The 57,671-nt window shown below is 43.8% G+C and carries 44 protein-coding genes, 2 pseudogenes and 1 other annotated feature (1 of these 47 running past the window's edge); of the genes and pseudogenes, 9 read left to right on the top strand and 37 right to left on the bottom strand.

What is annotated here, in order from left to right; genetic code table 11:
* The 4 genes and pseudogenes from G5B06_RS19625 to G5B06_RS12080 all read left to right on the top strand — a co-directional run.
* Positions 1-808 (top strand): annotated as a pseudogene (locus G5B06_RS19625) (RNA-guided endonuclease InsQ/TnpB family protein); the annotation flags it as partial.
* Between the two features lie 189 nt (positions 809-997).
* Positions 998-1,447, top strand: coding sequence for a hypothetical protein (locus G5B06_RS12070; RefSeq protein ID WP_148445186.1), 450 nt, complete (start codon positions 998-1,000; stop codon positions 1,445-1,447).
* Positions 1,447-1,932: a hypothetical protein gene (locus tag G5B06_RS12075; RefSeq protein WP_148445187.1), complete on the top strand. Its 486-nt coding sequence runs from the start codon at positions 1,447-1,449 to the stop codon at positions 1,930-1,932. Before G5B06_RS12070 ends, G5B06_RS12075 begins: the two co-directional genes overlap by 1 nt.
* A gap of 4 nt (positions 1,933-1,936) precedes the next feature.
* Positions 1,937-3,004 (top strand): type IV pilus twitching motility protein PilT, encoded by a 1,068-nt coding sequence (locus G5B06_RS12080; RefSeq protein WP_148445188.1) that lies wholly within the window; start codon positions 1,937-1,939, stop codon positions 3,002-3,004.
* Between the two features lie 76 nt (positions 3,005-3,080).
* On the opposite strand, the gene G5B06_RS12085 is transcribed toward G5B06_RS12080, so the two are convergent.
* From G5B06_RS12085 to G5B06_RS12130, 10 genes are all read right to left on the bottom strand, one after another.
* The gene (locus tag G5B06_RS12085; protein ID WP_059086725.1) at positions 3,081-3,581 is read right to left on the bottom strand and encodes a COG2426 family protein; all 501 of its coding nucleotides are present in this window, start codon (positions 3,579-3,581) and stop codon (positions 3,081-3,083) included.
* A gap of 16 nt (positions 3,582-3,597) precedes the next feature.
* The gene (gene hisC / locus G5B06_RS12090; RefSeq protein WP_173762036.1) at positions 3,598-4,656 is read right to left on the bottom strand and encodes a histidinol-phosphate transaminase; all 1,059 of its coding nucleotides are present in this window, start codon (positions 4,654-4,656) and stop codon (positions 3,598-3,600) included.
* A gap of 195 nt (positions 4,657-4,851) precedes the next feature.
* A complete protein-coding gene (locus G5B06_RS12095; RefSeq protein WP_015526165.1) occupies positions 4,852-6,027 on the bottom strand; it encodes an NAD(P)-dependent malic enzyme in 1,176 nt (391 codons plus the stop codon).
* Between the two features lie 56 nt (positions 6,028-6,083).
* Positions 6,084-7,286, bottom strand: a complete 1,203-nt coding sequence (locus G5B06_RS12100) for an Ldh family oxidoreductase (protein ID WP_330385180.1) — start codon at positions 7,284-7,286, stop codon at positions 6,084-6,086.
* 101 nt (positions 7,287-7,387) lie between these two features.
* A complete protein-coding gene (locus G5B06_RS12105) occupies positions 7,388-8,122 on the bottom strand; it encodes a FadR/GntR family transcriptional regulator (RefSeq protein ID WP_173762035.1) in 735 nt (244 codons plus the stop codon).
* A 177-nt stretch (positions 8,123-8,299) separates the two neighbouring features.
* Complete coding sequence (locus G5B06_RS12110) at positions 8,300-9,886, bottom strand: ATP-binding protein (protein ID WP_173762034.1); 1,587 nt, start codon at positions 9,884-9,886, stop codon at positions 8,300-8,302.
* A gap of 153 nt (positions 9,887-10,039) precedes the next feature.
* A complete protein-coding gene (locus G5B06_RS12115; RefSeq protein WP_173762033.1) occupies positions 10,040-12,499 on the bottom strand; it encodes a glycoside hydrolase family 3 protein in 2,460 nt (819 codons plus the stop codon).
* Positions 12,500-12,519: 20 nt separating this feature from the next.
* Positions 12,520-13,365: a carbohydrate ABC transporter permease gene (locus tag G5B06_RS12120; protein WP_044961860.1), complete on the bottom strand. Its 846-nt coding sequence runs from the start codon at positions 13,363-13,365 to the stop codon at positions 12,520-12,522.
* Positions 13,365-14,318: a carbohydrate ABC transporter permease gene (locus G5B06_RS12125; protein ID WP_173762032.1), complete on the bottom strand. Its 954-nt coding sequence runs from the start codon at positions 14,316-14,318 to the stop codon at positions 13,365-13,367. Before G5B06_RS12125 ends, G5B06_RS12120 begins: the two co-directional genes overlap by 1 nt.
* Positions 14,319-14,390: 72 nt before the next feature.
* Positions 14,391-15,758, bottom strand: coding sequence for an ABC transporter substrate-binding protein (locus G5B06_RS12130; RefSeq protein WP_173762031.1), 1,368 nt, complete (start codon positions 15,756-15,758; stop codon positions 14,391-14,393).
* A gap of 173 nt (positions 15,759-15,931) precedes the next feature.
* Here G5B06_RS12130 and G5B06_RS12135 point away from each other — a divergent pair, with 173 nt between their 5' ends.
* Positions 15,932-16,672 (top strand): helix-turn-helix domain-containing protein, encoded by a 741-nt coding sequence (locus tag G5B06_RS12135; protein WP_118608163.1) that lies wholly within the window; start codon positions 15,932-15,934, stop codon positions 16,670-16,672.
* Positions 16,673-16,810: 138 nt separating this feature from the next.
* Here the strand turns inward: G5B06_RS12135 and G5B06_RS12140 are convergent, their stop codons facing one another.
* From G5B06_RS12140 to G5B06_RS12165, 6 genes are all read right to left on the bottom strand, one after another.
* A complete protein-coding gene (locus tag G5B06_RS12140) occupies positions 16,811-19,510 on the bottom strand; it encodes a GH36-type glycosyl hydrolase domain-containing protein (protein WP_173762030.1) in 2,700 nt (899 codons plus the stop codon).
* A 96-nt stretch (positions 19,511-19,606) separates the two neighbouring features.
* Positions 19,607-22,021: a GH36-type glycosyl hydrolase domain-containing protein gene (locus G5B06_RS12145; protein WP_173762029.1), complete on the bottom strand. Its 2,415-nt coding sequence runs from the start codon at positions 22,019-22,021 to the stop codon at positions 19,607-19,609.
* A gap of 145 nt (positions 22,022-22,166) precedes the next feature.
* Entirely contained in the window at positions 22,167-23,519 is a 1,353-nt protein-coding gene (locus tag G5B06_RS12150; protein WP_173741321.1) for a VWA-like domain-containing protein, read from the bottom strand.
* Positions 23,516-24,526, bottom strand: coding sequence for a leucine-rich repeat domain-containing protein (locus G5B06_RS12155; protein ID WP_118752735.1), 1,011 nt, complete (start codon positions 24,524-24,526; stop codon positions 23,516-23,518). The genes G5B06_RS12150 and G5B06_RS12155 overlap by 4 nt, the downstream gene beginning before the upstream one ends.
* A 302-nt stretch (positions 24,527-24,828) precedes the next feature.
* The gene (locus G5B06_RS12160; protein WP_118752766.1) at positions 24,829-25,221 is read right to left on the bottom strand and encodes a VOC family protein; all 393 of its coding nucleotides are present in this window, start codon (positions 25,219-25,221) and stop codon (positions 24,829-24,831) included.
* A 154-nt stretch (positions 25,222-25,375) separates the two neighbouring features.
* Positions 25,376-26,992 (bottom strand): mannitol dehydrogenase family protein, encoded by a 1,617-nt coding sequence (locus G5B06_RS12165; protein WP_021976971.1) that lies wholly within the window; start codon positions 26,990-26,992, stop codon positions 25,376-25,378.
* A gap of 247 nt (positions 26,993-27,239) precedes the next feature.
* On the opposite strand from G5B06_RS12165, the gene G5B06_RS12170 reads away from it, so the two are divergent.
* On the top strand, positions 27,240-28,373 hold the full coding sequence (locus tag G5B06_RS12170) for an ROK family transcriptional regulator (protein WP_118752734.1): 1,134 nt from the start codon (positions 27,240-27,242) through the stop codon (positions 28,371-28,373).
* Positions 28,374-28,485: 112 nt separating this feature from the next.
* Here the strand turns inward: G5B06_RS12170 and udk are convergent, their stop codons facing one another.
* The 10 genes from udk to G5B06_RS12220 form a co-directional block, all read right to left on the bottom strand.
* The gene (udk, locus tag G5B06_RS12175) at positions 28,486-29,106 is read right to left on the bottom strand and encodes a uridine kinase (protein ID WP_021976352.1); all 621 of its coding nucleotides are present in this window, start codon (positions 29,104-29,106) and stop codon (positions 28,486-28,488) included.
* Positions 29,107-29,281: 175 nt separating this feature from the next.
* Complete coding sequence (locus G5B06_RS12180; RefSeq protein WP_015526188.1) at positions 29,282-30,160, bottom strand: methylenetetrahydrofolate reductase; 879 nt, start codon at positions 30,158-30,160, stop codon at positions 29,282-29,284.
* Positions 30,161-30,244: 84 nt separating this feature from the next.
* Positions 30,245-30,865 (bottom strand): methylenetetrahydrofolate reductase C-terminal domain-containing protein, encoded by a 621-nt coding sequence (locus G5B06_RS12185; protein ID WP_118752733.1) that lies wholly within the window; start codon positions 30,863-30,865, stop codon positions 30,245-30,247.
* 1 nt (position 30,866) lies between these two features.
* Entirely contained in the window at positions 30,867-32,831 is a 1,965-nt protein-coding gene (gene rsxC, locus G5B06_RS12190; protein ID WP_173762028.1) for an electron transport complex subunit RsxC, read from the bottom strand.
* Between the two features lie 418 nt (positions 32,832-33,249).
* Complete coding sequence (locus G5B06_RS12195) at positions 33,250-33,774, bottom strand: hypothetical protein (protein WP_118752731.1); 525 nt, start codon at positions 33,772-33,774, stop codon at positions 33,250-33,252.
* A 113-nt stretch (positions 33,775-33,887) separates the two neighbouring features.
* Positions 33,888-34,514 carry a response regulator transcription factor gene (locus G5B06_RS12200; RefSeq protein ID WP_173762027.1) on the bottom strand — a complete coding sequence of 209 codons (627 nt, stop codon included), beginning with the start codon at positions 34,512-34,514 and terminating at the stop codon, positions 33,888-33,890.
* Positions 34,462-35,805 (bottom strand): ATP-binding protein, encoded by a 1,344-nt coding sequence (locus tag G5B06_RS12205; protein WP_244094564.1) that lies wholly within the window; start codon positions 35,803-35,805, stop codon positions 34,462-34,464. Before G5B06_RS12205 ends, G5B06_RS12200 begins: the two co-directional genes overlap by 53 nt.
* Positions 35,802-37,475: a histidine kinase N-terminal 7TM domain-containing protein gene (locus G5B06_RS12210; protein ID WP_173772165.1), complete on the bottom strand. Its 1,674-nt coding sequence runs from the start codon at positions 37,473-37,475 to the stop codon at positions 35,802-35,804. Before G5B06_RS12210 ends, G5B06_RS12205 begins: the two co-directional genes overlap by 4 nt.
* 146 nt (positions 37,476-37,621) lie before the next feature.
* A complete protein-coding gene (locus G5B06_RS12215) occupies positions 37,622-38,476 on the bottom strand; it encodes a DUF4428 domain-containing protein (RefSeq protein ID WP_173772166.1) in 855 nt (284 codons plus the stop codon).
* 386 nt (positions 38,477-38,862) lie between these two features.
* Positions 38,863-39,177 carry a hypothetical protein gene (locus tag G5B06_RS12220; protein WP_118061858.1) on the bottom strand — a complete coding sequence of 105 codons (315 nt, stop codon included), beginning with the start codon at positions 39,175-39,177 and terminating at the stop codon, positions 38,863-38,865.
* 98 nt (positions 39,178-39,275) lie between these two features.
* Between G5B06_RS12220 and G5B06_RS12225 the strand changes: the two genes are divergently transcribed.
* Positions 39,276-39,854, top strand: coding sequence for a TetR/AcrR family transcriptional regulator (locus G5B06_RS12225; protein ID WP_118061857.1), 579 nt, complete (start codon positions 39,276-39,278; stop codon positions 39,852-39,854).
* Between the two features lie 62 nt (positions 39,855-39,916).
* Here the strand turns inward: G5B06_RS12225 and G5B06_RS12230 are convergent, their stop codons facing one another.
* The 9 genes and pseudogenes from G5B06_RS12230 to G5B06_RS19630 form a co-directional block, all read right to left on the bottom strand.
* Positions 39,917-41,461 (bottom strand): AMP-dependent synthetase/ligase, encoded by a 1,545-nt coding sequence (locus tag G5B06_RS12230; RefSeq protein WP_173772167.1) that lies wholly within the window; start codon positions 41,459-41,461, stop codon positions 39,917-39,919.
* Between the two features lie 43 nt (positions 41,462-41,504).
* Positions 41,505-41,735 carry an acyl carrier protein gene (locus G5B06_RS12235; protein WP_117688436.1) on the bottom strand — a complete coding sequence of 77 codons (231 nt, stop codon included), beginning with the start codon at positions 41,733-41,735 and terminating at the stop codon, positions 41,505-41,507.
* A gap of 27 nt (positions 41,736-41,762) precedes the next feature.
* Positions 41,763-43,151, bottom strand: a complete 1,389-nt coding sequence (locus G5B06_RS12240) for a condensation domain-containing protein (protein ID WP_118071811.1) — start codon at positions 43,149-43,151, stop codon at positions 41,763-41,765.
* A gap of 239 nt (positions 43,152-43,390) precedes the next feature.
* Complete coding sequence (locus tag G5B06_RS12245; protein WP_118061855.1) at positions 43,391-44,359, bottom strand: alpha/beta hydrolase; 969 nt, start codon at positions 44,357-44,359, stop codon at positions 43,391-43,393.
* Positions 44,360-44,383: 24 nt separating this feature from the next.
* Positions 44,384-44,515: a helix-turn-helix domain-containing protein gene (locus G5B06_RS12250; protein WP_118071794.1), complete on the bottom strand. Its 132-nt coding sequence runs from the start codon at positions 44,513-44,515 to the stop codon at positions 44,384-44,386.
* A 68-nt stretch (positions 44,516-44,583) separates the two neighbouring features.
* On the bottom strand, positions 44,584-46,311 hold the full coding sequence (locus G5B06_RS12255; protein WP_173772169.1) for a S8 family peptidase: 1,728 nt from the start codon (positions 46,309-46,311) through the stop codon (positions 44,584-44,586).
* A 26-nt stretch (positions 46,312-46,337) separates the two neighbouring features.
* Entirely contained in the window at positions 46,338-49,106 is a 2,769-nt protein-coding gene (locus tag G5B06_RS12260; protein ID WP_173762021.1) for an alpha-L-rhamnosidase, read from the bottom strand.
* Positions 49,107-49,179: 73 nt separating this feature from the next.
* A complete protein-coding gene (locus G5B06_RS12265) occupies positions 49,180-50,568 on the bottom strand; it encodes an MFS transporter (protein ID WP_173772170.1) in 1,389 nt (462 codons plus the stop codon).
* 11 nt (positions 50,569-50,579) lie between these two features.
* Positions 50,580-52,871: pseudogene (locus G5B06_RS19630) on the bottom strand (glycoside hydrolase family 3 C-terminal domain-containing protein).
* A gap of 215 nt (positions 52,872-53,086) precedes the next feature.
* Between G5B06_RS19630 and G5B06_RS12275 the strand changes: the two are divergent.
* A complete protein-coding gene (locus G5B06_RS12275) occupies positions 53,087-54,289 on the top strand; it encodes a helix-turn-helix domain-containing protein (RefSeq protein WP_173762018.1) in 1,203 nt (400 codons plus the stop codon).
* A 268-nt stretch (positions 54,290-54,557) separates the two neighbouring features.
* Here G5B06_RS12275 and G5B06_RS12280 read toward each other — a convergent pair whose 3' ends face one another.
* Entirely contained in the window at positions 54,558-56,255 is a 1,698-nt protein-coding gene (locus G5B06_RS12280) for a carbon starvation protein A (RefSeq protein ID WP_173762017.1), read from the bottom strand.
* 75 nt (positions 56,256-56,330) lie between these two features.
* Positions 56,331-56,580 (bottom strand) — a binding site (T-box leader).
* Positions 56,581-56,898: 318 nt separating this feature from the next.
* On the opposite strand from G5B06_RS12280, the gene G5B06_RS12285 reads away from it, so the two are divergent.
* Positions 56,899-57,387: a DUF2798 domain-containing protein gene (locus G5B06_RS12285; RefSeq protein ID WP_173772171.1), complete on the top strand. Its 489-nt coding sequence runs from the start codon at positions 56,899-56,901 to the stop codon at positions 57,385-57,387.
* Between the two features lie 96 nt (positions 57,388-57,483).
* Here G5B06_RS12285 and G5B06_RS12290 read toward each other — a convergent pair whose 3' ends face one another.
* On the bottom strand, positions 57,484-57,671 hold the 3' end of the coding sequence (locus tag G5B06_RS12290) for a protein-ADP-ribose hydrolase (RefSeq protein ID WP_118061837.1). The gene runs 634 nt beyond the window's last position; 188 of the gene's 822 nt are visible here — the last part of the coding sequence; the start codon falls outside the window, past its right edge — the gene reads right to left on this strand; its stop codon occupies positions 57,484-57,486.

The following is a 57,671-nucleotide window of genomic DNA, read 5'->3' on the forward strand; positions in this document are numbered from 1 at the left end:
CCAAATCGGTAAAACATTCGATTGAAGATGCCTGTACAGCTTTTTCAAGATTTTTCCATCATCAAAGTGGTTTTCCACGGTATAAGAAAAAAGGACGATCGAATGTAAAAATGTATTTTGTAAGAAACAATCCCAAAGACTGTCTTTGCGAAAGGCACCGGATTAAGATTCCGACGCTTGGATGGGTAAGGCTGAAAGAGAAAGGTTACATCCCAACATCTAAGGATGGATACATAATCAAAAGCGGAACTATTCAAATGGAACTGTCTATAGAAATATTAATAAAACAGCACGAATAAGAAAACTTGAAAAACAATTAAGGCGGGCACAGCGAAAGCTCTCCCGTAAATATGAAAATTTAAAGAAAGGAGAGCCCACTCAAAAAGCAAATATACGTAAACAAAAGCTTAAAGTACAGAAGCTTCATCAGCGTCTGGAAAATATTCGTACAGATTATATCAATAAGACGATATCTGAGATTGCGAAAACCAAGCCATCTCATATAACGGTTGAGGATCTGAATGTATCCGGGATGATGAAAAACCGGCATCTTTCAAAAGCAGTTGCATCACAGAAATTTTACGAATTTCGCACAAAACTGAAGACAAAATGTGAGGAATTTGGAATTGAATTACGGATAGTCAGCAGATGGTATCCTTCTTCAAAGATCTGTCACTGCTGCGGACACATCAAAAAAGACCTGAAACTTTCAGACAGAGTCTACAAATGTGCATGCGGTTATACGGAAGACAGAGATTTCAATGCAGCACTGAATCTGAGAGATGCAGAAACTTACGAAATTGCATGATCCCGCAAACGTAAGCATGTACCGAAGGCTATTTCGGGAATTTACGACTGTGGAGTGTACTTAGGATCTGTGAGTAGAGATAACTCCGGTTGCTCAAAAACATACACGAAGAAACAGTAAGTGGTATTCGAGAGAAGCCACATTATCTCAATGTGAGTATATTTAATCATATTTTGAGTGGCAGGCATCATGAAAAAAACACAGCATAATTCCGGCACCAGCCTTTTTCTCATGGAAATGATCCTGGCTCTTTTATTCCTGTCCCTTTCCTCTGCTGCCTGTATTCAGATTTTTGCGGCAGCCCGGAAAAACCGTATTCAGGCAGAACAGTGGAACCAGATCCAGGCACTCACTACTTCCGCCGGGGAAGCACTGGAGGGTACCGATGGTTCTCCGGCAGAACTTCTGTCCCTTCTTCCAGGCGGCATCCAAAAAGAGGACAATCTGATCTGGTATTATGACGACACCTGGCAAAACTGCTCCGAAAAAAACGCGTCTTATGAAATGATTTTTTCTCCGGATACTTCCTCTTCTGAAAAATCCGGAGAGCTGTCTTTCCTCCAGGTTTCGGACAAGCATATGATTTACCGGATTCCCTTAAGTTTTCCGGCTGAATACAGCGAAAAGGAGGGTTCCTGATGAAACAGAAGCATACTTTTTTTGTAACCGTGGGAATTCCCTCTCTGTTTCTGATTTTTTCTGTTCTGTGTCTCTGTGTACTGGCTCTTCTCACTCTTGGAAGTTCACGGTCTGGCCTGAACACCGCCAGGTATTCCATGGAACAGACTGAAAAATATTATAACGCCTGCAGCAAAGCCACAGAAACCGTATCTGAAATTCGAAATGAGCTGTCTCAGTACGCAGATAACGCTTCTGATGAAGCAAAATATTTTTCCCTGATACAGGCAAAAGCAGATACTGACAGGAATTTTTCCTGGGATTCCACGAAACATACCTTAACTTTTTCTACTGAAATCTCAGATACCCAGCAGCTTTGTACTGTACTTGAAATTTTTTACCCAGCAAAAAACAATGGTTCCGTTCTGGAAATCCGGCAGTGGAATACTGATCTTACCAATTCCTGGGATCCGGATACACGCCAGAATCTTTTTAAAGGAGAGTGAAATTATGGATATAGAAACCCCTATTCCCGATTTTCTGACAGAAGCAGCCAATAAACGCGTTTCTGATATCTTCATCATTGCAGGCCGCCCTCTGGCCGAAAAAATCGACGGTCATCTTCTAAGCAGTGGAGAACGACTGATGCCTGCGGAAACCGAAAATCTGCTTCGCATCATTTACAAACTTGCCGGAAACCGTGATATATCCCGGCTTCTGGAAACCGGTGACGATGACTTTTCGTTTTCCATTCCCGGCGTCTCCCGTTTCCGTGTCAACGCTTATAAACAGCGTGGTTCCCTGGCTGCCGTGATCCGTGTAATCGCCTTCAAACTGCCGGATCCTGCAGAGCTTTCCATTCCGGAGGATGTGATGAGTGTTTCCGATTATACCCGTGGTATGGTTCTTGTTACCGGTTCTGCCGGAAGCGGTAAATCTACCACTATGGCCTGCCTCATTGACCGGATTAACCATACCCGGGAAGGCCACATTATTACCCTGGAAGATCCTCTGGAATATCTTCACCGCCATGACCGCTGCATTGTCAGCCAGCGAGAGATCTGCACCGACACCGAGAGTTACTTGACTTCTCTTCGTGCCACCCTCCGCCAGAGCCCCGATGTAATCCTTCTGGGTGAGATGCGTGATTATGAAACCATACAGACCGCCATGACTGCCGCAGAAACCGGACATCTGGTTTTTTCCAGTCTGCATACTCTGGGCGCTGCCAACACCATCGAGCGTATCATGGATGTCTTTGAACCTTCCCAGCAGCGTCAGATCGCTATCCAGCTTTCCATGGTCCTTCAGGCGGTTATTTCCCAGCAGCTGATCCCGGATGTGGACGGCCGCAACATTCCTGTTTTTGAGATTATGCGCCTGACACCTGCCATCCGAAATATGATCCGTGACAACAAAGTTCATCAGATCGAAGGCGTAATCTCCACTTCCAGCCAGGATCAGATGCGTTCCATGGACCAGAGTCTTCTGGAATTATACAAAAAAGGCCGTATCACTAAGGATACAGCCGTGAGCTATGCAATGAATCCGGATATGCTGAAACGCCGGCTTATGTAACAATGCCTGAAAATACAAAATTCCTCATCACCTACCAGACTTCGTGACAGTGATGAGGAATTTTTATTTTTCTTAATCAGTGCACTACATTTCCTACAATTCCATAGGAAACAATATACATAATGGCACTTGCCATAAAAAGTCCGCACAGGATCGCAATGGAGGATTTTTTGATATCCACCTCAAGAAGAGAGGCGATCAGTGCACCTGTCCAGGCGCCGGTGCCCGGAAGGGGGATTCCCACAAACAGCAGAAGTCCCAGAAATTCATATCTCTTGATCTGGTCACTCTTTCCCATAGCCCTGTTTTCCAGCTTTGTGATCAGACCTCTGAACGTCTTTGTTTTTTTCATCCATTTAAAGATCTGCCGGATAAAAAGCAGGATAAACGGAATCGGAATGATATTTCCCACGATACAGATCGGCAGTGCCTTTGCAGCCGATATCTTCAGCAGAGAGGCTGCCAGAAGGCCGCCTCGAAGCTCCAGTATCGGGATCATTGAAATGATGAACACAGCTCCCTCAGGAGAGATAAACTGTGCAAGGTGGTGTGAAAACCACTGTACCAATACTTCCATAATATCTCCTTAATCGTTATTTCTGCAGATATTCCTTCAAGAATTCTACTAGCTTTTTCATCTCCTCATCCGTGCCGATGGTGATACGGAGATGATTATCGATCCTGTCCTTCGGGAAATATCTTACATAGATATGTTTCTCCCTCAGTGCTGCGAAAAGCTCTTTTGCCGGACAGCTCTCATGTGTGGCAAAAATAAAGTTGGATCTGGAATCCTGGAAGGAAAATCCAAGCTTTCTGAGCTCTGCCTTCGTCCACTCTCTTGTTGTAATGATCTTATGGCAGCATTCCTCAAAATATGCCTTATCCTCCATAGATGCCACACCAGCTGCAATGGTAGTACGATCCATTGTATAGGAGTTAAAAGAATATTTCACATCATTGAGATATTTGATCAGCTCCGGATTTCCGAAGGCATATCCGATACGCATGCCTGCCAGGGATCTGGACTTGGAGAAGGTCTGCACAACAAGCAGATTATCATATTTTTCGATCAGCGGCAGTGCGGATGCTGCTCCGAAATCCACATACGCCTCATCTACGATCACGATACTCTCCGGATTCTTTGCCACGATCTCCTCGATCTCGGAAAGAGGCATTTCTACGCCGGTCGGTGCATTTGGGTTAGGGAATACGATCCCACCGTTTTCACGGAAATAATCTTCCTTACGGATATGGAACTCCTCATCCAATGCCGGGCGTTCATATGGGATCCGTAAAAGATCTGCCCATACATCATAGAAAGAATAGGTGATATCCGGGAACAGGATCGGTTTCTCTGAATTAAAAAATGTGAGAAAACACATAGCCAGTACATCATCGGAACCAACGCCTGTAAATACCTGCTCGTCCTTCAGTCCGTAGAACGCGGCAATACTGTGTACCAGGTCTCCTGCTGTCGGATCCGGATAAAGTCTCAGGGTATCGGCATCAAGGGCCTTCAGCGCCTTCTCCACACCCGGAGCCGGTGAATATGGATTCTCATTTGTATTCAGTTTGATCATGCCACTCTCATTTGGCTGCTCGCCAGGAGTATACGGCACTACTTTTCGTATATTAGCTTCCCATGGTTTCATGCTGTGCTTAACCTCCTATCATATTCTTTTGCTATTGTACTCACTGAGAGGACATTTGTCAAAGGGTAATACCACCTGTCAGATGCAAAAAGACACCCGTACCGGGTTACAGGGTACGGGTGTCTGATTTATTTTCTTAACTTATGAAGGGCTGTTCTGGTCTGTATCGGACGGATATCCGTGCTGTATCTGTAATCAGATACGTGCTACGCCTGTTGCTTTTGCTGCCTCTGCTACTGCTTTGGCTACAGCCGGTCCGACTCTCTTGTCGAATGCCTTCGGAATGATATACTCCGGAGAAAGCTCCTCGTCTGTGATCAGATCTGCAAGAGCCTTGGAAGCTGCGATCTTCATCTCATCGTTGATATCGCTTGCTCTTACGTCAAATGCACCACGGAAGATTCCAGGGAATGCAAGAACGTTGTTGATCTGGTTCGGGAAGTCACTTCTTCCTGTTGAGATAACCTTTGCTCCGCCTGCTTTTGCGTCATCCGGGAAGATCTCCGGTGTCGGGTTTGCGCATGCGAAGATGATGGCATCTTTGTTCATTGTCTTAACCATCTCTGTTGTCACTGCTCCAGGAGCGGAAACACCGATAAATACATCCGCGCCAACCAGCATCTCTGCAAGAGATCCCTGTTTCTTCTGAAGGTTTGTGAGCTTGCTCATCTCTTCCTTAACCGGGTTCATTCCTTCTGTACGTCCCTCATAGATGGCACCCTTTCTATCGCAGAGTGTAACATCCTTGAAGCCTGCTTTCAGAAGAAGTCTGCAGATAGAGATAGCAGCTGCACCTGCACCGTTCATAACGATACGAACATCCTCTTTCTTCTTTCCGACAACCTTCAGAGCGTTTGTCAGACCTGCAAGTGTGATAACTGCAGTTCCGTGCTGATCATCGTGGAAGATCGGAATATCACATTTCTCTTTCAGTTTTTTCTCGATCTCAAAGCATCTCGGAGCGGAGATATCCTCAAGGTTAACACCACCGAAGGATCCGGAGATCATGTAAATAGTATTTACGATCTCGTCTACATCATGGCTCTTAATGCAAAGCGGGAATGCGTCTACATCACCGAATGCCTTGAAAAGCACACATTTACCTTCCATTACAGGCATACCAGCTTCCGGTCCGATGTCACCAAGACCAAGAACTGCGGAACCATCTGTTACAACAAGACACATATTCCATCTTCTTGTAAGTTCGTAGGATTTATTGATATCTTTCTGGATCTCAAGGCAAGGCTGAGCTACACCTGGTGTATATGCAAGAGAAAGGTCGTCTTTATTCTCAACCGGAACTCTTGTAACAACCTCGATCTTACCTTTCCAATCTCCGTGCAGTCTTAATGACTCTTTTGCATAATCCATTTTCTTTTCCTCCTTGGATAATTATGATATATTTCATTTCAAAAGGATTACCTGAATTAATAATTACCATTGAAGAATTTACTGTCCTTCGGAAGCTCATAGCCTTCAAAATAAGAGCCAAAATCAAGCTTCAGATAACTGCAGAGATCAGCAAGCTCTACCATGGTATTGTCGTTGACCGGAATGCCATTCTCTTTTCTGTCTTTTTCAGCAGCTACCTCTTTCTCGCCGTGTGTATAGATCCTGTCCTGACCGTCTGCCTTCGGACTCTCCCGAAGTGCCTCAAGATATTCTGAAAAATGCTTGCGGATTGCATCCGGATCTCCGAATGCCGCCGGGTTGATCGCCATAAATCCATGGCAGATACCGGTCTTATCCGGGAATGTACAGCATTTGTCAGAGGTAACGCCCATGGAAAGAATAGAGCTGAACAGCTCACAGAGCATTCCATAGCCATATCCCTTATGGCTTCCGCTGACTTCCTCGTTTCCACCAAGAGGCATGATCCCGCCGCCCTTCTTGGCTACGATGTTTGCAAGTACATCCGGTGCATTATTGCTGGCATGACCGTTTTTGTCAAGTGCCCAGCCATCCGGAAGAGGCTTGCCCATCTTATTATACATTTCCAGTTTACCTCTGGTTACAACTGTCGTAGAACAGTCAAAGAAAAACGGATACGGATCTGCAGGCATAGCGACTGCGATCGGGTTGGAGCCCAGCATAGCCTTTCTTCCGAAGGTCGGTACCATGATCGCCTCGGAGTTGGTACATGCCATTCCAAGAAGTCCTTCATGACAGGCCATGTTCGCATAATATCCTGCAATACCGAAATGGTTGGAATTTCGTACACTTACGATTCCCACACCAGTTGTCTTTGCCTTCTCAATTGCCTTTTCCATGGCAAAATGGCTGATCAGCTGGCCCATTCCATTATGTCCGTCTATCACGGCAGAAATCGGTGTCTCAAAAACAACTTCCGGTTTCGCCTGGGGATGAATAGTCCCCTTCTCGATTCCTTTATGGTAACGAACCATCCTCTGCATTCCGTGGCTCTCGATTCCATACAGATCAGCAGTCAGAAGAACATCTTTAATGATGCTTCCTTCTTCCTCAGAAAAGCCAAACGCTTTGAAAACGTCTCCGCAGAAATGGTTCAGTGTGTCATAACTCCATTTTACATATCCCATGATCGTAAGTCCTTTCTCCTGATATTTCCGGCAGGTTACTGCCATAATACCAAACTTTTTTGGTATTACCAATACAGTCCCTATTATAGCACTCGGTCTTACCAAAATCAATAGTGGTCTTACCAGATCAACGGGATTTTTACTGAAATTTTATTTAATTTTTGTCAGGTGGATCAGCGATGAAATACAAGGCTGTTCTCACCCTGCTGCTGTGCGATCTCAATTATATATTTCTCAATGGTTTCCATATGTTCGCGCATCAGCTTCTCCGCCTGGTTCCGGTCTCCGGAAATAATGGCTTCCACCAGTCTTCTGTGCTGGTCATCCACCTCAAGAGCGGAATTATGTTTCTGCATAATATAGGCTCGGGTACCGGAAATGATCTCCTCTGTCAGCTGTGCTGCCGCATCCAGAACATTATAGATCATAGGATTTCCTGCGATCCTGCCGATCTTCGTATGAAGCTTCTTATCAAGACCTGCACGAGCTTTCTCATCCTCTGCGCTCTCCAGCTGTGCCAGAATGGAACGCAGATCTAATGCGTCCTTCTCCGTACAATTCCCGGCTGCAAGAAGAGCAGCCTCCTGCTCCAGCGCAGAACGAAGCTCCTGCACCTGCTGTACATGGCTGTTATTCAGCTGAAAAAGAAGGGCCAGTGGTGCAGAAAGCCACTGATCCATATTCTCGGTGATATAGTTGGCTCCGCCGCGGACCGTTGTGACGATTCCCATCAGTTCCAGTGCCCGCAGGACTTCACGGACAGCAGGTCTGGAAACTCCCAGTGATTCTGCCATAACACGTTCCGCAGGTAAAGTGTCCCCCGGCTTCAGTTCTCCGTGCCGGATATTGTCTATGATCTGTGTTAATATTCCGTCAAATGCCCGTTCCTCTGTAATCTTTGTAAACATGTCGTCCGTTTCGGCCGCCTTCCTTTTTTATTGTGTTGTCTTTAAAAGTCCCGGAATGTATTAATATCTGTGCAATTTGACTATCTACGCACCTTCTTTTGGGACTTTTATGGTAAATATTATACTGTAATTTACCAATTTAATCAATAGTAAATAAGCAATTGGTCAGACAAACTATCACTTTATCCCATTATTGAGAATATTTTCCACTTCCTCCATCTGACCCAGAAGCATTTTCTGGCGGTCGTCAAAAAGAAGACCTTTATTATGCCTGTAATATTGGTCAGAACCGTTCTCCCGAATGAACCAGAGACTATAATAGTTGGCATTCAGTTCTGTGATAAATGCCACCATTTCCTGACTGTCCCCAAAGGCAGCTTCCATAAAGTCGAAAACGTTCTGAAGAGTAAAGGATATTTCGTCGGTTCGGTTTTCGTAGGCTTCGGTTTCGGATTCAAAGAGGGCTTTCACAAACTCATAGTTCCTGTTTGACGATAGAACTTCCGATTCTGCTGCAGCACTTCTGCCTCCTGCCGGCTCTGAACCTGATCCGGTTTTATCTGATCCGGTTGATTCCGAAGCTGATTCCAATCCGGACGCATTTTCAAAGAATGACACAACACGTTTCTGTATACGTTCCTGCTGTTTTGTAAGAAGCTCACTCTTTTTATCCTTTTCAAGATCCGCCTCTGCTTTTTCCAGGAGATTTTTTGCTGTAAGGCCGTCCTGATTTTCTCTGAAGTACACCATATAATCATACAGTTTCGTGAGATAGGCATCAGTAAGACAGCATTCTGTAAAAAGCTCGCCGAGTTTTCCATTAAGAAGGCTTACAATACTCAAATGCTCGTCCAGGGAAGCTGTGTGAATCTTGCCCAGAGTGATGGAATCCCACTTTCCTTTCAGGATGTCTTCCACCTTATAGTCCGTTCTGTACTTATAATAAAGAGCCAGATAGCTGGCAAAATCTTTCGCGATCATCTTATGCTGGATGTACTGGCTGACCACCTCCCGGTCTACGGTTTTTCCAAGGATCTCATAAACCTGGATCAGACGGGAAAGATCCTCCCAGCCTCTGGCTGTTGCAAAAATCTTTCCATCTACAGTATTCTCCACCCTGTAGAAATTTTTTCTACGAAGCTCCAGATAGGAGATCACCGCCGGATGAATTCCCTGCTGATAGGCGTATTCCTTCCACACATCAAAGTCTGCCTCCACATCGATCTTCTTGATACGGTCCAGAGTGACCACATCGAATTCCCGGACGGATTTGTTATATTCTGGCGGGTTGCCTGCTGTGACGATCACCCAGCCTTCCGGCACCTTCTGGTTTCCGAAGGTTTTTCCCTGAAGGAACTGCAGCATCATCGGCGCCAGTGTTTCAGATACGCAGTTGATCTCATCAATGAACAGGATGCCTTCTTTCAGACCTGTTTTTTCCATTTTGTCGTAAACGGACGAAATGATCTCACTCATGGTATATTCCGTGACAGAAAATTCTTCCTCACCATAATTCTTTTTTACAATAAAAGGAAGTCCCACAGCACTCTGCCTGGTGTGGTGGGTAATGGTATAGGAAACAAGAGCAATCCCGCATTCCCTTGCTATCTGTTCCATAATCTGTGTCTTTCCGATTCCCGGAGGGCCCATAAGAAGGATCGGTCTCTGTCGGATCGCCGGGATCCGGTACTCACCGAATTCGTCCTTTGAAAGATATGCTTCTATGGAATCTCTGATCTCCTGCTTTGCTCGTTTTATGTTCATGGTATTCTCCTTTTCACGGCATATAAAAAACTGCCTGCAGGATTCTCCGCCTAAAACGGGTTGCCTTGCGCGACATCTACAAAAAATATGCCTGAATCCAATGATAAATCGAAAATTGAATTCAGGCAAGTTTTTCACTACTATATATTTTTTTTATTCTGCTGTCAGTGTGTGTATCAGGTTCAGAATACGTCCCGCACACATTCTGACAACTTCTTCCGAAAGCTTTCCGTCTTCAAAAGCTTTTCGGATATTTTCTGCATCGGCTGCATTACCAGGCATGATAATATCATTTCCTGCTGTCACGCATTTCCACGGAATACTTCCATCTTCCGGAACCGTTGTATTCCAGTCTGACATGATCACACCGTCAAATCCCCATTCTTTTCGGGCAATGGCTGTACAGAGATCAACACTGTTTGCAACATGGACACCATTCAGTAAATTATAGGAAGACATGATTGCCACTGGTCTGCTTTCTTTAACTGCAATCTCAAAACCACGCAGGTAAATTTCCCTCAGGGCACGTTCTGATACCTGTGCATCTACGCCCATACGATTATCTTCCTGATTGTTGCAGGCAAAATGCTTAACGGTAACACCGCAGCCAGGTCTGCTCTGCACTCCTTTTGTCATGGCTGCTGCCATGGTTCCGGAAAGCAGCGGATCTTCGGAATAATACTCAAAATTTCTGCCGCACAGAGGGTTTCTCTGAATATTAAGACCAGGTGCTAGCCAGAGATCTATGTGGAATTCTTCCATTTCTTCTGCAACTGCTATTCCAACTTTTTCCACAAGGGCAGTATCCCAGGTCTGAGCCAGTGCAGTTCCAACCGGAAATGCCGTACAGAACTGATAATATCTGTCTGCGTTTTCGTGAGTCTCATCTGTTCTCAGGTATCCGTTTTCCAGAGATCCAAGGACACCGATTCCATATACTGTGTCTGTTTCTCTGTCTACTTCATAATTCTGCTGAAGTCTCAGTCCTGCCGGCCCATCGGCCATGATCAGTGGGGAAACGCCATATTGCTCATAAAGAGCAGCCGTGGTCTCACCGGCAGAGCCAGGAACACGGATTCCTGCCGCCCCCAGATTACTGGAGATTCCAGCAATATTTCCATAAAACAGCGGGAGCAGATCCTTTGCAGGAATCTTATTTTCCGGTTGGCAGGTGCATTCTGTTCTCTTCTCTGGTTCAGGATAATAGATATATCTTCCAATCTTCTCATTCTCTGCCTTCTCTTTCCATTTCAGAGTTCTGGCAGAAAGATTCTGGCGGTCATAAACTTCTTCAGTAATATCAGTCTGATTCTCAAGGATATTCGTTTTATCCAGGATCACACTCTCCGGCACTTCAAGCATTGCAGCCAGCGTAAGCGATGCAATGCTGTTTCCGACCCAGACAGCATAATAACCTTTTTCAGCAATCCAGGCATGCTGCTCTTCAGAAAAATATGCCAGTGTCTTTCTGTCGATCCTGATTTTCAGCAGTTCTTTTTCCCCCGGCTTCAGAAGTTTTGTTTTTGCAAAGCCAGCCAGTCGACGGTATTCCTTCCCTGATTCATCCTGTGGAAGAGACACATAGACCTGCACGACCTCTTTTCCCGAAAAAGTTTCTCCTGTATTCGTTACCTCTGCTTCAACTTCAACGCCATCCCCTGATGTTTTCATCCCATGGAAGCGTATCTGCATTTCTGTGTAAGAAAGTCCATATCCAAACGGAAACAGCGGTTTTACACCAAAAGTATCAAAATAACGATATCCTGTATAAATTCCTTCCTTGTACTCTTCTCTTTCAAGCTTGCCATTAAGATAGCTGTATTCCTCTGCACACGGATAATCCTCATACCTTCTGGCCCATGTTGCAGTCAGCTTGCCGCCTGGAGTTACCTTTCCCAGAAGGACATTGGCGAGGGCAAGTCCGCCTCTTTGTCCAAGCTGGGAAATATTCAGGACAGCACAGATATTTTCTGTTTCTTCCAGAATATCTGTCAGTTCTACCGGACCGCCGGAATTCAGGATAAGTACTGTAGGAATCTTCTGTGCATCAAGGAACCGGATATCCTCCCGCTCCCGTCTGCTCAGATAATAATCTCCCTCGACCCTGCGCCTATCCTTTCCCTCACCGGAAATCCTGCTTACCACATAGATTGCTGTCTGGGCATCGACAGTATCTTCTGCTGTGACTGCACGGCCTTCCGGCATTGCAAAGGGATTTTCCGCATAGGCATCAAAAGGATTTTCCACAAACTTTGCTTCTTCCAGTATTTTTTCTTTCCATGCCCGGCGTGCTTCTGCGTATATTGACTCATAATTGGCCAGCCATTTCTCGCTTACGATCTGAATACCGTTTTCTTTCAATCCCTGATAAATAGAAATGTTACTTCTGTTATTCACATCACCGGAACCTGTTCCGCCTTTCACTGTCTTTCCCGCACCGGCGCCGTATAAACCTATTTTCGTGGAAATATTCAGAGGGAGTGTTTTTTTATCATTTTTCAGCAGTACAATACCCTCCTCTGCTACTTTTTCCGAAAGAAGACCGTTTCGTATTTCACGGTCTGACATGCTGTGTTTCTTTGTTCCGCTGTGTTTCCATTTCTTAACTGTCATATCTTACCTGCTACCTTTTGTTATTCTTTTACGCCTCCAAGTGTCACTCCTGCGATGATAAACTTGGAAAGAAGGAGATATACGATAATGATCGGCACAATGGCAACTGTGATCATCATGTAAATCTTACCCATATCAAAATTCATATAATCTGCTCCACGAAGTGTTGCAATCAGGATTGGAACAGTCATCTTGCTTTTAGACTGGATAACCAGAGCAGGAACGAAATAATTGTTCCAGGAGCCTACAAATGTAAAAATCGCCTGTACAGCGATTGCCGGCTTCATGATTGGCAGGACAATACTGTTGAAAGTACGGAATTCTCCGGAGCCGTCAATTCTGGCTGCTTCTACCAGCGACATCGGCAGTGAGGACTGCAGATAGCTGTACATAAAATAGAATACGGCCGGTGACGCAACAGACGGAATGATCAACGGAAGCAGGGAATCATATAATCCCATCTTTGTGATCAGACGAAGGAAGCCCATTGCAGTTACCTGTGTCGGCATGACGAGGATCGCCATGATAAATGTAAACGCTACATTCCTTGCCTTGAAATCATAGGCATAAAGACCATATGCTGTCAGTGAGGAAAAATATGTACATAATACTGCACTGCATCCGGACACGATAATACTGTTAAGAATTCCCCTGAACATCGGAAAGCTTCCGTCATTTGCAACATTCATCAGGTTTTTCCAGAAATATTTTCCAGGAAGAGCAGAAAATCCCTTCTGAAGCTCTGCATGAGAATGAGACGCATTCACGATCAGTACATAAAAGAAAAAGAGACACATAAAGGAAAGAATAATAAGTACCACATGTGCCACGATACTTCTGATCCTGCTGGCTGTCTTATCTTTCATCATTTTGTTTTTCTCCTTTCTGCTCTTGCTCTCTTTTTCGCTGCTTTCTTAGATCCGTCCGGATCATTGTCGTTAGTCATACGATATACAAAGAAGCAGAGGATTGCACTGATAATAAACAGGTATACAGACAATGCTCCGGCCATACCATAATTCTTGCTCTTCAGATGGCTGTTCAGGAACATAATCAGTGTCATGGATGTTCTGTCCGGATTACCCTGTCCGTTTGTGAGGATCTGCGGTACATCAAACATCTGAAGGCCACCGATGATGGAAGTGATCAGAGTATAGGAAAGAATCGGACGAATCAGTGGAAGCGTAATATAGAAGAAACGCTGAATGCTGTTGCATCCGTCCAGATCCGATGCTTCAAAAACATCCATACTGATTCCCATTACTGCTGCCATCAGCATGATGGTCGTGTTTCCGAACCACATCAGGAAATTCATGAAACCTACCAATGATCTTGTTCCCAGAACAGAGCCCAGAAAATCAATCGGTTCCTTTATCCAGCCCAGTGAACACAAAATGGAGTTTACAGGTCCGTTTGTGGAAAACATGGTAAAAAACAGAAGTGCAAATGCTGATGCCATGATCAGGTTCGGCAGATAAATTACAACCTTAAAAAACTGCTTGCCATGAAGCTTCAGCCTGGCATCAGTAAACCAGCATGCAAGCACCAGTGCAACAACGATCTGCGGAACAAATCCGATCACCCAAAGGATCAGTGTATTCAGTCCGTATTTCAGCATGTCAGAATGCAGAAGACTGACATAATTGGCAAGTCCTACAAAATTAGGACCAATCTGCTTGATTCCAGAACGGAAATATTCAAAAAAGCTGTATCTCACTGTATCAAACAGCGGAATCAGCGAAAAGATAAAATAGATCACAAAAAACGGAAGAATAAATATGTATCCCCATTTTCCGTAATTAACGCTCTTTTTCTTCATAATGCTCTTCCTTTCCAGCAAACTGCAGGATCCAAAGATCCTGCAGCATCAACAATTATCCTCATGTGGTATTTATTCCGGCCACTGGATCTCTGTGATCTCCGGATAACGCTCCTGAATAGCTGTCTCAAAGTTGGCTTTTGCTTTGTCAAAGTCTACTTTACCCTGGAAGTAATCACTGAAAGCGTTCTGGATCAGCTCTACACAACCCTGGTCATATGCGGAAAGCGGTGCGATCTTGATATTCTCTGCAACCGGTGCAAAATACTCAAACGGGTTCTGTCCACCAAGGAAATCAGATGCGAAATCTGCATTTGTAGCTGCATCTTTCATACCGGATTTTGTATTTGTAAAATCAGAGTATTCTTTGGAAATCTTAAGAAGATTATCCTGATTTCCCGTCATTGCCAGGATAATATCTTTGACATGTTCCGGATTATCTGTTCCTGTTGCAGCCTGAATGTAAGAGCCACCCCAGTTGTATTCCTGCGGAGGATTTGTAACAGCCCAGTCACCTTCTGCTCCATCCCAGTTTGGTTTCAGAGTAAAGTCGATACCCCATGCCGGGAAGAGGAATGCGAATACCTTGGACTCAGAACTCATTGCCTTGTTCCAGTCATCGTTCCACTGACCTTTTACAGTTTTGTTAAGATAACCTGCATCCAGCCACTCTTTGGAATCTTTTACCCAGTCCATGATCTTTGAATCTACTTTGATCACAGAATCACCGGACTCTACCCACGGATTCTCAATGCTGTTTCCATATAAACGAAAAGTGTCTGCATAAGAAGCAAATGTATAATATCCTTTTTCTTTCAGCTGAGCTGCTGATTCTTTGGCTGTATCCCAGTCTTTCATCTTCTCGCCAACTTCTTTCGGGTCATCAGTACCGAAAACATCTTTCGCAATGTCACGACGATATACAAGGACACCCGGGCAGCACTGCCATGTGGCGCCTCTCTGTACTCCATCCGCATCAGAAGCTGTTGTTTTCGTGAAATCATACTGATCTGCAAGATCCTTGTCCGGATCAATGCCAAGATCAGTAAGAGGCATTGCAACATCTGCATCTTTGTCTGTATATTTGAATACATAATCTGTCTCAGAAAGGAATATGTCTACCTTATCATCTGCACTTGCATCAGCCTGGTTGAGAAGTGCCTCATCCAGTTTCTGCTGATATACGCCATCCTGGTTCGGATTTACGACCCAGTGGATCTCTGTACCATCTTTCAGTTTTGTAACTGTACCATCTTTGGAAGTGGACTCTACTTCCGGATAAACAGCTTCCAGTCTCTGACGGAACTCATCATTCCAGGAATAAATATTGATCACTTTTCCCTCATCCGATCCTTTTGCAGATACACAGCTTACATTTGCTGCCAACATTCCACAAACCATTGCTGCTGCAAGGATCATAGATACCGCTCTTTTTTTCATAGTATAAATCCTCCTTTTTCTGTAGCATCCCCGATGCTTTACCTTTGATGATAAAAATATACCATTTTTTTATCTGCGATTATATTATTAATCTTAACAAAATGTCAGATTCATGTCATAATATAAGAAACCAATACATTCCTTAAACACCAACATATAAGGAGGATATCAATATGTCCATTTCCCAAGACTGGATTACTAATGAACTGGAAGATACAGAACTGGAAGCTCTTCATCGCTCTCCCTCTGTGGAATATTCTTTTTACAATGCCGTAAGAGCCGGTGATATGGAAGCTGTAAACAAAAACTGCGAGGAAGACTCTTTTCTTCATCTGAAGGGAACCGGTATCCTCTCCAAAAATCCTCTGACCAACCTGAAGTATCATTTCGTTGTCACTACTGCCATGCTCACCCGTTACTGTATTGACGGTGGACTAGAGTCTGAACAGGCATATCGTCTCAGCGATTTTTACATTCTGAAAATGGATTCCTGCACCACTGTACGCCAGATTGCAGATCTGCATCATATTATGGCCAGAGATTTTACCGGAAAAATGATCCTCCAGAAAAAAAGCTCTATTCTTTCCAGACCGGTCATGCAATGCGTGGACTATATTTACGGTCACATTAAGGAGCGTATCACCATTCAGGATCTGTCAGAACATACCGGACTCTCTCCCAGTTATCTGTCCAGAGTATTCAAACAGAATCTTGGAGTATCCATAAGTGATTACATCCGCGAGAAAAAAATCGAAAAAGCCACTCACCTGCTCCGATACTCTGATAAAGCAGTCGTTGATATCGCCAATTATCTGAATTTCTCTTCACAGAGTCATTTTATCCAGATCTTTGAAAACTTCACCGGCCTTACCCCAAAGAAGTACCGTGACAAATATTACAAATCCATGTGGTAAACATCCTTATTATTATGGCTGATATTTTTTATCAGCATCAAAAACGACATCCCGCAGCTTTTTTACAACTGTGGGATGCCGTTTTCCTATTGATACTTCTGTTTCTGTAATTTAACAATTATGTATAACCGATTTCGGTTACATCAGTTCCACTTTGATCCTGTGTGTTTCTTTTACAGAAAGCTTTTCGAGCAGTTCCCGATCTATACGTACACAGGTACTCTGTTTGTTTTTCATTTCCTTTTCATCGCACCATACTGTTTTTATTTTATATTCTGAAGGAAGTTTTTTCTCCAGATTGCAGATACAGATCTCCAGCTTTCTTCCGGCAAATTCCATAGTAAGAGATGCCTGTCCATTCTCATTATACTGCTCCGGCATCAGTGCCGGCGCGATCACCAGATCTCCAAGATCTCCTCTGACGCCAAATACCTCTGTGATCATAGTCAGCATATACCAGCTTGCAGCACCGGTAAGATATGCATACAATCCTCTTCCCTGATTATCAAAATATTCCGGAATTCCAGGATACATCCTGCTGTTCTCAAAATCCATGGCAGCGTCCAGAAGCGTTTCCAGAACCTTATATCCTTCTTTTGCATAGCCATTTTTATACAGTGCATTGCCATACATAACAGCCATATGGGAAAATACCGCTCCGTTTTCCTTTTCTCCATAAGCAAACCCGAACATTCTTCCCAGATCAAATTTTTCTTCATGGAAATTGGTATTCAGGCGATATCCTCCTGCCTGACGGTCAAAAAGATATTTATCCGCACTTTTACAGATAGACTCAATCTGATCTTTCTGTGCGGTTTTACTCATGATCGCAAATACCTGACTGGTAAGCATCATACGTACCTGGCTGTTTTCTGCCCTTTCCACAGGACGTTTATGATCATCATAATATCCGTTGAACCAGCCGTTTTCTCCGTCTTTTACCCATTCTCTTCTGCGGATGTTTTCCATCATCCAATCTGCCTTTTCATCCAGATTCCGGCTAAGCTGGTCCAGACGGATCACAATAGTATTTCCGCTGATATCATGTGCACATTTTTCTGTGTACTGTCTCAGAAGCTGCTGTTTTTTCTCCGGGCTTTCATAAAGCTCACGGTCTCCGGTAAACAGGATTTCCATTTCTTCCGCAACTTCAATCCTGTCAAACATTTCCTTTTCCTGAAGTTTTCTCAGATATTCTGCGATGTTCTTCATATTTCCAGCATATGCACAGGTAAATGCCACACTCTCACCATTTTCCCATGCCATATCTATGGCATCGTTCCAGTCTGCCCCGTGAAGTTTCATCTCGTTGTGCTCTCCTACATCATAAAAAGCACAGAGATTTTCCAGCAAAATGTGTTCCAGAACCGTTCCGTAATAAATCTCACCGGATTCTGTTTTCTGATTTTCTCCATAGGCACTGCTCCATTTTTCATCATGCGCAGTTCCTCTTTTTGTCTGAAGATCCTTGAAATATGGAATCTTCTCAAAAAGGACATTCATATCCCCGGTCTGATCCATATAAAGCTGCGTTGTCACAAATGGCCAGAAAGCATGATCCATCCACACGCGGGCAATGTTGTTGCGGTCTGCGATAAATTCACCCTGTCTGTTTCCGATGATCGTGGCATTGGTTCCATCGATGCGTACTCCACCGTAATTATCGACGATCATCTGACGTACAACAGAAGGCTCCATGATCAGAAGTGCCAGACAGTCCTGCCAGAGATCACGCCAGCCTCTTCCACCTTTTCCATAATCATGATACGGGAGGAATGAACAACCGTAAATTCTTCTTAATATCGGCTGGAAACAGATCCATTTCAGATAATTATCTCTGTCCTCATCACCTGTCTCAAAAGAAACATTCACTTTTTCTGTCCAGTGTTTTTTTACATGTTCAAATTCTCTTGCAACCTGTTTTTCAGTTCTGTAAAACCGTGCAGTCTCCTCCGGCAGCTGATTTCTTTCAGATATTCCCGCTGTCACAACATATACAGCTGTTTCATGTGGTCTCAGAACCCTGGATGCAAAACGAATACCACCGACAGCTTCCTTTCCTTCAATTTCTGTTCCTGCCGGAACACCTTTTTTCTCTTCTCTGACCACCTCCGGAATCAGGAAAGAACCGCCTTCTCCGATAAACATTTCCACATCAGGATAAAAGCTTTCCGGTTCCGTTCCCTCGCCTTCAGATCCATATACAAAATATGCAGTATTATTCTTCTGATGACCTCTTTCATCAAAAGAAAGCACCGGTTTTACTTCAACACCGTACTCCGTTATTCTTATCCTGTGCAAAAGGGAAGTCACATGCCTGTGATCTCTGAGATTGTCTGCACTTCTTCCATATACAGGTATTACAGCAACCGGTGTGATCTCCTGTTCTTCCTCTTCAATATTGGTAATCTTTACAAGATGGACCTCCGCATCACCTTTCACTGTCACAAAAGACAAAATCTCTGACTGAAGTCCGTATTTCTCAGAAGTTCTGTGCAACTTCTGCCACATAAATCCGGCTTCCAGGCTGCTTTTATCCTGTTTATCAGTATATTTCTGAAATTCCTGTTCTGCCGAAACTCCGCATGCTGACCAGTAACCTTTTCCTTTTATCTTGCACCAGAAATTTCTGGTGTTTCGATTATTATGAAGATTCTCAATGCTTACCGGTTCCAGCAGAAAATGATTCTGATCCAGTTTGCTGTCTCCTCCCAGAGAAGGGGTGATCGCGGATTTCAATCCGTTTTCTCCGGCCAGAGGTATATATAAACCGCTGTAATTCTCCGGATTTTCTATGGAAAAGCTTCCATTTTTATCCTGAAATTTTATATATTTCATTCTGTGATCTCCTTCCTGCCAAAATAAAACGGTATTTATATTCCATTTTACTTTGTATTCATAAATGTGATCTCCTCGCAATTTATATCCATTATGTCATGACATATAGAATTCAATTTCTGTCTCACCGGTAAGTTTCTCCTGCGGAATATAATTACCCGGAAGTTCTTCTCCATTTACATAGAGTTTTTTACATCCGGCTTCCACATGTCCCGGATTCTTCACAGTGATATGGAGATGACATCCACGGAAATCCTTGCTTATCTCAAACTTCTCCCATTCTTTTGGAATCGATGGTGCTATACGTAAGCCATAGAAATCCGGACGCATGCCAAGAATTCCTTCTACACATCCTACCATCACAGTAGATGCTGTTCCTGTCAGCCAGTGCACATGAGATCGTCCGAAATTCGGGCTTGCTTTTCCTTCTGTAAACTGTCCATAGCAGTATGGCTCCAGCTGTCTGATCTCAGCCCTGTCATTCTGCGCTGCCGGAGCATTCTCCAGGAAATAATTAAATGCACGCTCACCATGTCCGCAAAGTGCTTCTGCCAGAATGAGCCATCCCTGTGACTGTGAAAAGATTCCCGCATTTTCCTTTGTTCCTGCATTGTAGATAACCGCAAGTGCTCCGTCGAAAGCATTTGCATGATATGGAGGATCCATAAGGATTGCACCGTATTCTGTATTCAATCTTTCATAAACCATTTGAAGAGCCAGATCTGCCTGCCGCTCTGTTGCAAGGCCGCTGATCACAGCCCAGCTCTGTGGATTCAGCCACATATTTGCCTCCGGGTCAGTTCTCTTTCCGATAACCTCTCCCCGCTCCGTAAAACCACGGATAAAACGATCTTCATTCCAACAGAGTTCCTGGATCAATTTTCCAAGCTGCTCTTGTTTTTCTTCCAGGTATTTTATATATTTTTCATCTTTTTTGTACTTTGCAAACTCTTTCAGGATAGTCATTGCATAATAGAACTGTAATGCAACGAAAGTAGATTCCCCATCCTTTCCAAGTCTCAGACAATCATTCCAGTCTGCATAAAGTCCGGCCGGCATTCCATGTCTGCCAAGATGGTTCATGGAGAAGTCAATAGCTCTTTTCAGATGCTCGTATACAGTTCCTTCATCCTTGTTTGCAAACGGGATCACTTCATCGATGAATGCAAAATTTCCTGTCTCTGAAATATATTTGTATACAGTAGGGAACAGCCAGAGTGCATCATCTGCGCGGTATGCCGGATGACCAGTTTCCTGTACATAGGACGCATCATCCGGTGTATCCTCATGTCCCGGATTATGTGTGAATTTCACAAGTGGAAGACCGCCGCCGTTATCTACCTGTGCTGACAGCATGAAACGGATCTTATCCAGTGCCATTTGGGGTGCAAGATGGATCACACCCTGGATATCCTGTACAGTATCACGGTATCCATATCCGTTACGAAGTCCGCAATAAGTAAAAGATGCTGCACGTGACCAGATAAATGTCATAAAACAGTTATATGCGTTCCATGTATTGATCATGGTATCGAATTCCGGACTTGGTGTTCTGATCTGAAAATGTGCAAGCTGTCCGTGCCAGTAACTGATCAGTTCTTCAAGCTCCACCGCGCATGTTTTTTCACAGTCTGCATAATGTGCTATAATCTCCGCTGCTTCATTATCCTCCTTCATTCCTGCCAGAAAAGCCATTTCCCGACTTTCTCCCGGTTCCAGAGTAATTACAGCTGAAAGAGCTCCACAGCTGTTTTCATTATAATTTCCCTCATTACATAATACACCGGCTTCAACCCCTGCCGGATTGTTGTATCCGTGATATCTTCCAAGGAATTTTTCCCTGTCACCACACCAGGAAGAAACCTTCTCTCCAGCCAGGCCGAAGAATCGGTTGAACACGTTCTTGTTATCAACCTCTTCCCCATCCTTAAGGCCGTCCAGATTCGCATGGATCATCTGACGTACACGATCTCCACAGAATACTGTTCTTGTAATATACTGGGAATACTGCAGATTCACCTGATCCTGTTCATAATTGCTGTTATTTGTAAACTCTGCATATCCAGTCACACTGATCTCACGTTTTCTGTCTGAGCAGTTGGTAACTTTCAGATTCCACACCTCGTAGGACTGCCCAAGCGGTACATAGTATCTCACCTCTGAATGTATCTCGCTGTAATCTGCCATCATTTTAGTATAGGCTGTGCCATGATGACATTCACTTTTATACTCATTGAGATCTTTGCCAACCGGCTGCCAGGATGCTGACCAATAATCTTTTGTGTCATTATCCCTGAGATAAATATATCTTCCCGGCTGATCAAACTGATTAAAAATATATCTCAGGATTCTGCCGTTCGCCCCGGATTTTGCAAAGCTGTATCCCCCTGCATTATTGGAAACGATTGCTCCGTATTCCGGCGATCCCAAATAATTCACCCACGGAGCAGGTGTGTCCGGCCTGGTAATCACATATTCCTTTTTTTCTTCATCAAAATACCCATATCTCATGCCATACAATCTCCTGTTCTGTATATTTTCCGTAACATTGTCTGTTGTTACCTATTTTCTACACTATAACTGATATGCAGATAGCAATATACAAAATAAAAGATTAAAATATCAGATTCATGACATAAGATATGGATATAATTCTTTACAATTCTTCCTCCGTGATCACCAGCTTCATGGCCCAGGCCGGGATATCCACATCCTCAGGCTCCTGCTCCATAAATACAAATGCTGTCCGGTATGGCGGCATCTTTGCCGGAAAAATCCCGTATCCGTCTGTAAAATACACCAGTCCCTTCAGATTTTCAAACTCACGTTTTTCCATCAGCTCTTCCACATAAGCAAAAGCCGGACGGAAATCTGTACCTCCATCACCGTAAAGTTCCAGGCTGTCCATGTAATCCTGCAGTTCTTCTCTGCTGGTGATCTTCACATCCGAATGCACCTTCTCATCACACTGGATAATGTGTATATTTACCTTCTGGAAAAAATTCCCGCTGTCGCTTAAGATCCCATAGGTTTCCTCCAGAAATCTCTGTACCAGTTCTCCTGAACAGGACATGGAGGTATCGATCACAATGACAAATTCCGAAACTTTTTTCACTTCTCTGGTTTCCAGGGGTTCGATCAGCGGCATATTCCCGTAAAGGGAAAGCCCGTAGGTATAAAAATTATAATCAAAGCTGTCCGGATCTACAGTCAGTTCTTCCCGAAATACTGCAAACTTCCGCAGAAATTCCCGATAATCATATCGTTCCCGGTTCTCTATTTTCAGCTGGTCCAGAAAATCTCCGTCCTGCTCTCCTGACTCTCTGGAAAAAGTCCCAAGGTCTGTTTCGATCCCATCGCTGATATCTCCCCATTTTTTACTCATCAGGGGATTGGGTTTCCGGTCGGGCTGCTGGTTTGCCCAGTATTTATGGTCGTCCACGTAGAACTCTTTTTCAAGCTGTGCCAGTTCTTTTTCCTTCAGAAATTCTTCTTTCAGAATCTTGTAGATTCTCTCTGCATTCAGCGTCTTCTTTTCCTTTTCCAGAAGACGGTAGGTTTCTCTCCGGAGAAGACTTCTGGAATATCGGACTGAGCGGTGGTAGATCCCGTCGATCATATGCTCCACTGCAATATCGCAGCTTAAATTCCACAAACGCTTCTCTATTCCCGGCTTCCCAAAGTGCCGGAAAATGCAGTGAAATACCATATGGAGATATCCTCGATTCACAAGAATCCTGTTTTCTTTATAAAGCCCGCCAAGCTGTGCCGGATGGAAGTACATCACAGCCCCGTCTGTTCCAAACGGACTGACCGAACCATCCATCTGATAAATAAAGCTGCTCAGCGCCACATCCAGAAAACGCATGCCAAGATACAGCTCGTCTCTTGCCGCCCGGAGGATGCTGCTGCCGATGTCCTGGAGACGCTGGGCCGCCTCCTGGGGATTGGATCCCTGACCGGGCAGGAAGTTATTTTTATTTTTTTCAGTTGTTTCTATATCACTCATAACTGAAACTTCTTTCTCCTTTTAACAGGGCACCTCTCATTTTCTGTCTCCCCGGCAACCTTCTGCTCTTCCTTCAGCATCCGGCTGCGTTCATTCATCAGAAATGCGGAAATCTCCATATCCTTCTTCCCGGACACCACATCAATACTATGTTCCAGGCCCTCTCTGTTCCAGAGCTTTTCCCGTGAAAGCAGCTCCAGACCATTTAAGTTTCCGCTTTCCACCAGGTATTCCCCGATATCCTTAAGATTTCCCCGGATATAATCCTCATACTGCTTCTTCGCCTTTTCGCTCAGCTGCCACGGATAACGAAGCCGCCCAAAGCTCATATCAACCAAAACCTCCAGCTTATCCATTACCACTGCCATATCAAACAGGCTGTCATACTCTGCGAAATCCAGTTCTTTATTATAGAAGCATTGCCGGTAATTGGTCCCTGAACCATGATACTCCGTAAACAAAATTCTCGCAGGCGTGTTCTCCACCGCCTCATCATAATGCTCCGGAAAAACCATATGCGCACGTTTTCCACCTGCCTCACCATTTTCATACAGAAAATCCACATCGATCTTCTGCCACAGCTCACCGAGGATCTCCTTTGTACAGGACTTGAACCCTTTTTTCTGATGGATCACAAGCTCCTTCAGCCCGCTGCAGCCCGTAAACGCCCCGGTTCCCACCTGCATCAGCGTATCCGAAAATTCCAGTCGTTCCAGTTTTTTGCACCCATAAAAAATATATCTTCCGATTTCCTTCAGTGTATCGGGAAAAACGATCTCCTGCACTTCCTCCCCGGCAAGAAGTCTCTCTTCCCCGAACGAAATTACATCTTCGCTCTCCCAGGTTTCTGTATCTTCTTCTCCATCCTTGTGTGCGGAAAACGCATACGGCGCCGCACTGACTACCGGAAGGCCATTGATCTCTTCCGGCAGCACCACCCGGCTGTCTGTTCCGTAACAACGGATAATTTCTATTGTATTCTTTTTGACTCTGTAATGTATTTTCATAATTCTCCATCATACCAAGAAACAGATATCCGAAATCCATTTCCTGTTTTTATTCTTCAGGAATCATCTCATCTACTGCTGATCCCGATCTTCTATAGCACATCTGCATCTCATTGTAGTCTCATTATCCATTTCATGCAAGAAATTTTCCCTCGGCCCCAAATTCTGTCTAATACAGAAAACAGCCCGCCGGATACACGATGATCTTTGATCATCTTATATCTGACAGGCTGTATGCAACACAAAACGAACCTCTGTATTGTACTCTGTTTCACACTCATGAACACAATTTTATTTACTTCTTATAAATACTGGCTAAACTCCACCTTCTCCTTATTCGGTCCCTCAATAGTAAAGAACTTCACACCATTCTCCCAGAACGGCAGGAAATGGACTTCATCATTGATAGTATTCAGTCCGGCTGCTGTCACCATCTCGTGGACTTTCTCGATATCCTTCACATCAATGGCAACATGATCGATGGCACCGGATTCCATTTTTGCTGCTTTGTTCTCGTAAGTCTCGATCACAAGATTTCCCAGTTTCAGAAAAGCAACCTTCTCATTGGCCGCTTCGTTTACGGTCTGAAAAGCAATCTCAAATCCCAGTGCTTCATAAAATTTAATGGTTGTCTCAATGTCATTGGTCGGCACACCTACGTGCTGAACTCCGTTCATCTGATCTTTTAAATTCATTTCAAAACCCCATCCTTTCATAAATCCGGTGTTCGCATCCCGCTTTACTGCATGCTCAGAAATGCGATCACTCTGCAATTCTGCGTTCTACCTGTGCAAGCTCTGGATTTCTCTTTATTCAATACTTACATAAGCTATTTTCGTAACCCTGGTTTTATTTTACATATTTATGAATAGTTGCCTTTACAGCTCCAGGTCCTGCGATCATCTCGCGGAACATGTCCTCGATCTTTTCACCCACACCATCTTTGTAAAGATCTGTAAAGAACAGTCTCTCATTGGAAAGGATCGGCTTCAGCTGATCCTTGAAGGTTTCCGGTTTTCCGATCACGATATCGCCAAGCTGCTCTGTGATCTCCTCATTCATCGGGTCCGGTGCAAGCTCAAATTTGTTTCCTTCGTCATCTACAGCCAGCATGTATCTCAGCCAGCCTGCGATTCCCAGCGGGATTGCTGTCAATCTGGAAGCATCTCCAAATTTCTTCACATATGCTTTTACAGTCTCACCGAAACGGATACCTACCATCTGGGACACATCTACAGCCAGACGAAGGTTTGTATCTCCAAGATACTCATTCGGGAAACGGTCATTGAAAAGCTCATCCACAAATGCCTGCGGGGAAAGGATTCCAGGATCTGCAACTACCGGAAGTCCCTCGTCATAAGCAACCATACGGGCCATTTTCATCATATCTTCGTTCGTGTTCAGCATATGTGCAAACAGATCATAGCCAAGTACCACACCAAGAGGGCCGGTTGCGGAATGTACAGGATTCAGGCAAACGGTTACTTTCATTCTCTCGGAGAGATTGACGGTATTTCTGTCCGCCATATATACGCCGAAGCCTTTTTCCAGAGCAGGGCGTCCGTTAGGGAAGCTGTCCTCGATAACAAGATACTGTGGCTTCTCAGCATTGACAAATGGTGCAATGTATGTTTTCTTTCCTGTGATCACCGGCTGCATATCTTCAACGCCAAGCTTCTCAAGGTCTGCTGCGATCTGCTCACTTGGACGAGGTGTGATCTTGTCGATCATGGTCCACGGGAATGCAACCACCTTCTCATCCGTTACATAATCTACAAATCCATCATCTACAAAACCTGCTTTATGCCATTCCTCTGTCATAGTCAGCACGGACTCACGAAGCTTGGCGCCGTTCTGTGAGCAGTTATCCATAGATACCAGAGCGATCGGATATTTCCCTGCTTTATATCTCTCATTCAGCATAGCCACAAGAACTGCCATTGCTCCCGTTGCCTTATCCGGTCCGTTTTTAATATCTGCTTCCACAAACGGGAACCATGTTCCGTCTGCTTTCTGGAGTGCATAGCCCTTCTCTGTGATCGTGAAAGAAACCAGCTGCAGAGATTTAGCCGCAAAAATTTCTTTCAGGCGGTTCCATTGTTCAGCATCAGAAGACTGTGCTTTCACTGCTTCTGCAAGTGCCCCGAGAACTTTGTACTCACGGGTTCCATCACCGTGAAGGATGACATTTAAGCCAAGGTTGTCATATGGCGCGTAAATTTTATCCACTACGTCATAATCAAAAGTCTCTACACATGTGATACCTCTGTCAAGAACTCCCTCTTCCAGAAGACCATCTGCAATACCGCCGATAAATACACGGAAGATATTTCCGATTCCGAAATGTACCCAGCCTGGCTCTTTTTTCGCTTTCTCAGTCACAGCCTCTACATCGTATCCCGGAAGATCGATACCTGCTTTCTTCCATGCTTCACGTTCCTTGATTCCATTTCTTGTTAATTTCATAATCTTGAACCTCCCTGTTTTCTTATATTTCGTTATTATTTATGTCTTTCACTTATGCTTATGTATTAACTGTAAGTAGAGTATAAAACTATTTTTTTAAAAAATCCATTGACAAAACACCTAATTTTCCTCTTATATTTTTGTTTACTTTTACTCAGGCGCTCCTACATTGCATTTCCCGCAAATTTATACTAAAATATATTTAAGACTTAAACATATCTATAATGACTTTTATCAGGAGAATCTCATGAGTGAAAAAGGATTAACCACCATCAATTTAAAGAAAATAAACCGCTCCAAGGTTTACCAGTATATATACAAAGCAAAACAGGCTTCCAAAATGCAGATCGTCCAGGACCTGCAGATGGGACTTTCCACAGTAAGCCAGAACCTGAACCTTCTGGAAAAAGAAGGACTCATCGACAGAAACGGATATTTTGATTCCACAGGCGGAAGGAAGGCACAGGCCATCCAGATCGCCTCGGATTTTCGGATTTCCATTGGCATCGGGATCCTGAAAAACATGTTCCATATCACAGCCATCGACTTATATGGAAATGCTTTTTATACAGAAACCATTGCTCTTCCCTATTCCAACACAGAAGAGTATTACAGACAGCTGACCGATAAAGTACGGGAATTCATCGCAGAGAATCACTATCCGGAGGAAAAGATCCTGGGCGTTTCCATTGCCACACAGGGGATCACTTCTCCGGATAATTCCACTGTGATCTATGGAAACATCATGAACAATACCGGCATGAAGCTGGAGGATTTTTCCCGGCATCTTCCTTACCCCTGCCATCTGGAACACGATTCCAAATCCGCCGCTTTTCTGGAGCTGTGGAATCACCCGGAGCTTGACAGTGCTGTCGTGTTCCTTCTGAACCGAAACCTGGGCGGTGCCATTATCACCAACCATCAGATCCATCAGGGAAGCTCCATGCACAGCGGAACACTTGAGCATATGTGCGTGAACCCGGACGGTCCTTTATGTTACTGTGGAAACCGTGGCTGTCTGGAGACCTACTGCTCTGCCAATGCTCTGGAACAGTCTGCGGGGATGCCTGTGAAGGAATTTTTCCCGCTGCTCCGCGAAAAAAAATCTCCCCGGCTTGCTGAGCACTGGGAAGATTACCTGAACCATCTGGCATTTGCCATGAAAAACCTGAACCTGATCATCGATGCGCCGATCATCATCAGCGGATATCTGGCACCTTATTTTACGGAAGAAGACATCACTTATCTGCTGGAACACATCAACACAGGCGCACCCTTTACCCTGGATAAAGATCAGATTCTGGTCGGTACCCACGGACAGTATACACCTGCCATTGGTGCAGCTTTATATTATGTGGAAAAATTTATACAGAGCGTGTGAATACAGGCAGCTTCACCTGAACCGCTCAAAAAAGCATGTCATACACAGCCAGACGGATATAACTTGATCCGCTCTGTCCTAAGGTATGACATGCTTTTTTTTATTTTACTTATTATTTTTTCAGTTCTTTCAGCAGCTGCCCGATCTTTGACACAAACAGATCAAAGGCCACATTATTCTTACCGCTGTTGATCACAATATCTGCTTTCGCCCGTGTAGGCTCCACATACAGATAATGCATCGGTTTTACTGTGGTAAGATACTGATCGATGATTCCGTTTAAATCCCGTCCACGTTCCTCCACATCTCTGGAGATCCGTCTTAAGATCCTCTCATCTGCATCTGCTTCCACATAAACCTTGATATCCAGAAGATCTCGGATACGGGGATCTGCAAGAAGCAGGATTCCTTCTACCAGAATGACCGGTCTTGGTTCGATCTTCAGCACTTTGTCGGAGCGGTTGTGCTGACTGTAATCGTATACCGGACATTGGATGGTTTTGCCCTCCTTGAGTTCTTTGAGATGCTCGACCAGAAGATCGGTTTCCAGTGAATCCGGGTGATCGTAATTCACCTTCACACGTTCTTCAAAAGGAATTCCGTCCTGTCTGCGGTAGTAATTATCATGATAGATCACCACCACATCGTCTCCGAAATGCTTCTTCAGTCTGTTTGTAAATGTAGATTTGCCGGAACCTGATCCTCCGGCGATCCCGATAATAATACTTTCCATCGTCTCTTTACCTCTTAATCTAGAATTCTTCCGCTGTGGATCCCGCAGGCTTCCCGAAGAGTTTTTCCGTATAAAGAAGCTTTTTCTTACACAAAAGCTGCCCGGTCGGTGTGCATCTCCTGCATCCGGTTCCGGACAGCTTTTCTGGTTATTTTTTATAAAGCAATCGTTCTGATCAGATCTCAGCCTGCTCAAGAAGTGCCGGGATCTTGGATTCCCATCCAAGTGCCATGATATGTACACCCTGGCAGTATGGCTTACACTCTTTGATGATACGTGCAGCGATCTCAACACCTGTGATACCAGCTTTTGTCTTCTCTTTGTCTGCTTTCAGTTCCTCGATCATCTCATCCGGAACATGAATGCCGGCAACGTTGTTGTTCATGAACTTAGCCATTCCAGCGGACTTCGGAATGATAATACCAACCTGTACCGGTTTTCCGAACTGTTTTGCTTTTTCCATGAATTTGATGAATTTCTCCGGCTCAAATACAGCCTGTGTCTGGAAGTAGTCTGCACCTGCGGCAACTTTTCTTTCCATCTTTGCAAGCTGAGCGTCAACGGAATCGCTGCATGGAGATACAACGGCACCTTTGGAGAATTTCGGAGGCTCACCAACCAGCTGGTTTCCACCAAGGTCTACACCGGACTCAAGAAGCTGTACTGTATGAAGAAGAGATACAGAATCAAGATCAAATACCGGTTTTGCCTGTGGATGGTCGCCCATCTTTGTGTGGTCACCTGTGAGGCAGAGGATATTCTCGATACCAAGCATAGCTGCACTTAAAAGATCAGACTCCAGTGCGATACGGTTTCTATCACGGCATGCCAGCTGGAAGATCGGGTCCATTCCTGCATCTTTGAGGACTTTACACATTGCAAGAGATCCAAGACGCATTACTGAAGACTGGTTATCTGTTACATTAACTGCATGAACACCTTTCAGGTAAGTTTTGGCTTCTTCTACCAGCTCATCTACATGGATCCCTTTTGGCGGTCCTACTTCAGCAGAAACTACAAATTCACCACGGTCGAATAATTCTTTCATTTTCATATTATACTTTGCTCCAATCATTATAAATTTGGGGTATTGGCCGCCATGTTCCAGGCGGACAATATCATAATTTCATCAAGCTTCTTATTTCACTTCATCATCTGTAGCGAAATTATGGATCTGTGTCGGGCATTTCAGTGCGTCAAGGCGTCCGATCTCTTTCAGACGTCTGTAGATGCGCTCCCATCCACACTCCATGTCGCTGTCCACTTCGCATTTACCATTCTTGGAACCACCGCACTGGCCGTTGACAAGACTCTTGGAACATGCTGTGATCGGGCAGATTCCACCGGTAAGGTTCAGATAACACTCACCGCACTGGTCACATTTATATTCCAGTGGTGTTACACCCTGGAAACCAGGTACCGGGTATGTATCGCAGGCTGCACATACCATCTTGTCTTCCAGATATTCTGCGATGGTCTGAACACCAACGCCGCAGGAGAATACCAGAACCAGGTCAGCTTCCTGGATCTTGCTCATGTGTTTCTGGAGACGTAACTGCATATTTTCCGGATTACAGATATAATCCGTTGTCATGATCCCTGTCACATTTCCTTCAGCGGAAAGTTCCTTCTGAAGTGCAACAGCCTCTTTTTCCGGAAAACGAACTTCCTTGCATCCATGGCAGTTGATGATAAAAACTTTCTTTCCGGCTGCCAGTGATACGATAGTTTCTTTTGCTTTTAACTGGGTAATCAACATATCACTTCATCCCCCTTACTGCATTTTTTCCGGCTTTGATGCTGTTAATGATCGGAATCTTGGAAGAACAGATATACTGACAGCATCTGCACTCAACACAGTCCATAATGCTCATGTCTTTCATGCCCTGCCAGTTCTCTTCTTTCGCATATTTTACGAAATACAGAGGAGAAAGTTCCATCGGACATACGTCCACGCAGCGTCCGCACTTGATACATGGCTGCTCTTTGGTCTCGTCTGTATCAATGGCGATGATACCGTTGGAGCCCTTCATCATAGGTACTTCCAGAGTATTCAGAGGGAATCCCATCATAGGTCCGCCCATCTTGACCAGAACATCGTCATCTGTAAATCCACCGCAGTAATCGATCAGCTCTTTTACGCTGGTACCGATCTTGATGATAAAGTTGCCAGGATTCTTGATCTTCTCGCCTGTTACGGTTGCAACACGCTCGATCAGCGGCATACCCTTCTGGATCGCATCGGAGATTGCTTTTACGGTACTGATATTATCTACGATAACGCCAACATCTGCCGGAAGACCGCCGCTTGGAACCTTTCTGCCCATAACGCGCTTGATGAGAGTTTTCTCAGCACCCTGCGGGTATTTGGTTCTTGCGACAAATACTTCCATGTTTCCGATATCGGCAACTTTTTCCTGCATTAATTCGATGGCATCCTGCTTGTTATCCTCAATGACAATGATACCCTTCTCGGCACCTGTTGTCTTCAGGATCGCTTTCAGACCAAAAATAATGTCATCTGCAAACTCAAGGAGAACCTTGTGGTCTGCTGTTAAATATGGCTCGCATTCGCATCCATTGAGGAGAATAGTATCAACTGGTTTGGCTGGTTTCAGTTTGACACAGGTTGGGAAGCCTGCACCACCCATACCAACGATTCCTGCTTCTTTTACAATCTCAATGATCTCATCCGGAGTCAGATTATCCAGGTCACCATGTGGCTGTACGGATTCGTGCAGAGTATTTTTTCCATCCGATTCAATGACAACAGCCATGACTTCACTGCCTCTTGTGCCATGCATACGTGGCTCAACGGCAACTACGGTTCCGCTTACGCTGGAGTGTACCGGTGCACTGATAAATCCGGCAGCTTCGCCGATCTTCTGTCCGACTTTTACAGTGTCGCCTACCTCTACGATCGGATTGGCAGGTGCACCAAGATGCTGGGACATGGAGATCACTACAGTCTTCGGATCCGGGAATTTCTTCAGTGCGATATGCTCGCTGAATTCCTTATGCTCTGACGGATGAACGCCGCCATAGTATCCGTTCAGTCTGTCCTCTCTGATAGACTTCACGTAATCGTTGATCACCTTGAAGTTAACCTTGGAGTAATCACGTACCTGTACCGGCTGGTTCAGGAACTCTTCCAGACGGCCCTGTTTTGCCAGTCTCTGGTAGATCTTTTCCCATGCGCAGTCCTTGTTTGGATCTACTTCACATTTACCGTTCTTCGCTCCGCCGCACTGTCCGTTCACAAGACTCTTGGAACAGTCGACGATAGGACAGACACCTCCGGTAATGTTCAGATAGCACTGTGCACATGCATCACAGCTCTTTTTGGTAAGTGCCATGCCGTGATGACCTCTGTAGTTAAGGGTATTACTTGCTGCGATCACCGGCTTACCGGCCAGATCTGCAACAGTCTGGATACCAAGACCACAGGAGATCACAACTACATTCTCTGTACCTTCCGGCAGCAGATCCTGTAATTTTCTTTCTGTGTGCATCTTGTTGCACAGAAAATCGAATTTCGCACTGCCTGTGACGGTTTTTCCCTGCTCCGCAGCAAATTTCAGGAATTCTTCGCAATCCGGTTCGTCAACGGTCTCAAATTCCTTGAAACACTTGTTACAGGCGATTACGAACAGATTGTCCCTGCCGTTCAGCACTGATGCAAGCTCATCACTGCTTTTCAGCTTGTACTTAGTATAGTTTTCCAATTGCTCACCTTCCTTATAAAGATTATATCCTTATGATTATCTGCTCTTATCCGTTCCCTCCTTCTCTGCACTCCCAGGAAAGAAACAATAAAACCAAATAAATAAGTTCTACGTTATTTGTTCAGCCCTCCGGAAATCCCAACCACAAAAAGGCCGCAGTATTTCCTCTGACCGCTACAATAAATGTACCATAATTTGAACATATTATCCAGTTTTATTGGCTATTTTTATAAAATTATTCTATGATTTCATTCCAAAAATTTATGGGTGTACGGATATTTGTACAATTTCTGTTATGTTACATGCGTTAGTTATATGCAACTTATATAATTTTGTTTATAAAATATCCTTTTTATGCATTGAGCATATTGCACAAGGATCTTACCTTTAACAGGACAGATCCGAAAGGTGTCTTTTATCATGGAGTAAGACGCTGTCCGCAATATTCACAGGTGCTCAGACGACCTTTTATTACCTGATTCTTTGCACCGCAGCTGGGGCAGGTAACTGTAATATAGATCTTCTCATTTACGCGTCTGTTCGGTGCAGTGATCATAATATAATTTCCTTCTCTGTCTATCTGGATATTCCGGATATATCCCCCGGCAATAAATTTTTCCAGCTTTTTCACTGCACCTTTTCCCAGTTCCTGCTCAAGCTTTTCAAATGAGACGGTATTCTGAGCATAGGATTCAAACCAGCAGGCGATTTCTCCGGCTTTTTTCTTCTTTAATGTTTTTTGTATCTCCCGGAAGGTCGGATACAGAAACAGCAATCCAAGTATGATCTCTGTTGCTGCCATTCCCCAGCGCCCTTCACGGATATACTTCTCCGATGCGCCAATAGCTCCCAGGGAAAAAAGTATAAAAAAGCCACAAAGAACCCATTTCAGTTTCCCCAGTATTCCTGTTTTTTTATTTTTTTCTGTCAAAAAATCACTCATGTCTGTTTCCTCTTTCTTCTATTATTCAAAATTTTATGATGTATTTATGAATGCTCCGTCAGCTCACGCCAAATTTCCTCTATCTGAATATGTTTCTGCATTCTGTGGATCTTCTATTTCAGTGTGGTTACGATCAGTTTACTTTCCAGTGCAGCTGCTATCAGATCCTCTTTACAGCTGTATCCCGCCTTGGCGATCATTTCCTGAAAATTCCATCTTACCCCTGAAGCAGAGCAGTCCATTTTCCTTGCGATCTCGGAATATGACATCCCGTGAATGTACAGGCGCAGCATCTCCAGCTGTCTGGGACTGATATCACCGCTTGTGATCCAGTTAAGTTCCACCTCCGGTGCCACATCCGGAAATACATGCTCCCCATTTAACGTTCTGTAGATCACACTCCGTATTTCCTCTTCCCCGTGATCCTTATACCAGAGACTGTCTGCGCATCCGCTCTTTGCCCTTTCCAGCACCCTGGGATCGATCAGCGAAGTAACGACCAATACCTTTGTATATGGATATTTTTCCCTGATGATCTTTCCGGCACTCAGCCCATCATGATTATGAAATGTCTGCACATCCATAAGCACAAGATCAATTGCCGAGTAAGAGCAGATCTTTACAGCTTCACAGGCATCCGAAACTGTCTGAACATGTCGGAATTCCGGTTCCCGCATAATAATACTTTCAAAATACTTCTGCATGATCCTCTGATCTTCTACTATCAGTATCCGTACCATAGACTCCCATCCTTTCTGACAGCGGCATTTTTAACACCAGACAAAACTCCGGTGAAAAAGAAACCTGCATAATACATTTCTCTGACTCCGCAGCTTTTCTCAGTGCAGACAGACCACCACCTTCTTCTGCATTTTTTTCAGGTGCATCTCCATCATTCGTTATCCGGATGCTGTATTCATTTGCACCTTTTTCTATCTTCACCAGAACTGTACTTCCATGGGCATGTCTGGCACAATTTGTCACACATTCACGGATCGCTCTGTCTGTCAGTAGCCTGTAGGAGGGATGCTGAGGGAAATTTCCGCTGATCTGAACATAAATTCCAAGTTCTTCTGCATGCCTGATCGTATCCGCGCATAATTCTTCCATATTCTCAACAGAAGAATCTGTAAGAATATAGACCAGATGCTTTAGTGCAGATAGCTGTTCATCCATTTTATCCTGATTTTCTTTTCTTTCCAATATCCTGCGTATTGACAGAAGGCTTCGGCCAAAATTGTCATGAACCTGCATTTTCATGGCAAGTGTCTCCTGCTCTCTTATTTTATCTCCGATTTTTTCATACATTTCCTCCAGCTTATGATTCAGGATTTCCAGCTTTTCATTATTTGCTCTGATCTTTTCACCATTGTAATAAATTTCTGATACATTAACTGCCACTGTCTGCAGATATCCTGCACAATCCGGCTCCTGCAGACGATATTCCTGAAACATCCAGACGGAATCATCCGGAAAATAAAATACATTACTGTCACTGTTTAATCTGCGAAGTCCCTCTGCTTCGGATCCTCCATTTATTACTTTCCGCAATGCCTCATAATCCTGCAGATATGAGCCTGTCATTATCCTGCTCAGTTCATGCATCTTGGTGTTGCATAAAACGATCCTTCCAAGAGGATCCGAAAAACACACCCCACAAGGAACATCATCAACAGCTTCATTCACAGACCAGTAAGACAGAGAATGATGATATCTGCGTCTCTCTCTCCAGATTGCCCAGCAAAGATAAAGCAACAATACCACCATCGCTGCCATCAAAACACTGACCGGACACATCCGGAGCATTAACTGATATGCGCTTTCCCCCTGGCAATATCTGTGATCGTTCATCAGGAACCCCATAAGCATAAAAGAAACTGCAAAAACAGTCACTGCTGTTATAATTTTCTTTTTCCCGTAAAAACAGGTTATCCTGATCAACAGAAGGATCAATTCCAGAATCAGGCAGATTTCAAGAAGGATCATCAAAAAATCCTGCATTGCCATACTGCATTCCGCAAAATCAGTCATCTTCCGCCTCTCTTTCTGAATACGATACATCCGATAAACCATTCGTTTTCATCTTCCTGCTGCACATTTAATTCCGGTCTTTCTGACATTAATCCCCGAAGATCTGCTTCTGCTACAATATGAACCGAGATCCGCAAAGCATCATCGATCTGCGACACACGGTAAAAAACAGACTGCATTGTATCAAACAATCGTTCCACAAGCCATTCAAAGGTATCATAGCATTTTAGTATATCATCTGCATTCAGCTGCACTTCACCATTTTCGACATAATAAGCCGCCCGGATCTTACATAATTTTAAGCTGTCACAGGATTCCGCAAGACTCTGTCTGAGATCCTCCATTGTAAGCAGATTTCCGTCTGATGCATATTGTGTCAATACCAGATTTTTTCTTCTTTTTAAATATGTACCAACAACCACGATTTTTCCCAGGATCCGGTCATAGTGTTCCTGTTCCCTTGACTCCGTTCTTTCCAGCTCATCCATCAGCTGTGACAGCAATTCCAGCTGCCCGGCTGTCTGATTCTGTATCATGTTCAGCAGTCGGTTCTGTTCTTCTGTTTTTCTCCGCTCAGCTTCTTTCTGATAGGTTTTCTGCAGCAGACGATTTCTGGCAGTCAGCTCCTCCTGCTGTTCCCGGATATCCTGATACTGATCCAGAAGCACCGAAATATCTTCTGACCAGAACAAATGTCCTCCTCTTATAGGAATATGGTTGATCCGGATTCCCTGTTCCTGTACAGCTGATCTGTTTATTACAATTTTACGCAGTTCCGGTGACAGCTCAGGAAAATCACCGGAATGATAATATCGCTGAAAGGAATCATCCGTAATCTCTGCATCCAGTCCTCCGGAGGTCTGGAATAATTCAAAATATCGATTGTTCGTCTGTATCAGGCCGCATAATATACATCCCTGGTAAATTGCCGCCATCAAAAGACAGCATACCGCTGTCATATCTCCGGCAATTGTTTTGATCAGAGGCAAACGGAGTAAATTCCCGATATTCCATCCCAGAAACAATATTCCCGGAATAACCGGCAGCCAAAATTGCTTTCTTCCCGGAATCCTGCTTTTTCTGATCAGCATAATTTCCATCCATATCAGGCAAAATATGATCCATCCCTGGATCACTATAAAAAGAATACCATAGCTGTAATCTCTATCTGAAAGCGGCGGTCGCCCGGAAAACCGAAACACCAGCTGATGCAGATCATTTGTAAAAACACTGATGATCAAAACCACCGCAAAAGCAAGCAAGGCAATAATTTTTCTGACTGTTTTCTCTCCATCCTTTTCCCCTAGAAACATCGCTGCTGCCAGTCCAAGGACCGGGATCAGGATCATCGGAATATAATACAGATACCAGCAGATATGTTCTCCAAGCGGATCATGAAAAATATGAAATTTTACTGTCCGTACAAAAAACCAGAAGACCATCAGACAGCCAATTGCAGTCAGACATCTGCGCGTTTTTCTATGCACTACATGCTTTTCCAGATAAATCACCCAGGCACAATACATTCCCAGATAAATACAGTTACGACACTGATCTGCGAGATTTCTCATAAAAACATTTTCCGGTCTTCCCAGCCTGCAGAAATACGCCAGAAATACACTTATCAGGATTCCTCCATACGACAGTGCCCTTTTTTTATTGTATGTCATGAAAATTCCTCTCTCATTGATACACCTCTGTGATAAGTATACTATAAAGCTATATTTTATTATATAGTTTTCAGAGAAACCCTCCATTCTCAATCCCTGTTATCACAAACAGAGTGAACAATTCTGTCCACTCTGTCTATCATCACTCAAAATGGTCTTGGCTGGCCACAGTATTCGCAGAACCTTCCGGTATTCTCTGCACCGCACTGACATTTCCACAAACCGCCGGGCTGCTGCATTCCGTTGTCCATATTCATCCCAGGCTGCTGCATTCCATTGTTCATGTACATCCCGGACTGCTGCATTCCGTTATTCATCTGCATTCCAGATTGCTGCATTCTGCTGTTCATCTGCATCCCAGGCTGCTGCATTCCGTTATTCATCTGCATCCCGGGCTGCTGCATTCCAGCCGCATTTGGTGTCAGAGCGGCTATGATCTGATGACCTGTCTGCTCCACTTCCATCAATTCGCTTCTGTTATCGCTGCTTATGGAAAAAGTATTCAGACGAAAATCCATATCATCAAACCATGGAGTTTTTACTTTAATACGCATAGTATAATCAAATTCATACTTATATACCGGTGGCTGATAGCTTACGGTTTCTCCATCCTTTGTTGTATATGTTTCCTCGTTCTGCTGTCGTTCCACATCAACTCTACACTGCACAACAGCGGATAAAGGAACTATGTCCGGATTTTCATTGACATCCAGCTTCCGTGCAACAGTAAAATTCCCCTTATTATCATCAATAAAAACATTATAATTTCTGGTATTGATCTGACGGGTTATACAAAAATCCATTACGGCTTTTTTGTTTTTTTCACGATATTCCAGTTGACGTTTTATATCCTCTACCGTACTGTGCCGCCGGTCTTCAAACCATGGTGACAATTTTTTTGCACAATCCTTACACAGATTTCCGTCATCCAGTTTTCTGTTGCCTAATAAACCTATTTTCTCTCCGCAGATATCACAGACCTTCTTATCAAATAATCCCATACCCAATCCTCCTTCTTTTTATAGTTGTGTTTTTGTTTATCTACATTATGCGTGAATGCTTCAATATTTGCACTAGCATCTCTGACAGTAACTGGATTCATCTTCATATTCAATGTCAGGATCACAAGGCTCGTATCTGAAAATCCTGTCCGTTTCTATATATTCAGGATATGCCGTATGGGATACTCTCTGCCAGACACAACCGTCCCGAGGATGTCAAGTAAAAACCACAAAGTTTTTACTATTTTTTTTGCGTTTTTTTCCCATAAAACCGTTGTTTTCATACAGAGGACGTTTCATTAAGGTTACAAAAATACAGGGGTGGACGTTATATAAATGCTATAGACTTTCATATAGTGGATGTTGTATAAAGACTACAAAATCTATTATTTCAATTCTTTCCAACACATCTCTATCCTTCCATCATCATGCATATAAATGGCTTTTACATATTTTTGAAGCACTTCCGGTGTCAACTTTTCAAATCCCATAAATTCAATCATCTGATCAACCGGTATGTTTTTCTTCAACAATATTTCTTTCTCATCACCGATTAGATTTTCAACTTCTTGAATACGTTTCTGTAAATTTAGTTTCTCTTTTTCCAGTTGAGTTTTGGTTGAAGCGAACTGATCTCGAGTAATTTCCCCATTTCGATATTCTTCATACCCCTGAAGGTTCTGAGTTTTTATTTGCTCCAATCGCTTTTCACATTCCGCTTTTTCTTTACTATATAAAGAAATGGATTTGTGTTATACTTTATTCAAGAATGCTGATAAGCTATGGGAGGGAAGCGACTATGCAAAATCCAGTTCCTGACGAAAGATATTCTGTGGCAGATGAAGCCATCCTGGGCGCTTTTTTTAAACTAATAAAGAAAAAAACTCCTGACCAGATCACTGTATCCGATATCACAAAAACAGCTGGTATCGCGAGAAGCACTTTTTATAATCATTATCAGGACATCCCCTCTCTTGTATCTGCTGTTGAAGAAAAGACGATCCATGATGTTTTCTCCATAATGGAAAAATTTCATCCTGAAAATGACCGCGATATCTGTCAGTCCTATTTTTTGACGATCTGCCGCTATACAATGGAAAATCCTTTTCTTTCCAGTCTTCTGAGTACACCTCACGGGAATGATCTATTCGAAAAAATGCTGACTATGCTTCATCACTATGTCACCGCTACTACCTCCAGTGCCAGACCCGGCAGACATACAAAAGAGGAAATATCTTACGTGATCACCTGTGCGATCGGCAGTACGATCGGTGTCCTTCACAAATGGACAAGGGATAATTTTGATCTTGCACCAGAAGTAATTGCAGGAATTCTGACTCAGATTTTCCTGTCTGGCATGCTGCCTCTTTTATCCTGAGTGTCCTGCATATAAACAGCATAGCAAAACCCGTCTGAGCAATTCACTCAAACGGGTTTTTATTATGCCTGTGGCTCATCGATCAGGACATCCTGTCTCCTGATTTTCTTTGTCGTGCTGCGTATAAACGGATTTTTCCGGATCACCAGACCTGTAATACGACGGTAGGTCGGCTGATTTTTATTGTATTCATCCAGAAATTCCTGAAGCTGTGAACGAATCATCTCCGTATCCAGTGCCTTTGCCTCCACAACTGCCTGTTCCGGATAAATTCGGGCTGTAAGACCATTGTCCTCACCTGTTACAATAACTTCACCCACAAGCGGATTCAGTGCAAGCTTGTTCTCGATTTCTTCCGGAGATACATTTTCTCCATTGGATAGAATGATCAGATTTTTCACCCGGCCATTAATAAAGAGATATCCATCTTCATCCATATAACCCTTGTCGCCAGTATGCAGCCAGCCATCTTTCAGTGTTTCAGCTGTCTCGTCCGGCATCTGATAATACCCTTTCATAACACTTGTGCCTTTTACCAGAATCTCACCATTTTCAAATCTTATCTCCACATTCTCAAGTGGTCTTCCAATAGAACCCGGCTTATGATTTTCCGGCGTATTATTACTGATAACAGGAGAACATTCCGACATGCCATATCCTTCCAGAATCTGAACACCATACTCTGCAAAACGATCAATATAGTACGGATCCAGATGTGCGCCACCGGTAAAAATCGTCTGCAGTTTTCCACCGAAAACTTTTTCTGCAAGAACTGCCTTCGGGATTTGTGGATCAGCTGCTGCCAGTCTCTTATAAATTGTTTCAATCATCATCGGAACCATGAGCATGATATCGGGTTTAAAAATGCTCATATTTCTGACCATATGAAGCAGAGAGTCATTAATACAGATAGTTGCTCCCTGAGAAAAACCTTTCAGCCAGTCCATGACAAGACAGAATGCATGATGGATTGGAAGTACACTGAGCATGGCAGTTCCGGGTTCTGCTGAAATCTTAACTGCCTCAACATTAGATGCCAGATTATTCTGTGTCAGCATAACCCCTTTGCTCTTTCCTGTCGTTCCGGACGTAAAGATAATCGTCGCAATATCTTCTGCTGACTGGCAGGAAGCATCTGCTGATGCGTTAATTCCTGTGTTTCTCAGCTCATTGATACTGTACACGCCTGAAGGTACATCCTCCACCTCTTCCTGAAGCATCCATACTTTCTGGAGTTTCGGACAGTTTGCAAGGAACGCTTCCAGATAAGGTCTGTGTTTCGGACTTAAGAAGAGTGCTTCAGAATCGGATCGGTTTATCAGATCGATCAGTTCTTCACATGGGAGTGCTGCGTCCAGCGGCACCGCTGTAATACATCCTGTAATAATTCCCAGATAACTTTCGATCCATTCTACAGAACTGGTTCCGATCAATGCAATATGCTTTCCTGCAAAGTCTTCTGCAAGAAGTCCTTTTCTGGTGGAAATCACGTTTCTCAATATTTCGCTGTAACTTCTCTCCAGAACTTCTTTCCTGTTAAGCCATTTTACTGCTTTGACTTCGCCAAATTTCTGTACACTTTCTTCTAATATATCCTTGATCAGCATGTTTTTCTCCTCCTTCACTTTTCTGCGGACAACAGCTTCATTCTTACTGAAGCTCCTCCAGAAGCTTAAGCGCCTCTTCAAGAGTTGTAATTTGGGTCACTTCGGTTTCCTCAAGTTCAATGTCAAAGGTATCCTCAAGCTCTCCCAGAAAAGACATGAAATCCAGAGAAGTGAATCCCAGATCCTCACGGAATCTCATTTTCCCCGTCATCTCCTCCGGTTTCACTTTGCTGTACTGCGCTACAATATTTTTAAATTCCATTTCCTGATTCATTCCATTTCCTCCTCGTATTTTTGATTTCTATACCTGTTCCATAATCTCTCCGATGCTCATATCCGGCTCTGCGATCCCCTTAAAAAGAATACGCATCATATAATAATAAAGCAGTTCCATGTCATGCTCTTCCAGATGAGCAGTCTGATAATGATAGGAGAAGTTCATGCCGCCATCCTCAGTATGAGATACGGTCAGATACATTTTTTTGGTTGCGGCACCATTTGCAAACCATTTGGCATGCTGACGAACAGTCCCAAGCATTTCATTCTCCACCTTCACCGGCATTGGCTGATAGGTCAGATAGCAGCTTTCATAGCTGGTATGCTCCGGTGTATGGTATCTCTTTCTCATCTCATCCACGATAAGTGTCGGATCGTAATTGCTGTGCATATAAATTCGATTCTGCATATTCTGGATTTCATAAGCTGCCGAAAGAAAATCTGTCTCCGGTGAGATCACTGTTCTGCACGGAAACATAATGGTTCTGCTTCCCCCTGAAGTCCATTCGTCATGGGTAGAACGTCTGGATATAAAATTCTGGATCGTAATATCTTCCTGTCCGTTATTTACTTTTGACAGATAAGTACGAATACCAAGCAGAAGCAGATTCGTCATGGAAAGTTGATGATTCATACAGAAATCCATCAGGTTCTGTGTCGCATACGGTTCCAGATGATAATCCTTTACTGCAACAAACAGCTCGTTCATTTCAATATCAGAAGCACGAAGCTTTGGATCTCCATGACGTTTTCTTGCTCCCTCCAGTACAGACGGTCCCTGTATATCAGAATATAACGGCTCACCCAGTGCATCCAGCTGGTCATCCCAGAATTTTTTGTCTTTTGCAAAACGCTTTTCATTGCCCGCTTTTGCAAGATCTTTTTTCAGGACCGTCTCAAAATCAACCAGTTCCTGTGGGCAGGCTGTTCCATATCTGTAATGCGTATATAATTGGAACAGGTCTTCAATCATAACTACAAGCCCACAGGAATCGATCAGTCTGTGATCCATATGTAAAAAGAAACCATTGTATCCTTCCGGAAGCTTCAACATAATAAATTCACACATCGGGATATTATCTCCGTCAAATGTTTCATAAGCCCACTGCTGCATCAGCTCATCTGCCTTTGCCAGACTTTCCATTCCCGACAGATCCTTCAGCTCAATATCTCGCGAATCCTGCTTCTCTATATACTGTTTTACATTTCCATCTTTATCCGGCTTTGTAAAACGGACTCTGGTACAGCCTGAACGCTCTGTTTCCATCTGAATACATTTTTTTAATAATCCAAAATCCAGTTCTGCCTGTACAGAAGCCACAACACTTACACCGGATACCTGCTGTGTACCATAATCCATGATCCAGTTATGATGCATCTTCTGAGCTGCCGTCAAAGGATAATAATTTCTCATATAATAGATAACCTCCATTGTCCCGTTTTTCTTCTTTATCCGAGACAGAAAACATTGTATATATGCTTCAGGTGAAAAAATATCATATCTTCTCAGGAAATACCAGTACCCCCAGGACTTAATGAACACTTTACAAAAAAATGACCGGGACTTATCATACATTTAACATAACAGTTCAAAGGTGTATTTCTGCTATGTACTATGTCTGATAAATCCCGGTCAGGATTTTTTATGTCCGTTTAATCGTATTTCTCAAAGAATTCCATCATCTTGCGCTGATACAGTTCCGGATCCACATAGGCACTGCACAGATGCCGTGCTCCCGGTATGATCACCAGTTCCTTCTCTGCCCTGCAGAGCATATAATTCTGAAAAGAGTTATTCGGATACACATAGGTGTCCTTTTCTCCATGGAAAAAGAGAACCGGTCTTGTATTTTTTTTCATAGCTTCGGCAGTATCTGCATCTTTCATATGAAATCCTGCCAGAAGAGAACAGAACCAGTCCAGTTCCATCAGAAGCAGTGGAATATGATGCAAATGGAACCAGTTAGCTGCCATATCACGCATCTGTCCTTCCATAGACTGAAAACCACAGTCCGCGATCAGGCCTTTTACCTCCGCCGGGAGTGTATGTCCTGCTGCCATCAGTACAGCAGCCGCCCCCATGGACTGTCCATACAGATAAATTGGAAGCTTCTCTTTGTTTCGTTCAGATACATAGACTGCCCATTGCTGCACATCCCATTGTTCTTTTGCTCCAAAAGTAATATATTTTCCCTCGCTGTCGCCGCAGCAGCGATGTTCTATAAACAGGACATCACACTGATGTTCATGCAGATATTTTGCCATGAATGACAATGTGCCAAAACGGCTGCCACGATATCCATGGCTTAATATGACAATCCGTTTTGCATATTCTGTCGGCAGGTATAATGCATGCAGTTTTAATCCGTCAATGCTTTTGATATAACAGTTCTGCATCTTCTGTTCAAGGCACCAGGCCTTACTCTCATTATATTCTCTTGCATAACCATTCCTGGGATGATTTTCCCTGATATGAGACAGTTCAAACCATTTCTTTCTTTCCTTTTTGTGCTCTCCTCTTTTGCAGCAGACCACCATATTAAAAAAACGCCATCCCACCTCCAGTGATCCCAGAAAGACAGCCAGCAGTATTGCAAATGGCTTAATTAATTTTTTCTTCATCACGATTTCCCCGCAGTCCACATTTTAGAATAAGAATCCTGGCATTTTTCTTGTTCCCCTTTCCCATTCTGTTACAATTCTGTAGGGAATTTCAAAGTACTCACAAAATTCTTTTCTGTTCATTCCTGTGCTTTCGCGTAATTCTTTTATTTCCATATTTATTCTGCCTCTACATACACACATGGTGTATATATCATAGCATATTTTTCTATAAATACAATATTTTAATCTGGCAGACTACTTTCCAAACAGAGTCGTCCCCATCCCACCTCCACATTCGGATATTCCTCATACCCGCCCACACGCTGTGCACCTTTCCGCAGGTATGCCTTTACCTTTTCTCCGTAAAGAAACGGATCATTTCCTTTCACGATTCCCCACTCCATAAGCAGAGCTGCGCTTCCGCTGACAAAGGGTGCCGCAAAGGAGGTTCCGGTAACAGTGGCGTAGCTTCCACCGGGAACCGGGGCGGTGATGGATACGCCGGGAGCTGCGAGGTCAGGCTTCCGGATCGGCAGGAACTGACTTCCCCTTCCGGAAAAATCTGCGTAGGCATTCTGTCTGGAATCATAAGCTCCAACAGAAATAACTTTTCCGGCAGTGGAAGGAATCGTCAAAGTTCCCACAGCCCGCGGAGAATAAAACCCAGTTCCGCGATTCAGTACATTTCCACCCGGCAGCCAGAGGAAATACTGTCCGGAGCGCACACGTTTTCCACTTAAAAGAACTTTCCAGACACCGCTGTCCACATAATTACCCACAGGAATGAAATCTATGTAGATTTCCTGGGACAGCTGATAGGGACCGGGTTTTCCATAATAGATCAGAAGCTCTGTATTTTCCAGCAGGTGCCGCTGAGGACCCAGCCTTTCATATAATGGACCGATCCGTTCTCCGGACGGACTTTCCAGATAAATTTCCATCTCATCTTCATAATCCTTCCATAACTGTACATTTAATGTGGGCTCAAAAGCTCCCACCGCCAACTGGATCTCTTCTGTTTTCCCCTGCTGCAGGATTCCTCCTGCATGCCAGGGCTGGCTGCCGTTATTTCCGGTTCCTGTAACGATCACAGTCCGCCCCATGGCCGCAACTGTATCAATATAGTTTTCCAGAAGGGAATCCCCTCTGTGTGAACCATAATTATTCCCAAAGCTGATGTTTATGACCATCGGTTTTCTCATCTTCACTGCCTGCCGTATCAGGTAATCAATACCCTCCATCAGCTCCGTTGTCCGCGGAAATGAATTTTCCCGTGGATTTCCCATTTTTACCACCAGAAGATCACTTCTATACGCAACGCCTCGATTCACTCCATCCGATGCTCTCCCGTTTCCTGCTGCTATTCCAAGAACTGCTGTTCCATGTCCGCTGAAATCTCCAGACGGAACAAGGCGCCTGCCTTCGGTTTCCCCGAGTGCAAGCGCCTCATCAATTTCTTCCTTCGTATATTCAGTTCCTGATACATAGTTTTCCGGTGGATTTCCAGCTACACTCTGATCCCACAGTCGCAGGATCCGGGTACTGCCATCCTCGTTTCTGAAATCCGGATGGAAATAGTCCACTCCGGAATCCACAATGCCCACCAAAATCCCTTCGCCGGTTAAGCCATCGACTCCATTCTGCACCGGCAAAATGCAGCTTGCTTCCCGCTCTTCAAAGGTCTCAAAGTAGAGTCTCTTGGGCTTTTCTATAAACTCGATCTGCTCTCTGCCTGAGTATGCAGCAATTTCCGATTCCGGCAATGTCACTACTGCATAGCTGCCAAGCAGCGGGACCACCTGAATCCTCTCACCACCAAGTCCGCTTTCCGGGCCACTGTACTTCACGATCACATCCCACAGCCTGGTGGTGGGATCATACCCCACATTCAGATTTTCCGATTTCTCCCGCTCATGTGGCAGGGCATTCATGGCAAGATTAAGAAGATTCTCTAATTTCTGGTCTGGCATAAGGCTTTCATTTCCATTGATACATTTTATTTATTATATGCATAGCTTTCAATTAAAGAACCAGCTTCTGCTTCCTTCTGATTCAGTGCATTCACAACTGCCTCATAAAGCGGTTTCGCCTGCGGTGCAGCCCCCAGCAGCTCTGCCAGTGTCATTCCATAAGCAAACTGGATCATCGGTCCCTCCAGCATTCCCGGTGCCATCTGGTTGAACAGTTCTACTGCCAGCGGTTCTGCCACGATCTCACCAAGGGTGCTGTCCATACTGAAACGCTCTACTGCAAGACATGTCTCTGTTGCATATTCGTAATCATATACACCGGAACCAACTTCAAGTATTTCTTCTTTCTCCGGAAGTACGATCACAGCTGTAGTGTTTGCCGGTACTTCTACATGCACATGGATCTTTCCATTTTTGCAGGATGTCTTTGCCACGATCTTTCCGTAAACGGATTCAAATTCTGTAGCCCACTCTTCAATGCCTTTCACAAACATGGGTTTTACCTGGAATTTCTTATATCCCGGCTCTAACTGGGATAAACCGGCAACCTTGCGATACATCCAGTCTCCGATGGAACCATATGCGTAATGGTTCAGGGAGTTCATACCGGATTCATCAAAGGTTCCATCCGGTTTGATGGAATTCCAGCGCTCCCAGATCGTCGTTGCTCCCATATTTACTGCGTAGAGCCATGATGGATAATCTTCCTTCATGAAGAGAGTTGCCGCCATCTCGTGCTCTCCGTTTTCAGAAAGTGTATGGCAGATATATGGTGTGCCGACAAAACCTGTAGCCAGATGATTTTTGTGGTTTGCAATATTCGTAAGCAGCGTATTTAAAATGCGTTTTCTGTCTTTTTCTCTTGCAAGATCAAAATACAGGGAAAGGATCGCTCCTGTCTGTGTCTCACTTACGATACGGCCTGTCTCTGTATAATATTCTCTCTGGAATGCATCCAGGGTTTTTTCGTACAGATCCGCATATTCTTTTGCTTCTTCTGACTTACCAAGCACCTCCGCTGTTTTCTTTACAAGATCTGTCACATACAGATAGTATGCGTTTGCGATCATATACTTATCTGTTGCTCCGGTTCTGTCTGCACTCTCTTCTTTATCCAGAGCAAGCCAGTCTCCATACTGGAAACCACTCTGCCAGAGACCGCTCTCTTCACAGTTGTTTTTGATATAGTCTACCCATTCATGCATACATTTCCAGTTCTCTTCCAGGATACCTTTATCGCCATAGATCTGATAGACAACCCACGGAACGATAACTGCTACATCACTCCATGCAGAAGCACTGTACTGTCCCAGGATATCCGGCACAACATGGGGCACTCCTTTTTCCAGTGAAGATTCTGCTGCCACATCACGCATCCATTTTGTGTAGAATAATGCTGTATTTCTATTAAATGCTGCTGTCCAGGAAAATACCTGTGCATCTCCTGTCCATCCAAGACGCTCATCTCTCTGCGGGCAATCCGTCGGGATATCAAGGAAGTTATCTCTCTGGCTCCATGTAATATTGCTCTGCAACTGATTTACCTTCTGATCAGAGCAGGTAAAATCTCCTGTTTTTTCCATATCCGAATGTGTCACACAGGCAACAAATTGATCTGCCGTAAATTCTTCCAGTCCTTCCACACAGATATAGCGGAATCCATGGAATGTGAAATGCGGACGGAAGATCTGCTCTTCTCCGCTGCAGATAAAGGTGTCGATGGATTTTGCCTGGCGAAGTGTCTCCGGGTAAAAGTTTCCGTCTTTATCCAGAACCTCTGCATGACGGATCACGATCTTCTGACCTTTCTCGCCTTTCACATGCAGCTCAACAACACCTGTGATGATCTGTCCGAAATCAACCAGTCTTTCACCCTTTGGTGTCACGATCAGCTCTTTGCCGGCAATCTTCTCTGTGATGCGGACAGGCTCATTTTCCTGTGCAGTCAGAACAGCTTTGTCAAAATCTTTGACAACAACGTTTCCTTCTGTGATCTCCGGTGCATCCGTGTCGATGGTCTCTCCCATATAGATTTCGCTGTAACGGATCTCTCCGGTCTTTACAGACCATGTTTCATCGGTAGCGATCACATCCTTACTTCCATCTTCATATTCCACATGAAGCTCTGCAAATGCTCCCACCTGTGTTCCATACTGATCTGGCATACAATAGAAGCCAAGGATTCCTTTATACCAGCCGTTTCCAACTGTGATTTCAATTTTGTTTTCTGTATCAAGCAGCTCTGTCACATCATAGATCTGATACTGAAGACGGTTGTGATAGCTTGTCCAGCCCGGTGCCATACGGTAGTCTCCTACAGTCTGTCCGTTCAGGGTCGCCTCATATACGCCATGTGCTGTTGCATACAGACGGGCTTTCTTTACCTTTTTATCCAGTGCAAATGTCTTTCCAAATACCGGGCAGGCAGTCTCCTCTTCCGGGAAATCACCTGTGATCATCTGTGCTTTAAATTCTGTATTGTCAAAAATTCCTGTCTCAAACGTACCTTCAACAGATTCTGTATTTCCGTGATTGTCTGCAACAGATACCTGCACAGTATACATCGTTTCTGAGACCAGTGCTTCACCTTCATAAGGGATCAGAACAGACTGATCTGACACTTTTTTTCCACTGTTCCATACAAGCTTTCCATTTTCATCTGCTACATGAATTTCATATGCAGTCTGTAAAGTATCCTTCTCCTGTGATTCCATTTTCCATGAGAATCTTGGTGCTTCAGCAGTTAATCCAACAGGGTTTACCCGATATTCGGTTCTTAAATCATATAATCTCATTTCATTTCCTCCAATTAATAAATCCACAAAAGGACAGAACCTTATTGTAAGTCCCGTCCTTTAGTCTCAGTATTTAGTTTGCCTTTTCTCTTTTCTGCAGTTCTGCCATGATCTCAGGATATCTCTTCTCAAGGTCATTCTTCATAAGACAGATAAACATGATCACAAAGATCGCAAGCGGGATATAGATGGAAAATGCAAAGATTGCCATATCAACGGAGCCAGGCTGAGTTGCCAGAGATGCTTTGTATCCTGCAGCTGCCAACAGCCATCCGATCAGAGATGCTCCGATACCGGATCCGATCTTCATTCCGAAAGAGTTGGCACTGTTTGTCATACCTACGATGCGTTTTCCGAATTTGTAGTCATTATATTCCACACAGTTATTTACCATTGCTCCAAACAGACACATCATAGGGATGTTGGCAAAGGTAGTTACAACTCCACCTGCAATACAGGTTGCAATGCTGTACGGTGTAAAAACTCTTACCAGGCAGGCTGCTGCTCCAAGCACACAGGAAATCTTACATGTTTTTGTCATTCCAAACTTGGAAGTCAGAGGACCTGTCAAAATAAATCCAAGGAATGTAGGAACCAGTCCCACTGCTCCCAGAAGTGCTACGATATTGTCATTTCCAAGAATGTATTTTGCATAGTATGTTCCACCGGATGTAGTTAAGCTGTAAGAAATATTTATCAGAAACTGAAGTACAAGCATAATAACCCAGTACTTGTTTTTGAAAAGCATTTTGATAGCTTCCACAAACGGTACATCATCATCTTCACTTTTTTCTACGATCTGCACGTTTTCTTTTGATACTTTATAAAGAATCATCAATGAAAGCATGGAGATGAGACCAAAGACCACAGCTACCTTGATCCATGCACTCTGTGTTCCGCCAAGCATATTTGTGATAGGGATAAGAAGGATGGCAATTACCATTCCTGCAATGTATCCGAATGCTGTACGGAAGATTCCCATTTTACCACGCTCTTCAAAGCTTTCCGTACGGATAGCCATCAGGGCACCATAAGGGATCGCTACTGCTGTATATACGATCGCTGTGATCAGTACGTTCGTGATCAGTACATAGGCCGTCTGAAAACCACTTCCTATATTTTTAGGTACAGTAAACAGTAAAATAATAGCTACAAGTGCCGGGATTGCCATTCTTAAAAACCACGGACGACATTTTCCCTTTGGTGATCTGCCTGCATCCATGATCTTTCCCATTGCAAGATCTGAAAATGCATCAAAGATCTTTGCGATCAGAAGCATGGTGGCAACCATTCCTGCTGCAAGGCCTACCTTTTCGGTATAAAAGTAAGTCAGCTGTCCCACAAGGCTGCTCATGATATTCAGCGGCAGCTGTCCGATACCATCTCCAAGATAATCCGTTAATCTCATTGACTTCTGGATTCCCATGGAATCCAGACCAAGTTCCTTCTTTGTCCTTCCCATTCTTTCTCTCCTTAAGCGTTTAAAGCATCAACCATCTGTTCCAGCATTTCTCTTTTAATTCCGGGAACGAAGCTTAACAGCTGACGAAGGGGCATTCCTTCCATCATCGCTGCCATCATTTCCTGATTCACAGCTCCTGATGTATCATTCTCCTGTGCTTCTGCCATATCTTTTGCTGCATCATTCTGTGCCATTCCCTGCATGAAAGGTCCCATCACAGCCTGTGCCTTCGGATCGCGCATCAGCTCTCCAAGACAGGTATTTAATGAATAGGTCTTTGGAAGTTCTTTCGTAGTATGTACTGTGATCTCTTCACCTTTGCACATCTGATCTGCATTTTCACCGATCATCACTTTATAAGTTCCTTCCTCTGCATACCAGTCATGGATCAATGTATTCCAGTAAGCGAATGCTCTCTCATCCAGTGTAAATGTAACTGTCTTCTCTTCTCCTGCTTCCAGGAAAATCTTTTCGAATCCTTTCAGTTCTCTGACCGGACGGATGACTTCTGTCTCAGGTGCTTCTACATAAAGCTGAACTACTGTTTTACCTGCACGGTTTCCGGTATTCTTTACCTTGACGCTTACTTCTAAAGTATCTTTATCAGACATTTCTTTTTTATCAAGCTGAAAATCACTGTATTCAAAGGTTGTGTAGGATAATCCGTAACCAAACGGGAATGCTGTTTTCATTTTTCTGGAGGTGTAATAGCGATAGCCTACAAACACACCTTCCTGATAATCAGCATTGTCAAAGCCTTTTCCGTAAGTCAGATAGCAAGGGGTATCTTCCAGACGAAGAGGGAAGGTTTCAGCCAGGCGTCCGCATGGATTTTTTTTGCCTGCGAGGATCTCTGCCGTTGCTCTTCCAACTGCCTCTCCTCCAAGATATGCCTCAAGGATACCCTCTACCTGATCCTTCCATGGCATAAGTACAGCAGAACCGTTGTGAAGGACAACTACCACATGCTTCTGCACTTCAAGGATCTTCTGTACAAGTTCATTCTGGCAGTTCGGAAGCTCCATATGCTTTCTGTCATAGCCTTCTGATTCGAAGTTGTCCGGAAGTCCCAGGAACAGAACTGCAACGTCAGCATCAGCCGCTGTTCTGACTGCTTCATCCTGAAGGTCTTTTACAACCTCATCTTTTTCATCCTGATAGCCTTCTGCAAAGGTTACATTTGCAAGCTCCGGAATTGTTTTTACAGCTTCCAGTGCGGATTCCACCTTCCAGCTGTTGATATGAGAGCTTCAGCCGCCCTGATATCTCGGTTCTCTGGCATATTTTCCGATAAAAGCGATCTTTTTTTCTGCATTCAGAGGAAGGATATGGTTATCATTTTTCAGGAGTACCATACATTCCGCTGCGATATCGGCTGCTGCCTTGTGATCCTTTTCATATTCGAATACAGCGTTTTCATCACGGTTCTCTGTATAACGGAAAATCACATCCAGGATTCTCTCGCATGCCAGATCCACAGTCTTTTCATCAAGCTTACCTTCCTGAACAGCCTTTACGATCAGTCTGTCATTTTCGTAATCCCCCGGAGGCATCTCCAGATCCAGTCCTGCTGACAGTGAAGAAACCCTGTCGTTGACCGCACCCCAGTCGGAAACCACATATCCGTCAAATCCCCATTCCTCTCTGAGGATATCTGTCAGGTATTCCTTGCTGTCTCCGACAAATTTTCCATTGATGCGGTTATAGGAGCTCATGACAGTCCATGGCTTTGATTTTTTCACAGCCCCCTCAAAGGATGCCAGATAGATTTCTCTTAATGTCCGCTCATCCATATCCGAGGAATTTGTCATCCGTCGTTTTTCCTGATTGTTTGCCGCAAAGTGTTTTACGCTTGTTCCCACATGCTTACTCTGCACACCTTCGATCATTGCAGCTGCCATTTCTGCAGACACAAATGGATCCTCTGAATAATACTCGAAATTTCTTCCGCATAATGGGGAACGTTTGATGTTCATTGCCGGTCCCAGGATCGTGCTGACATTCATTGCCTGGCATTCCTGGCCAAGGATTTCTCCCTGTCTGCGGATCAGATCTCGGTCAAAGCTGGATGCAGTTGCACAGCCGGCCGGGAAGCAGACTGCCTTCTCGCTCTCATTGATTCCAAGATGATCGGCTTCTTCTGCCTGTTTTCTGATTCCGTGAGGTCCGTCTGTTACCATCACCTGGGGAATTCCAAGGCGTTCGATCCCCTTAAGATGCCAGAAGTCGGCTCCGGAACACATTCCTGCTTTTTCTTCCAATGTCATCCGGGAGATCAGTTCCTGGATTTTCTCTTTCTTCATGCTATTACCTCCGTTTATTACGATGCTGTATGTATGATTTCGTTCTGTCCGGTCTTATCTTTATCGTGATTTTATAATAGCCTGAAGCAGCATATATTTATTTCATATTTAAACTATTTTTTATATTTTTATACTTTTATTGAGTGTTTTTTTATTGACTTATATGCGAAAATTAACTACGATGGAGTATATAAATGCATGATATGGGGGTTGTTATGAAGGATTCATATAATCTGATAGATTTTATTAAAATATATTATCTGGATTCCAACATTCCGATGTATCTTTTTGAAGGTGGAAACTGTATCTTTTGTATGCCGGAGCAGACGAATCTCACATATCCCCCGGAGAAATATACAGCGGAACTTCTGGATCAGGAAAAAAGAATTTCATACTGCACCACGAAATATGGCATTTTTTTCTGTTCATTAAAGATAGATCATCTGAAAAACGGAGCTCTTATTTTTGGACCTGTGACTAATATTCCGTACACGGAATCTGACCTGCAGCAATTATACAGGGATTACACAGTTCCGAATAATGATCGTACGGACTTTAACAGCTTTCTCCGCCAGATTCCCTGTCTTTCCATGAATTCCTTATTAAAAAAATGTCTGTTCCTTAATTATTGTATCCATGAAGAATTACTGACTCTTGAGCATCTGACAGCTTCAGAGTCGGACGCTTCTATGCAGATATCGCTGACAGACGCTTCCTTACTGGAGGAAACCTACCAGACCAAGGAGAACGAACAGCATAATCAGACTTATGCAATTGAAGAACAGATCTTACGACTTGTACGGACCGGTAACTATCGGGGATTTAAAAATATTGAATTCAGTGACAGCAATTATCATCTCGGTATTACCGGCTCTACTGCGCTTCGTCAGCTTAGGAATGACATAATCATTACCACTACCATCTGCACCAGGGCTGCAATAGAGGGTGGCCTGGATTATGACAGCGCTTATAAGCTTTCCGATTATTTTATCCAGTCCTCAGAGAGGCTGAACAGCATTGAGAGACTGTATGACCTTCTGTCAAAAATCGGATATTCTTTTGCGGAAAAAGTAGCAAATTCAAAAGCACCCGTCTCCACAGACGAATGCATTCAGAAAGCGATCCGTTACATTCAGCAAAACACAAACCAGCATCTTACGGTAGGTGATGTTGCAGCCTATGTAGGATTCAGCAAATCCTATTTCTCTTCTTATTTTAAAAAGACTCTTGGTTTTTCCGTCAGCGCATTTATTTTGCGCTGTAAACTGGAGGAAGGTAAGGAATTGCTGCAATATACCAACAAATCCATCAGTACGATCAGCACCTTTTTATGCTTTTCCAGCCAAAGTCACTTTCAGACTGCTTTTAAGAAGCAATTTGGAATGACTCCCAATGAATGCAGGCGCATGGGGTCATAAATCGTCTCTAGTACATCGTTTCGTAAATAACTATACCAATCGCGTAGGATGCGGATTCGAGTGTGCTGGTATAAAAACGCAGGCGTAGCGGGCTACGCTGAGGCTTTTAGACCTGTGCAATCGGATTCGCAGACAAGTGAGTGGTATAGTTATTTCGAAAACGATGTACTAGATATCTCAAGGTTCCATGGATGCAAAAAAGCATGAGTCTTTTATATGACTCATGCCTCTTCAGCTAAACAGATATCCGTGATCTCATCCGATAATATTATGCTGTTGCTTTTTTATCATCTGTCTTCTCAAGCAACTTCTTCACACCCTGAATCGCTACCAGTACACCAAGGATCAGCAGTAATACTGCAAATACAAGCTGTAAGGTGTTTCCAAGATCCAGCCCTGTTGTTACCAGTGCCTTTGAAAGCTTTGTGATGGTCATGCCAAGTGCTGTGAAGGTAACTGCCATCATGAATACCATCGGGATCCAGAGCATGCAGCCCTGACGTTTTGTTTTCTTTAAGAATACTGCACAGGCTACAAGAGCGAGTACAGATAACAGCTGGTTTGCGGAACCGAACAGCGGCCAGATCTCCGCATAACCTACTTTTGTAAGCATGTAAGCAAGTACCAGTGTGATAACTGTTGCAAAATATTTATTTGTCACCACCTTCAGGAACGGGCTCATGTTTTCCTCATCTGTATCAGAATCAAGGAAAAATTCCTGGAATGACAGACGTCCGACTCTGGCTACAGAGTCAAGAGAGGTCAGTGCAAATGCAGATACTGCAAGGTTGATCAGGGTAAATACCAGTGAATGTGGAAGGCCAACTACAGAAAGGAAGTTTGCGATAGCACCTGCAAAAATCTGCGGCTGTGTTGTAAGCCCCTGTGCTGCTGCCTCGCCGTCTGCAAAGGATGCAACTGCGATCAGCGCGATGATGGCAAGCATACTTTCCATCAGCATTGCTCCAAAGGAAACAGGAAGCATATTTTTCTCATTTTTGATCTGCTTGGATGCAGTACCGGAGGATACCAGTGAATGGAAACCGGAAACAGCACCGCAGGCGATGGTTACAAACAGGATCGGGAACATATACTGTCCGTCTACGTTAAAGCTTGTAAATGCCTTCAGGTTACAGGAAGGATTGGCAACAAATACACCGATAACCGCACCGACGATCATGAAAATGAGCAGATAGCTGTTCAGATAATCACGTGGCTGAAGCAGTGCCCATACAGGAGCGACACTGGCGATCAGGATGTATACAAAAATGATGATATGCCAGGTTCCAAGACTTACATACATCGGGAAATTAAGTCCCAGAACAATTGCGGCTACCAGTAATATAATTGCTACTGCAGTGTTGATCCATTTATTGAACTTTGTATATTTAAGGAAAAATCCAAGTGCAACAGCTTCCAGAATGAACAGCATGGAAGTTGTTGCAACAGCTCCGTTTGCGGCTACCTTTGTAACAGCTCCTGCATCATTTGTGGCAAATCCGTTAAAGGTTCCTGCAACTACATCTGCAAATGCGGCTACAACCAGGATGCAGAACAGCCAGCAGAATAAAAGGAATAATTTCTTTCCAAGTTTTCCGATGTACTCTTCAATGATATATCCGATAGTACGTCCTTTATTCTTTACAGATGCGTACATGGATGCAAAATCCTGCACAGCTCCGAAGAACACACCACCGATGAGGATCCAGAGCAGAACCGGCAGCCAGCCGAAAATTGCGGCCTGGATAGGTCCGTTGATCGGGCCCGCACCTGCTATGGATGCAAACTGATGGCCAAATACTACATTTGTATCGGCCGGTACATAATCAACTCCGTCCTCCAGCTCATAAGCAGGAGTTTTTGCTTTTGGATCAATACCCCATTTGTTCTGGAGATAACGGCCATACAGAAGATATGCGCCTCCGAGAACTACAATGGCTATGATCATCATTGTTATTCCGTTCATAATATCAACTCTCTTTCCTTTGTGTTTTTTACTTTTATTTTATATATTAAAAAAGCCCCTGCTATCCTTTCGGATAACAAAGGCGGAATGTTCCGTGGTACCACTTTGTATTATCATATTTATCACTAAATACAACCACTTAGTGCTGTCTCTTCAAACAGCCTCTTCTGTAACGTGAAGACTACGTCCCGGCTTACTTAAAGATTTCTATTCAGCGGGATGCTCCCAGGTGATATCACAAAATACCTTCTGCCGCTTCTCATCAGCCTGCGGCTCTCTGTAATCCGGCATGCTTTTTGTGGTCTGTCCTGTTCCATGCATTTCTCTTTTTTATTTATCTAATGTTTTACTCCTTTTTTTATAAAATTTCAACAAATAATTTATACATATTTTATAAATTTGCATGCGTTTTTTTGTGCACATTTCAATTTCAAAAATAAAAGGCATCTATTTCTCGCAGAATTTTTCTCTTTACTTTTCCTGAAAAAATCTGCTATAATAATCCTCGTGCAAATTGAATATGGATTTTTCTGACACTAAATATCGCTTTGGCTGATGTCTGATGGCCGGGGCATATTTGGTGTCTTTTTTTGTGCTGAAATCCTATTTCATACTTTCATTCAATAAACAAGGAGGGCTCATCATGCCAAAAACAAAATTTCAAAGTATCATTTTTACACTGATCATGGTTTTCTTTATGGTGTTTTCCATGACCTGCTACACGATTTCCCTGAATATGGGCAGTCTGACACCACAAGTGTTTTCCATGGCGATCCGGGAGATGTGGGTTGAGTATGTGGTTGTTTTCTGCCTGATCTTTTTCCTGATCACAAAAACTGCTCAGAAACTAGCTTTCCGTATTGTCACTCCTGGCGTGGATAAACCGATTTTTATCATCCTTGCCATTCAGTCTTTTACTGTATGTCTCATTGTTCCGACTATTACATTGTTTGCAACATTTCTGCATAACGGTGTACAAAACTGGTTTACCAACTGGCTGCAGCTGGCAGTGCTTTGTTTCCCGGTTGCTTTCTGCCTGCAGATTTTCTTTGTGGGACCGCTTGTGAGACTGATCTTCCGAACACTGTTCCGCAGTCAGCTGGCGGATAATGCTGCACCGGAAGCTGCTTAAGCAGAAACTTCTTCCTTTCATATTCAGACAGATAAAATCATTCGCATTCGTTGTTTCTTACTTTTCGCATCTTCGCTAAGGACTTATCTGATTCAATTAAAACTGTCGCATATAATATTCCAGATCCATATCCTTAAACACATTAAAGATCACCCGGTCAAAAGCATCTCCGTGTTTTTCCAGGAATCTTTTTACTGTATCCACTGCTATCTCTGCGGCTTCTTTATTTGGAAAATGAAACTCTCCTGTGGAAATGCAGCAGAACGCTACGCTCCGGATCTGAT

The sequence above is a fragment of the Blautia luti genome (genome assembly GCF_013304735.1).
Taxonomy (GTDB): domain Bacteria; phylum Bacillota; class Clostridia; order Lachnospirales; family Lachnospiraceae; genus Blautia_A.

What these genes read in the sequence shown, in the direction of transcription:
- G5B06_RS12195 (WP_118752731.1), bottom strand. Translation starts at nt 33,774, where the DNA reads ATGAGTGATTTTTTGACAGAAAAAAATAAAAAAACAGGAATACTGGGG.
- G5B06_RS12200 (WP_173762027.1), bottom strand. Translation starts at nt 34,514, where the DNA reads ATGGTACGGATACTGATAGTAGAAGATCAGAGGATCATGCAGAAGTAT.
- G5B06_RS12250 (WP_118071794.1), bottom strand. Translation starts at nt 44,515, where the DNA reads ATGGAAATAAAAGAATTACGCGAAAGCACAGGAATGAACAGAAAAGAA.
- hisC (WP_173762036.1), bottom strand. Translation starts at nt 4,656, where the DNA reads ATGAAACCATGGGAAGCTAATATACGAAAAGTAGTGCCGTATACTCCT.
- G5B06_RS12120 (WP_044961860.1), bottom strand. Translation starts at nt 13,365, where the DNA reads ATGAAAGATAAGACAGCCAGCAGGATCAGAAGTATCGTGGCACATGTG.
- G5B06_RS12280 (WP_173762017.1), bottom strand. Translation starts at nt 56,255, where the DNA reads ATGAACGGAATAACAATGATGATCATAGCCATTGTAGTTCTCGGAGGC.
- G5B06_RS12135 (WP_118608163.1), top strand. Translation starts at nt 15,932, where the DNA reads ATGTCCATTTCCCAAGACTGGATTACTAATGAACTGGAAGATACAGAA.
- G5B06_RS12095 (WP_015526165.1), bottom strand. Translation starts at nt 6,027, where the DNA reads ATGGATTATGCAAAAGAGTCATTAAGACTGCACGGAGATTGGAAAGGT.
- G5B06_RS12080 (WP_148445188.1), top strand. Translation starts at nt 1,937, where the DNA reads ATGGATATAGAAACCCCTATTCCCGATTTTCTGACAGAAGCAGCCAAT.
- G5B06_RS12070 (WP_148445186.1), top strand. Translation starts at nt 998, where the DNA reads ATGAAAAAAACACAGCATAATTCCGGCACCAGCCTTTTTCTCATGGAA.
- G5B06_RS12215 (WP_173772166.1), bottom strand. Translation starts at nt 38,476, where the DNA reads ATGGGATTATTTGATAAGAAGGTCTGTGATATCTGCGGAGAGAAAATA.
- G5B06_RS12275 (WP_173762018.1), top strand. Translation starts at nt 53,087, where the DNA reads ATGAAGGATTCATATAATCTGATAGATTTTATTAAAATATATTATCTG.
- G5B06_RS12115 (WP_173762033.1), bottom strand. Translation starts at nt 12,499, where the DNA reads ATGACAGTTAAGAAATGGAAACACAGCGGAACAAAGAAACACAGCATG.
- udk (WP_021976352.1), bottom strand. Translation starts at nt 29,106, where the DNA reads ATGGAAAGTATTATTATCGGGATCGCCGGAGGATCAGGTTCCGGCAAA.
- G5B06_RS12205 (WP_244094564.1), bottom strand. Translation starts at nt 35,805, where the DNA reads ATGACTGATTTTGCGGAATGCAGTATGGCAATGCAGGATTTTTTGATG.
- G5B06_RS12110 (WP_173762034.1), bottom strand. Translation starts at nt 9,886, where the DNA reads ATGAACATAAAACGAGCAAAGCAGGAGATCAGAGATTCCATAGAAGCA.
- G5B06_RS12225 (WP_118061857.1), top strand. Translation starts at nt 39,276, where the DNA reads ATGCAAAATCCAGTTCCTGACGAAAGATATTCTGTGGCAGATGAAGCC.
- G5B06_RS12140 (WP_173762030.1), bottom strand. Translation starts at nt 19,510, where the DNA reads ATGAAATATATAAAATTTCAGGATAAAAATGGAAGCTTTTCCATAGAA.
- G5B06_RS12145 (WP_173762029.1), bottom strand. Translation starts at nt 22,021, where the DNA reads ATGAGATATGGGTATTTTGATGAAGAAAAAAAGGAATATGTGATTACC.
- G5B06_RS12180 (WP_015526188.1), bottom strand. Translation starts at nt 30,160, where the DNA reads ATGAAAATGAAAGAATTATTCGACCGTGGTGAATTTGTAGTTTCTGCT.
- G5B06_RS12185 (WP_118752733.1), bottom strand. Translation starts at nt 30,865, where the DNA reads ATGTTGATTACCCAGTTAAAAGCAAAAGAAACTATCGTATCACTGGCA.
- G5B06_RS12285 (WP_173772171.1), top strand. Translation starts at nt 56,899, where the DNA reads ATGCCAAAAACAAAATTTCAAAGTATCATTTTTACACTGATCATGGTT.
- G5B06_RS12170 (WP_118752734.1), top strand. Translation starts at nt 27,240, where the DNA reads ATGAGTGAAAAAGGATTAACCACCATCAATTTAAAGAAAATAAACCGC.
- G5B06_RS12160 (WP_118752766.1), bottom strand. Translation starts at nt 25,221, where the DNA reads ATGAATTTAAAAGATCAGATGAACGGAGTTCAGCACGTAGGTGTGCCG.
- G5B06_RS12075 (WP_148445187.1), top strand. Translation starts at nt 1,447, where the DNA reads ATGAAACAGAAGCATACTTTTTTTGTAACCGTGGGAATTCCCTCTCTG.
- G5B06_RS12085 (WP_059086725.1), bottom strand. Translation starts at nt 3,581, where the DNA reads ATGGAAGTATTGGTACAGTGGTTTTCACACCACCTTGCACAGTTTATC.
- G5B06_RS12210 (WP_173772165.1), bottom strand. Translation starts at nt 37,475, where the DNA reads ATGACATACAATAAAAAAAGGGCACTGTCGTATGGAGGAATCCTGATA.
- G5B06_RS12265 (WP_173772170.1), bottom strand. Translation starts at nt 50,568, where the DNA reads ATGGGAAGGACAAAGAAGGAACTTGGTCTGGATTCCATGGGAATCCAG.
- G5B06_RS12235 (WP_117688436.1), bottom strand. Translation starts at nt 41,735, where the DNA reads ATGAATCAGGAAATGGAATTTAAAAATATTGTAGCGCAGTACAGCAAA.
- G5B06_RS12130 (WP_173762031.1), bottom strand. Translation starts at nt 15,758, where the DNA reads ATGAAAAAAAGAGCGGTATCTATGATCCTTGCAGCAGCAATGGTTTGT.
- G5B06_RS12150 (WP_173741321.1), bottom strand. Translation starts at nt 23,519, where the DNA reads ATGAGTGATATAGAAACAACTGAAAAAAATAAAAATAACTTCCTGCCC.
- G5B06_RS12240 (WP_118071811.1), bottom strand. Translation starts at nt 43,151, where the DNA reads ATGAGAAATTATTATCCTTTGACGGCAGCTCAGAAGATGCATCATAAC.
- G5B06_RS12260 (WP_173762021.1), bottom strand. Translation starts at nt 49,106, where the DNA reads ATGAGATTATATGATTTAAGAACCGAATATCGGGTAAACCCTGTTGGA.
- G5B06_RS12125 (WP_173762032.1), bottom strand. Translation starts at nt 14,318, where the DNA reads ATGAAGAAAAAGAGCGTTAATTACGGAAAATGGGGATACATATTTATT.
- G5B06_RS12155 (WP_118752735.1), bottom strand. Translation starts at nt 24,526, where the DNA reads ATGAAAATACATTACAGAGTCAAAAAGAATACAATAGAAATTATCCGT.
- G5B06_RS12230 (WP_173772167.1), bottom strand. Translation starts at nt 41,461, where the DNA reads ATGCTGATCAAGGATATATTAGAAGAAAGTGTACAGAAATTTGGCGAA.
- G5B06_RS12255 (WP_173772169.1), bottom strand. Translation starts at nt 46,311, where the DNA reads ATGCCAGACCAGAAATTAGAGAATCTTCTTAATCTTGCCATGAATGCC.
- G5B06_RS12165 (WP_021976971.1), bottom strand. Translation starts at nt 26,992, where the DNA reads ATGAAATTAACAAGAAATGGAATCAAGGAACGTGAAGCATGGAAGAAA.
- G5B06_RS12245 (WP_118061855.1), bottom strand. Translation starts at nt 44,359, where the DNA reads ATGAAGAAAAAATTAATTAAGCCATTTGCAATACTGCTGGCTGTCTTT.
- G5B06_RS12105 (WP_173762035.1), bottom strand. Translation starts at nt 8,122, where the DNA reads ATGTTTACAAAGATTACAGAGGAACGGGCATTTGACGGAATATTAACA.